We start from the raw sequence: 57,671 nt of genomic DNA on the forward strand, positions 1-57,671 counted from the left end.
TGCACAGCCATTAGACAGCGCTTTAGCTCGCATAGAAGCGAACGAAGCGGATGTGGCTATTGTTATCGAAAACGACCTGTACCGTCACAGCAGCGTGGATGCAGTCAATAGCGCATTAGCGAAATTGAGCCATTTGATTGTAGCGGATCATCAGCAAACTGACATCATGGATAAAGCAACATTAGTTCTGCCAGCAGCAAGTTTTGCTGAAGCAGACGGTACGTTGATTAACCAAGAAGGTCGTGCACAGCGTTTCTTCCAAGTCTTCGACCCAACGTATTACGACAAAGCTATCGTGATGAACGAAAGCTGGCGCTGGATGCATTCACTGCAAACTGAAGCGCAAGAGCGTGATGCGGATTGGTCTCAACTTGATCACGTTATCGCTGATTGTGTTGCCGCAATGCCACAATTCTCAGGTATGGTTGATGCCGCACCAAAAGCGTCTTTCCGTATTCGTGGTCAAAAACTGGCGCGTGAACCACATCGTTACAGTGGCCGTACAGCGATGCTAGCAAATCAATCTGTCCATGAACCTCGTCAACCGCAAGATATTGACTCTCCATTTGCTTTCTCAATGGAAGGGAACAACAGCCCAACCGCGCCGCGCCAGCAAATTCCATTTGCATGGGCACCAGGTTGGAACTCACCGCAAGCCTGGAATAAATTCCAAGCCGAAGTGGGGGGGCACCTGTTATTTGGTGACCCGGGTATCCGTTTGTTCAATTCAACAGAGAGCAAATTGGCTTACTTCACTGAAATTCCAGCGGCTTATCAAGCTAGCGAAGCGCAGTGGGTCGTCGCACCTTATTACCACCTGTTTGGCAGTGATGAAATGTCACAGCGTTCAGAGGTGATCCAAGAGCGTATGCCTGAGCCTTATATCATGCTGAACACGCAAGATGCTGTGGCACTGGGGCTGTCAGCGGGTGCTAAAGCTGAGTTTAGCCATGCAGGTCAAGCGTTTAACTTGACTGTTCGCCTCAGTAATCACCTGTCTACCGGTCAAATTGGCTTACCGCTAGGAATGCCAGGTATCGCACCGTCAATGGCTGGCGTGTCAGTCAATAATCTGCGGAGGGGAGCATGATGGATTGGATTTCTCCTGAAGTGATGGAAGTATTAATTTCCATCCTTAAATCTGTCGTCATTTTATTGGTTGTTGTGACTTGTGGGGCATACATGAGTCTGGGAGAGCGCCGTATTCTCGGTCTATTCCAGAACCGTTATGGTCCAAACCGCGTTGGCCCGTTTGGGATGGGCCAGTTAATCGCCGACATGTTCAAAATGCTTTTTAAAGAAGACTGGATCCCACAGTTCGCGGATAAGAAAATCTTTACGCTAGCACCAGTGATTGCGTTTTGTTCATTGTTCCTTGCATTTGCAATCGTGCCTGTCAGCCCGACTTGGCACGTAGCAGACTTGAACATTGGGATTCTATTCTTCCTGATGATGGCGGGTCTAGCGGTCTATGCGGTGTTATTCGCGGGTTGGTCAAGTAATAACAAATACTCATTATTAGGTGCGATGCGTGCGTCAGCACAAACCGTGAGTTACGAAGTATTCTTAGGCCTTTCTTTAATGGGTGTGGTTGCACAAGCAGGTTCATTCAACCTGATTGATATTGTGAACTCCCAAGAAGGCATGTGGAACATTATTCCTCAATTCTTTGGTTTTGTGACTTTTGCGATAGCGGGCGTTGCGGTATGTCACCGTCACCCGTTTGACCAACCAGAAGCAGAACAAGAGATTGCGGATGGTTACCACGTTGAATACTCAGGGATGAAGTTCGGTCTGTTCTTCGTTGGTGAGTATATCGGTATCGTAACGGTTTCTGCACTGATTGTGACGCTGTTCTTTGGTGGCTGGCATGGTCCATTCCTGCCGTCATTCTTGTGGTTTGCTATCAAAACTGGCTTTTTCATGATGATGTTTATCTTGATCCGTGCCTCTTTACCGCGTCCACGTTATGACCAAGTGATGTCTTTCGGTTGGAAAATTTGCCTGCCGCTGACACTGCTTAATCTGCTGGGTACTGCAGCAGTGATTTTATACAACGCTCAGTAAGGGGTGATTGAACCATGACATTGAAAGAGTTATTGGTCGGTTTCGCCACCCAAGTACGTAGTATTTGGATGGTCGGCCTACATGCGTTCGATAAACGCGAAACGCAAATGTATCCAGAAGAGCCGGTTTATCTGCCACCCCGTTACCGTGGTCGTATCGTGTTGACGCGCGATCCAGACGGTGAAGAGCGTTGTGTTGCATGTAACTTGTGTGCGGTAGCTTGCCCTGTGGGTTGTATCTCACTGCAAAAAGCTGAACACGAAGATGGCCGCTGGTACCCTGAATTTTTCCGCGTTAACTTTTCGCGCTGTATTTTCTGTGGTCTGTGTGAAGAGGCTTGCCCTACCACGGCAATCCAATTAACACCTGATTTTGAAATGGCCGATTGGAGACGTCAGGATCTGGTTTACGAGAAAAATGACCTGTTGATTTCAGGTCCGGGTAAATATCCTGATTATAACTTTTACCGTAAATCAGGTATGGCGATTGCAGGTAAAGACAAAGGTGAAGCGGATAACGAAGCGAAACCTATCAACGTCAAAGACCTGTTGCCATAAGGAGCGATATTCATGGAATTTACATTTTATATCGCCGGTCTAGTTGCCATTTTAGCAACTTTAAGGGTGATAACGAATACAAATCCGGTGCATGCACTGTTGTATCTGGTTGTTTCTCTGCTGGCTCTGTCAATGGTGTTTTTCTCCCTCGGCGCGTATTTTGCTGGAGCGTTGGAAATCATCGTTTATGCAGGTGCCATCATGGTCCTGTTCGTGTTCGTCGTGATGATGCTCAACCTAGGACGTTCTGTTCAAGAACAAGAGCGCGCTTGGTTGACGCCGAAAAACTGGATTGGTCCTGCTGTGTTATCCGCAGTTTTATTGGCTATCTTAGTTTACGGTATCACCTCATTGTCATATCAAGAAGGCATTGAGGGCACCATCATTGGGGCGAAAGAAGTGGGTATTAGCTTGTTCGGGCCTTACGTTCTGGCTGTCGAATTGGCGTCACTGTTACTACTAGCTGGTTTAGTTGTCGCATTCCACGTTGGACGTGACCGTAAAGAAAACGGTGCTGATCTTGTCAGTATCACGAAGGCGGAGGAGCAAAAATGATACCTCTAGAACATGGTCTGATTTTAGCGGCGATTTTATTTGTGATGGGGCTTAGCTGCCTTGTTATTCGCCGCAATCTGCTTTTCATGCTGATCGGACTGGAAATCATGATTAACTCAACTGCACTGGCATTTGTGGTTGCAGGGAGTTTTTGGGGGCAGCCAGACGGCCAAATTATGTATATATTGGCAATTACATTGGCTGCAGCGGAGGCGAGTATTGGATTGGCGTTGTTACTGCAACTCCATCGTCATCGTCAGAACCTGAATATTGATAAAGTCAGTGAGATGCGCGGATGAACCTACTCTATTTAACTATTCTGTTGCCTTTACTGGGGTCGGTGTTGTTAGCCTTCTCTCGTGGACGCTGGTCAGAAAACGTTTCGGCCATTATTGGTGCGGGGTCGGTCGGCTTAGCGGCCATCGTCGCATTCTATGCTGGCAATGAATTTTTAGCTCAAGACGCTGGTAGCGTGTTCATCCAACCTCTGTGGACTTGGATGTCTGTCGGTACCTTTAATATCCCATTCACCTTAATGTTAGATGGTCTATCTCTGACCATGTTAGGTGTGGTAACGGGTGTGGGCTTCCTTATTCATGTATACGCTTCTTGGTATATGCGTGGTGAGGAAGGTTACTCACGTTTCTTCGCTTACACTAACCTGTTTATCGCGAGTATGGTGGTTTTAGTTCTCGCTGATAACATGATGCTGATGTATCTCGGTTGGGAAGGGGTAGGGCTGTGCAGTTACCTGTTGATTGGTTTCTATTATACCAATCCAGAAAACGGTAAAGCCGCAATGAAAGCGTTCTTTGTCACGCGTATCGGTGATGTCTTCCTCGCAATTGGTATGTTTATCCTGTGGAATGAGCTCGGCACATTGAATTTCAGCGAAATGGCGGTGTTAGCACCTCAGAAATTTGCTGAGGGTTCGAGTGCGATCAATTGGGCAACCTTGATGTTATTAGGTGGCGCAGTCGGTAAATCAGCACAGTTACCATTGCAAACGTGGTTGGCAGATGCGATGGCGGGTCCTACGCCAGTTTCAGCATTGATCCACGCCGCAACCATGGTAACGGCCGGTGTGTACTTAGTGGCTCGTACCCACGTTCTGTTCTTATTAGCGCCAGAAGTTTTACATCTAGTTGGCGTTGTGGGCGCAGTGACATTAGTACTGGCAGGGTTTGCTGCACTGGTTCAAACCGATATCAAGCGCGTGCTTGCTTATTCCACGATGAGCCAAATCGGTTATATGTTTTTGGCTCTCGGTGTGCAAGCTTGGGATGCTGCGATTTTCCACCTGATGACGCACGCTTTCTTTAAAGCACTGTTGTTCCTGTCAGCAGGTTCGGTCATTTTGGCATGCCACCACGAGCAAAATATCTTCAAAATGGGCGGATTGCGTAAGCAAATTCCATTTATCTACGCTGTGATGTTGATTGGCGGAAGCGCACTGGCAGCATTGCCATTGTTTACTGCTGGTTTCTACAGTAAAGATGCCATTTTGTGGGGGGCTCAGCTTGATGGACAAACTGTATTGTTGTGGGCAGGTATCCTCGGTGCATTAATGACCGCAATTTATACCTTCCGTATGATTTTCATCGTGTTCCACGGTGAAGCAAAAATCAAAGCGCATAAGGTTAAAGGCATCACTCACACATTACCACTGGGCATTTTGGCTATCCTTGCAACGTTTGTTGGTGCATTAATCCACCAACCACTCGAAGGGGTATTCCCTGCAGAAGCGGCTGGCAGTGAAGACGGTAAAGTCTTACTCGAAGCGATTTCTGGCGGGTTTGCTATCGCTGGTCTATTAATTGCGGTATTCCTCTACCTGTTTAGACGTTCAATAGTCGATGCTATCGCGAAAACTGCGGTGGGTCGTTTCTTCAGCGCATGGTGGTACCAAGCGTGGGGCTTCGACTGGCTGTATGACGTAGTCTTTGTAAAACCGTTTAAAGGTATTGCATGGCTACTGGAAAGCGATCCGATTAACTCTCTGATGAATATCCCTGCACATCTTTCACGTTGGGCAAATAAAGGGCTTGCAGTGAGTGAAAACGGCCAAATCCGTTGGTATGTTGCCTCGTTGGGGCTGGGTGCAGTGCTGATTCTTGCTCTGCTGCTTTTGGTTTAATTAAGGGACACATTGCGCCATGCTATTACCCTGGCTAATACTCATTCCCTTCATCGGAGGCCTGCTAAGCTGGCAGGCTGACCGGTTCAGTCATCGCGCACCGCGCTGGATTGCACTGGCGACGATGGGAATAACATTAATACTCTCCGTGCAATTGTGGTTAGAAGGGAATTACTCTCTTGTTAATCCACAAGGGATTCCACAATGGCAATCTGTTTTCTTTATGCCGTGGATCCCGTCACTGGGAATTGACTTTCATTTAGCTATTGACGGTTTATCACTGCTGATGGTCGTATTAACGGCTATCATGGGGGCTTTCTCGATTCTGAGCTCTTGGAGTGAAAACCAGAAGAACCAAGGTGCGTATCACTTTAACCTGCTGTGGATTATCACAGGTGTGATGGGGATTTTCACCGCGGTTGACTTGTTCTTATTCTTCTTCTTCTGGGAGATGATGCTGATCCCAATGTACTTCCTGATTGCCAATTGGGGGCACAAAGGGTCAGAAAACAGACAACATATCAAAGCTGCGACTAAGTTCTTTATCTATACGCAAGCAAGTGGCTTGATCATGTTGGTTTCCATCATTGGATTGGCACTAGCGAATTACAATACTTCAGGCGTATTAACATTCGATTATAACCAACTGTTAGGCGCAGAGCTGTCTAGTAACGTTGCGTTTATGTTGATGTTGGGCTTCTTTATCGCCTTTGCCGTTAAAATGCCATTGGTTCCTTTCCATGGTTGGATGGCAGATACCCAAGAACAGTCGCCTACAGCGGGTTCCGTGGATATCTCCGGTATCATGCTAAAAACCGCAGCATACGGCCTGTTACGCTTTACTTTGCCTCTGTTCCCTGAAGCCTCTATCCAGTTCACGCCAGTGGCGATGACGCTGGGTGTGATCAGTATCTTCTACGGTGCATGGTTGGCGTTCAAACAAACGGATATCAAACGTCTTGCAGCGTACAGTAGCTTATCCCATATGGGCTTTGTGACAGTCGCTATTTACGCGGGTTCAACCTTGGCCTACCAAGGTGCTGTAGTTCAAATGATTACCAACGGTTTGTCTGGTGCGGCACTGATTATCATTAGTGGTCAACTGTATGAACGTACGCAAACTCGTGATATGCGCATGATGGGTGGATTGTGGAAACGCATTAAATGGTTACCAGGAATGTCCCTGTTCTTTGCTGCGGCAACGCTAGGAATGCCAGGTACAGGTAACTTCATTGGTGAATTTATGATCCTGTTTGGCAGCTTCAGCCAATTCACGTTAGTGACTTGTATTATGGTCTTTGGTGTGGTGTTTGCGTCTATCTACTCACTGTGGATGATGCAACAGACCTACTACGGTACACCTAAGTCTGAAAAAGAAATGAAAGGGTTAACGGCGCGTGAGTTTGGTGTGCTGCTGGCTCTGGCTGCTTTACTGGTTATTATCGGTTTCTACCCACAACCAATTTTAGATACATCAATTGGTTCGATGGAAACATTGCATAACCTGTATTCTGCTTCACTTACAACATTAGGGCTGTAATTCGCCATGACAATAACTCCTCAAGAACTGATCGCAATACTACCACTGATGATCGTCGGGTTGACGGCGGTGGTTGTGATGCTGTCCATTGCGTGGCGACGCGATCACCTTACCAGTGCCGCGCTGACAGTATCTGGCTTTGTTATTGCGTTGCTTTCACTGATTTGGGTAGCCGACGGCTACCTAATGGATGTGACTTCGCTTATCCGTGTTGATGGCTTTGCGCTGTTCTATAGTGCATTAGTCCTGATTGCAGGTATCGGTACCAGCATCTTTGCCTACCACTGGCTGGAAGGTTTTGGCGACAATAGAGATGAATTCCACTTGTTAGTTGCTATCGCGGTGGCAGGTGGTGTGCTGTTATCTATGTCAAACCATATGGCGTCGATGTTTATCGGTATTGAGCTGATTTCATTGCCACTGTTTGGCTTAGTTGCCTATACCTTTGAGCGCAGTCGCACATTAGAAGCTGGGATCAAGTACATGCTGTTATCTGCAGCAGCGTCTTCATTCCTGTTATTCGGAATTGCGTTACTGTATGCGGAATCGGGTAGCTTAAGCTTCGCAGCTGTTGGTCAAAGTCTTTCTGATAACCAAATTCACGCCCCATTAGTGATGATTGGTTTCGGTATGCTCATTGTTGGTTTTGGCTTTAAACTGTCACTGTTTCCATTCCAACTGTGGACACCAGACGTTTACCAAGGTGCGCCAGCACCAGTGTCAGCCTTCTTAGCAACCGGCAGTAAAATCGCTATCTTTGCCGTATTAGTGCGTATTTTTCTGGAAGCACCAATCGCCAATAGCAATACGTTAGCGATTGTGATTTCAGTGATTGCCATAGCATCTATCTTGTTTGGTAACTTACTGGCTATCACACAAAAAAGCGCAAAACGCTTACTGGGTTACTCATCTATCTCACATATGGGGTATTTATTGGTTGCCCTTGTTGCGTTACGTATCGACCCAGTAGCGTCACAAGTGACTATCGCAATCTACTTAGTGGGTTACTTGTTTGCAAGCTTAGGCGCATTTGGTGTTGTGAGTATCGTTTCAAGCCCTTACCGTGGTGATGACCAGGATGATTTCAGTGCATTCCGTGGGCTGTTCTGGCATAAACCCGTTCTAGCAACGGTAATGACTGTGATGATGCTGTCGCTGGCGGGTATTCCAATTACATTAGGATTTATTGGTAAATTCTATGTGATTGCATCTGCGGTGAATGCAGAGTTATGGTGGTTAACAGGAGCTGTAGTGGTTGGTAGTGCAATTGGCTTATATTACTACCTAAGCTTTATGGCTAGCCTATATAGCCGTGATGCAGAACATGCAGAACGTTATACAGGCCCTGAAAAAGCAACGTTAGGGACCGTTGTTGCTGTTATTTGCGCCATTGCGGTTATTGTCTTTGGTGTATGGCCACAACCTCTTATTGATATGACATCAACAGCACTTGCTGTGATTAACTAATAGGCCAAAATTTCCTATAGTTGATAAACCGGCTACTTTTGAGTAGCCGGTTTTTTTTAATCAGGTAACTGACGCTGATATTGGTATTCCATATCATCTAAAAAAGACATTAGTACTTGGCTTGCGGTATTGATCTTTTGAATATTCACTGTTTTTTCAGACGATTTTTCATTAATAAAATGGCACCATTCCCACCAATAATTCTTAATGAGGCCTATCTGAGTAATAATTGATAATTTATGTGAATCTATAGCGGTGATTTGTTCTGATAAGAGCATGAGTTGAGAAAGCTTAAATATTGTTTTATCAATGTGATTAACTTCTTCCTTTAATTCTAAAATTTGGTTTCCTAAATCTAGCCTGACCTCGACAAGTTGCGCAAATTCTAAACCATCATCAATGACTGATAATAAATTTTTAATAAAAGCAATGGCTGACTTTAATATTTGCTTTTTATTTGTTGGCATATCAATTGAGTCAATTAACTCATCATTTAACAAATGTTTTTTTAAGAAATCAGTGATTTTAGATTTTAAGATGATATCTTCTGCTGCGGTAATAACGGAGTGTTGCTGATTGATTTCGTTTATTTTTAGCATTTTACTATTTTTGGATGTGACTAGGAGTTCTTTTTGTTCTGCGTATTGCTGTAGTTTATGTTGGTTGCTTTCTTCCACATGAATGAGTGATAGAGAGTCGGTGGTGTAACTGAATTTGGTAATTATTCTTTCTAGCTCTAATTTAAAATCAATTAAATCCTCAATAAAGCTTGTGACTAAAATTCCGTCAGGTATATTTGTATTTTCACTATTTAATTCACTTTTTAAAATATAATTTAATTTTATTTTTAGCTTCGGTATCGAGTTTCTGATTGTTTCATTTATATTGAAAGTCTTACTTGCAATTTTTTGTATCTTTCCGTGTATGATAAAGTCATAATGTATTATATTTTTATTAAATGCGGAAATTTCATTTGACATATGCCTTAACTGATAAATATCAATGGAGGGCAATATCGGTAAATCAAGCTTATCTTGCATATGAGTACCTTTTATTGAGGGGGGGTGTTATTTGGTTGAATTTGGTCAAATAACGTTATTAAGTGTGTAGAGTATTCTTGAATGGTATACCAGGATGTAACAATTCGTTTGAAATGAGTAATGAATTTAATAAGTTTATCAGCGTTATTGATTTTTTTGAAAACCTCGATTGATTGGGTTATTTCAGTTAGGAGGACAAGCCACATATAATCTAAATGGTCAACGGCTAACCGTGCATCTTTAAAGAAACCATCGATTTTATGGAGGTTAATTTGAATATCAAAGATAACTTTTTTGATGAGTTCTTCTTTGTTAATTTGGTCGTTAATTGATTTTATTTCTGCTAATGTTTCATTTTTTCTTGCTCGAATTTTTTCAGCTTTCGAGCCAAAAATACTACCAGTAATAATGAGACCGATGACACCACCTGCTAAGCCGGTGAAGCTGAGTTTTACAAAATGTGAATACTCTTGTTCTAATTGCTGTAGTTCCTGCTTTTTCGTTTTAAGTAATTCTTGTAAGTAGCTATCTGTAATTTCATTATCAGTAGTTTCAAGTTGATTATATAACCCTTTAATATTAAACAATAATGATTCAACGTGTTGATAATTAGATAGATACCCACCTGTAATATGTACTCTAAAATCTGAAATGATATTTTTAATATTACTTGTCTTAATGGATTGCTCCTTAATATCATCTTTAATTAATTGTAAGATATTAGTTAGTTCAGTCGCTATTTGTTGGTCATCGCTTTGATAAAATATTTCATCTAACTCACTTTCATTAATATCATTCAAACTGTCTGATACCCTTTTCAATATAGGCATATGGTTTATATATTCAATAATCTGCCCTCCTGTATGTATAATGTTTCGGCTAGCTAGAGATAGGTTGACAGATTGCTCTTTAACATGTTGCTCGACATTATCCCAGGTATTGGCATGATCTCGAATATTGATAATGGTATTAATTAATTCGTCTGTATCTATTGGTAAAGTGGTTGATGAGGTAATACCAAACCATTTTAGAATATCATTTTTTTTCCAAGGCAAAGAAAGAGAGAAGTAAACATGGCGATGTATGCTAATTAAATCGTCTAATGTAAAAATACCGACTTCGCGGGTTGAAAGAGCATCTTGATTCGTTAATAAAGCTAAGGTTGTATGGCCTATATGCTCTTTTTCAATAATTCTGTCGTAATTTTCTTTTGTATTCATTTTAAAATCCATGTTGATTAAGTTAAGGATTGAACACTAATTTGTATTAGCACTATTGTATGGTTGAGTTACCTATTTATTGTAAATGAAAATATAAATTTCATATTTGTTAACCTACTAGAAATTGGCTGAAAGTTTTATACTAAAAAATGAAAAACAGAGCTAAAAAATAGCACTTTGAACAAGTCAATACATGTTTAAAATATTATTTTGTATTATATATATTTAGAAATCATCTATAGTGATACTAAATTAAATAACGCATAACAATATGATGATAATTAAAATTTACGGTGGTTTTACTTTTGAGGGCTAAATAGAATTGTAATGGAATATAGGTTTGCAGCTTAAATATAACTATGTTTCAAAATGGAATTCTTTTTGGATAAAAATGAAGCAATTTCGAGAGGGAGGAAAGAAGAAAGAGGATAAAATCACATTTTCCATTAATTAAATGAATGGAATGACGTGTAATATATATAATAAGCTATACTATCAACAACCTGAACCTCTATTCGTGTAACAAGGTTGGTTTTGATGTGATTTCTCTTGGCTATCGTCATTTGGGGCATAAGCGATAATTATAGTGATGTACTAAAAACAATTTGTTTATTGCAGATAATCTGTTTTTAGTGCTGAACCGGTGACATAGCATTTACTGTTAGTCATCAATGTATTAAAAAATGGTTTTGCGCTATATAATAACGCGTAGTGAATTTGTGTGATGTAGCAGTGGGAATCTAAAGTGAACTATAAAAAAATTGATCAACTGATAACTGAAATTTTGGATCATTTGTCTACATTGACACTAAAAAACCAAGAGTTTATTCGTTTTGTTTGGCAATTGGATGCGCAGACCGCTTTCCCTGGTCTTTCATGGCTATCAGTGCAAGAAAGCTACCCTCAATTTTACTGGTATCAACGGACGGGAGCTGAAGAATGTAGTGCTCTTGGCATGGTGAAATCTTTTGATTCGATAGATAAGGCTCAAGCTTTTTTATCGCAATACCCTGATATACCAGAAATGCGCCTATGGGGGCTTAATGGGTGGAATGCCGTCGGGGATGGGATCCCTGACGAGATAAAACGTCAAGCAACATTTTGTTTTTTACCTCGTATTGAAATTCATCGATTACGTTCAACGATTAACGTTAGTATCAATATAGAAGGTGAAGAAGATCGCTTAAATGCCATTCATCTTTTACAGCAATTAAAACCCGCTTCTCAAGTGACATTGGCACTGAATGCGGATATTACTGCGCAAGAACATATTCCTACTCATGATGAATGGTGCCGTTTATTAAATTGCGCTATTGATGATATGAAGTCAGGGAAAATGGAAAAAGTGGTTATGGCAAGGGAAACAAAACTCACCCTGTCTAGACCCATTGCGGTTGCTGAGTTTTTAGCACAAAGCCAGCAAGTGAATCATCATTGCTACCATTTTATGATGGCCTTCAACGCGCATTCTGGTTTTATTTCTTCAACCCCCGAGCGTTTATATTTACGTCAAGATGGCCAATTAAATTCTGAGGCCTTAGCGGGAACCGTCGCTAATGACCCTGATGATGCAGTCGCAGCAGAGTACGCTAAATGGTTGATGGAAGATAAAAAAAACCAACATGAAAACTTAGTGGTTGTTGATGATATTTGTCAACAATTGCAAGGGGCGGTGACTGGGGTAGATGTGTCTTCAGCAAAAGTTATTCGTTTAAGAAAAATTCAACACCTTTATCGTTCAATTGTTGCAACGCTAATCACCCCTTCTGATAGCGATTGTTTACAACGCCTCCAACCTACCGCTGCCGTGTGTGGTTTGCCACGAAAAGTCGCTCGGCAATTTTTAGCCAAAAATGAACCTTTTTCTCGCGGCTGGTATGCAGGAACGGGTGGTTTTATGAGCTTAAATAAAAGTGAATTCGCGGTATCTCTACGTTGTGCGCAAATAGAGGGTGCACAGGTCTCATTATATTCAGGCGCTGGCATTGTCAGTGGCTCAGACCCAGAGCAAGAGTGGATAGAAATTGAAAATAAAGCGGCTGGGCTAAAGTCTTTATTTGAAAATAACGAAAAACCATAAAATAAAAATGGTTATTTTCTTTTTTATTTCAATTAGTTCATCAAAAATTGTCCTGAGATCAAGAAATTTATTTCAGCCAGTCTAAACTAATTGATAACTAATAATTTGCTGAGCATATTATGTCGAATTCTGCTTTTAACCTCCGTTGGGCTGAAGTGATTATCGAAGCACTGTCTCGCCACGGAATGAAACACATCTGTATTGCGCCTGGTTCGCGCTCAACACCCTTGACCCTTGCGGCGATTAACCATGGTAAATTGCATTGCCATACGCATTTCGATGAGCGTGGTTTAGGGCACCTAGCCCTAGGTTTAGCAAAAGCCAGCCATGAGCCTGTAGGGGTTATCGTTACCTCTGGTACAGCTGTTGCAAACCTTTACCCTTCATTAATTGAAGCCGGTTTAACAGGGGAAAAGGTGATTTTTCTTACCGCTGACAGACCGCCAGAATTGATTGATTGCGGTGCTAATCAAGCTATTAGGCAAACACATATTTTTGCGTCTCACCCCTCTCAATCATTAATGTTGCCAAGGCCGACGCAAGATATTTCAGCGAAATGGTTGGTCACCGCGATTGATAATGGCATGAACCAGTTACACCATGGTGCCTTTCATATTAATTGTCCATTTGCAGAGCCACTATATGGTGAAATGGATGGGGAATATGAGTGGCAGCAAACACTTGGAGAATGGTGGAATTCTTCTCACCCGTGGTTAACGGAGCCATTAACCCATTCCGTCGCATTGGTTGCGGATTGGTATTTTTGGCGTCAGAAAAAAGGCGTTGTGATTGCAGGGCGAATGACAGCGAGTGAAGGGGAGTTAGTTGCAAAATGGGCACAGGAACTTGGATGGCCAGTACTCGGTGATGTGCTGTCTCAAACCGGACAACCTTTTCCATGTGCCGACTTATGGCTACAACATCCAGAAACTCAGTCTATTTTAAAAGATGCGGAATTAGTCGTTCAGTTTGGTTCAAGCTTAACGGGAAAACGGCTCTTACAATGGCAAGCCAATTGTGAGCCGCAAGAGTATTGGATTATCGACTCAATACCTCAGCGGTTAGACCCAGCCAATCATAAGGGAAGAAAATTAACCTGTTCAATCAAGGGTTGGCTAGATAACCATCCTGCACAGCCGAGAAGCTTGTGGTGTGAGTCGCTGCCCACTTTAGTGCAAAAAACTCAACACCATGTGCGCCAACGCTTACAAGCGCAGTTTTCAGAAGCCGCAGTTGCACACCAATTACCTGAACTGCTGCCTCCACGAGGCCAACTATTTGTTGGCAACAGCTTAATTGTCCGTTTGGTAGATGCACTAGCACAACTTCCATTGGGCTATCCTGTTTATAGTAACCGGGGCGCGAGTGGTATTGATGGTTTGATTTCTACCATGGCAGGTGTTCAGCGGGCAACAGCACGGCCAACATTGGCTATTGTTGGGGATATTTCTGCACTATATGACTTGAATAGTTTGGCTTTGTTGCGTGAGCCCTCAGCGCCCACCGTTCTGATCGTGGTGAATAACAATGGTGGGCAAATTTTTTCTATGTTACCTACACCAGACGAAGCAAGACAAAACTATTACTGTATGCCGCAAAATGTCAGTTTCGAGCCCGCGGCGAAAATGTTTGGTTTACAATATTGTACGCCGACAGACTGGACAACACTAAAAAATACCGTTCAACAATTTTGGCGCCGTCAACAGGGCACATTGCTGGTGGAATTGCAGGTGGCAAGTGATGAAGGCGCCCGTACGTTAAAACAACTATTGAATGAAGTTGTGGAACTGTAATGTTATCTGCCCATAGACATAATTCAGTCTCATCTGCTCCTTGGGTCATCTGGCTGCATGGCTTGTTAGGTAGTGCCGATGACTGGCTACCAGTGATTGAACAAACACGTGCTTTTCCATCGTTAGCGGTGGATTTACCAGGGCATGGCGGTTCTCACTCAGAGCCATGCCAAGGTTTTTCACATTTTGATCAACAACTCAGCGCTCTTTTACATTATCATCAAATTAATGAATACTACTTGGTTGGCTATTCACTCGGTGCTCGGTTAGCGATGCATTTTGCCTGTCACTATCAGCCTAACGGATTATTAGGTTTAGTGATTGAGGGGGGCAATATGGGATTAGTCAATGAACAAGAACGAGTTGCTCGGGCGGCTAATGATAAGGCATGGGCACAACGTTTTCGTTCAGAACCCATCGAAGAAGTGTTAGATGATTGGTATCAACAAGCTGTATTTGCTGATTTGTCGACCACTCAGCGCCAACATTTAATTCAGTTACGTCGGCAAAATAACCCGCACAGTATTGCTGCTATGCTAGAAAATACATCATTAGCAAAGCAACCTTTCTTGGCGGACAAATTGCATCAATTGACCTGTCCTTATCGTTATTTTTGTGGCGAAAAGGATAAAAAGTTTCGAAGCGTTTCGCAACAATATGAATTGCCGTTAACGCTAATTGAAAATGCAGGGCATAATGCGCATCGGGAAAACCCAATGGGCTTTGCAGCTGCACTACACCATTTTTTATCACACTGTGGTTAAAGGAATCTGATAATGATTTATCCAAGCGAAGAAAAATTATACGCACCAATTGAATGGCAAGATTGCTCTACAGGGTTTGAAGATATTCGCTATCATAAATCTCCGGAAGGGATTGCAAAAATTACGATTAATCGCCCAGAAGTGCGTAATGCTTTTCGTCCACAAACCGTGAAAGAAATGATCCAAGCTCTATCTGATGCACGCTATGATGACCAAGTTGGAACTATCATTTTAACGGGTGAAGGTGAAAAAGCATTTTGTGCCGGTGGTGACCAAAAAATTCGTGGCGACTACGGCGGGTATCGTGACGAAAGTGGTACTCATCACTTAAATGTATTAGATTTTCAACGTCAAATTCGTACTTGTCCAAAACCTGTGGTGGCAATGGTCGCCGGTTTCTCTATCGGTGGTGGTCATGTGTTACATATGATGTGTGACCTGACTATTGCTGCAGATAACGCAATCTTTGGCCAAACCGGTCCAAAAGTTGGCTCATTTGATGGTGGCTGGGGTGCGTCTTATATGGCACGTATCGTAGGGCAAAAGAAAGCACGCGAAATTTGGTTCCTATGCCGCCAGTATAATGCACAAGAAGCGTTGGATATGGGGCTGGTTAATACTGTCGTTCCTTATGCTGACTTAGAAAAAGAGACTGTGCGTTGGTGTCGTGAAATGCTAGAGAACAGCCCAATGGCATTACGTTGCTTGAAAGCCGCCTTGAATGCAGATTGTGATGGTCAGGCTGGCCTGCAAGAGCTCGCAGGTAATGCCACTATGTTGTTCTATATGACAGATGAAGGGCAAGAAGGCCGTAACGCCTTTAATGAAAAACGTGCTCCAGACTTCTCTAAATATAAGCGTAATCCATAATGCGTAAAGCCCGTATTTATTCGTTCAGCCTGCCGATGGAGGCAGGCGTTATCCTTCGCTATCAGCGACTAAAAACGCGTGATGGGCTTTTAGTCTGTTTACAAGATGGGGATAATGAAGGTTGGGGAGAAATTTCGCCTCTACCTGAATTCAGTCGTGAAACATTAGAAGAAGCAACCGCAGAAACTATTAAGCGACTGAATGAATGGGTGAAAGAAGGCAAAATTTCTAATAGTTTATTACCCTCTGTGGCTTTTGGGTGCAGCTGCGCTCTAGCGGAGCTGGCAGGGGAGCTTCCTGAACAAGCGGATTACCGCAAAGCGCCTTTATGTAGTGGTGATCCTGACGATTTAATCTTAAGCCTTGATGCAATGGAAGGTGAGAAAGTCGCTAAGGTTAAAGTCGGTCTATATGAAGCGGTACGTGATGGTATGGTGGTTAACCTGTTACTAGAGGCAGTTCCAGAACTGAAACTGCGTTTGGATGCGAATCGCAGTTGGACCCGAACAAAAGCCGACGGTTTTGCTAAATATGTTAATCCAGACTACCGTAGTCGTATTGCGTTTTTAGAGGAGCCGTGTAAGACCCGTGAAGAGTCACTGCAATTTGCAGCAGATACTGGCATTAGTATTGCTTGGGATGAAAGTGTACGTGAAGAAGGCTTTATGGTAGAAGCGCAGGAAGGGGTTTCTGCGATAGTCATTAAACCGACCCTGACAGGCAGCTTGTCATATTGCCGCTATTTAGTGGAAGAATCACATCGCTTAGGGTTACAAGCTGTGATTAGCTCATCCATTGAAAGTAGCTTTGGTTTAACACAACTTGCTCGTGTAGCGCATTGGCTAACGCCAAATACCATTCCAGGCTTAGACACGGTATCACTTATTCAATCTCAATTGGTACGGCCTTGGCCACAATGTGATATTCCGCTTCAGCAGCTAGATGATTTAACGCTTGTATGGCAGAGTTAGCACAATTTAAAGATTGGCCTTGGCAACACTGGGCCAATCTTCGTCCGAACTCAATCGCTCTAGTCACAGAGTCCCAAAGTATGACTTGGGAAAGTGTAAGCCAACAAATTACTGACCTTAGAACTTACTTTTTAATGCAAGGCGTAGAGCAGGGGCAGTGTATTGTTTTACATGGGAAAAATTCAGTTGAATTATTACTGAGTCAGCTGGCACTTATTGCTTGTGGGGCTCGTGTTTTACCATTAAATCCCCGCCTCCCAGAACGGTTGTTAGCAGAATTATTACCTCATCTTAATGTTAGCTCAGTTATTGATTTTACTGATGAATCAAATCTGTTAGCAAATTATCGTAATTTAGATTATCAACTTTATTACCATTTTATTCGTGATGAAGAGGTTGCTCCGGTTATTTTTCAAGAGGTTATTCAGCAGCCCGCTACGTTGATTTTAACATCGGGATCGACAGGCCTACCTAAAGCCGCTGTTCACAGTATCGCTGCGCACTTAAATAGTGCAGCAGGTGTTGTTAATCTGATGAATTACCAGCAAGGAGATTGTTGGTTACTATCGCTGCCGTTATTCCATGTATCTGGTCAGGGGATTGTTTGGCGCTGGCTTCTTAAAGGTGGCTCACTTGCGGTCAAAAATCTTCCTTTGGCTCAAGCATTGCATGAGGTCACTCATGCCTCTTTAGTTCCGACCCAGTTATGGCGTTTATTAAATGATAAATCAGTGACTAATATCGCATTGAAAGCCGTTTTATTGGGAGGAGCGAGTATCCCTTCAACCTTGACGGATCTGGCTCAACAGCATGGTATTGCTTGTTGGAGCGGCTATGGGATGACAGAAATGGCATCTACGGTTTGTGCGAAACGGGCAGACGGTAAAAAAGGTGTCGGTTTACCCTTAAAAGGCAAGCAAGTTCGTCTTGTGGATGATGAAATTCAAATTCAATCAGATAGTCAGGCTCTGGGTTATTGGTTTGATGGGCAACTTCACCCATTAAATTGCCTAGATAACTGGTTTAAAACTAACGATAAAGGGACTTTTATCGATGGGGAATATCAGATTATTGGTCGTCTAGACAACTTATTTATCAGTGGTGGGGAGTGCGTTCAACCCGAAGATATCGAATCAGTCATAAATTCACATCCTGATGTCAGCCAAAGTTTTATTATACCTATTGATGATGTGCAATTTGGGCAACGTCCTGTCGCGGTTATTGAAGCAAATGAGTCAGTGGATTTAAATCAGCTGGCGGATTGGTTAAAAGATAAACTCGCTCCATACCAATATCCTATGGCATTTTATTATTTAGACCCTGAATTGAAAGCAGGGGGAATAAAAGTGTCTAGGCAACAAGTGAAGAAGTGGTTGTTAGCGAGAATAAAAGAATAGGGCGAAATAGTGGCGGGGTTATCCCCACCACTTAATGACTTACACTATTTTAGTGCTTTTAACGCTTTTTCGACACCCGCACCGTATTCAGGGTGAACTTGTTTAAATAACTCGATTTGGCGCACTTGTGTGGCTTCAGTCGCGTCAATCAGTTCACCGGCAATACGTTTAAACATACGTTGGTGCTCGGCATCATCTAACAACTCATATAATGCACGTGGCTGGCTGAAATAATCTTGGTCTTCGCGGTGATCCCAATGGTCAGCAGCACCTTCAATAGATAATGGCGGTTCGCTAAAGTCCGGTTGTTCTTGGAATAATCCGGCTTCATTTGGCTCATAGGTCACATGGTTGCCGCTATTACCGTCAACGCGCATTGCCCCATCACGGTGGTAATTATGGAATGGGCAACGTGGGGCGTTTACTGGGATTTGGTGATGGTTGACACCAAGACGATAACGATGAGCATCGCCATAAGAGAACAGGCGGCCTTGTAACATTCTATCTGGCGAGAAACCAATACCCGGAACCACGTTAGCAGGGCTAAAAGCCGCTTGTTCTACGTCAGCAAAATAGTTGTCTGGATTACGATTAAGTTCAAAATAACCGACATCAATTAATGGATAATCTTTGTGTGGCCATACTTTGGTTAAGTCAAATGGGTTATAAGGAACTTGAGAAGCTTCTTTTTCTGGCATAATTTGCACTTGCAAATTCCAGCGTGGGAAATCCCCTTTCTCGATGGATTCAAACAGATCTCGCTGTGAACTTTCTCTATCTTTACCCACTAACTGCTCAGCCTGTTCATCAGACAGATTTTGAATACCTTGTTGGCAACGGAAATGGAATTTGACCCAGAAACGTTCATTGTTACTGTTGATGAAACTATATGTATGGCTACCAAAACCATGCATATGACGGTAACTTTGTGGGATACCACGGTCACTAGCATCAATGGTTAACTGGTGTAAAGATTCAGGTAATTGGGAGAAAAAGGCCCATTTATGTTCCATTGTACGCAGGTTAGAGCGAGGGTCACGTTTAACTACGTGGTTTAAATCAGGGAATTTTAATGGGTCACGGAAATAGAATACAGGGGTGTTGTTACCCACCATATCCCAGTTACCTTCTTCAGTATAAAACTTTAATGCGAAGCCACGAATATCACGTTCTGCGTCGGCAGCTCCACGTTCGCCTGCAACGGTAGAGAACCGAGCGAACATTTCTGTTTTTTTCCCTACTTCAGAGAAAATTTTTGCACGAGTATAGCGGCTAATATCATGGGTTACGGTAAAGGTACCGAAAGCACCAGAACCTTTTGCGTGCATACGTCTTTCAGGGATTACTTCACGGTCAAAATGGGCAAGTTTTTCTAAAAACCAAACATCCTGTAATAACATTGGGCCACGTTTACCCGCTGTCATGACATTATTATTATTGGCGACTGGGGCGCCTGAGGCGGTAGTAAGGCCTTTCTTTTTCATCACAATGCTCCTTTGTTTGGATTAAATGACTACACAAACCTAACTAATAAGTTAATATTTTGTAAAAAATAAAAAACACGACTACAATAAACTTGTAATTCAGTATAGTTATTATGGAATTGATTATCTAATTAATATAACCAATTACTGTGATTACAAGTAAAAAAATACGTATTTATCGCACTTTTTTGCACTAAAATTTTTGATGCGTGAAATTTTGTAATGAATAACGAGGGCTTTTATCGAGGCTATAGCGTAAATCTAGGTAAGAATGGCTGAAAATAGGGTGAGATTCGCGTAATATCCATAGGTAATAATATCAAGAGGATAAAATAATGCGCAAATTATTATTATTGGCAGCAGCGATGTCACCATTATTCGTAGGTACTGCACATGCAGTTTCAGTTAGTGCACAAGCAGGTGAACATTTTACTGAGCTGTCTGCAGGGTTAGGTAACCAAAATGCAGGATTGGCATTTAACGGCTCTTGGGCTCGTAGTGACCATGATGGGCAAATGGGTAGTATTGGTGCGACATTTGGCTTACCTATTGGGCCTTTTTCTGCATTTGTAGGGGGTAAAGGGCTATATCTATCACCTGATCACAATAGTAATGGTGCTGCATTAGCTGTTGGTGGTGGGTTAAATTGGCAGGCTTTGCCTTCACTCAATATTTACGGTGAAGCTTATGGTGCTCCAGAGCAACTGACTTCAGGCAGCAAATCGTACGTAGAAGCTAAAGCCGGTGCACGTTATACGGTATTTAAGCCTTTATCTATTGATGCGGGATATCGCTTAATTGAAATGAAAGGGACACATGGTCATAGTAGCGATAAAGTTGCTGATGGCTGGTATGTAGGGGCTGGCCTTTCATTCTAAGATTGTTGAAAGAATGATAAATTTTTTTGTTAAATTTATCATTTATTAGATTTAACCGTTTGAATCTCGAAAAAAACCGCCAAATACTACGTTTGGCGGTTTTTTTATGTCTTTAGAATATTATTAATAAGCGAATAGTTTAGCCGACGTTCGGTAAGAAGCCCGCAACAATTGAAAATTGGATAGCGATTACTGCCACACCACATGCCAACACTAAGGCTAAAATAGGTGTACCACCTTTAACTTGATACCCACCTTGAGATTCTAATTTACGTACACGTAATGTTAGCAATGCAGGAATAATCAGCGCTAAGACCGAGAGTGCAACAGCTGCATAAGTTAATGCTTGTACGAAACTACTAAAGAATAGGGCAGCCAATAATGGCGGAACAAAGGTGAGTAAGCCTGTTTGCACTCGACCGATAAAATGATTACTCCGTTTGAATAAGTCGGCGAGGTAATCAAATAAGCCTAATGCGACACCTAAGAAAGATGTGGCCAACGCTAAATCCATAAACAAGCTGACGGCGATATTAACGCGAGGTGTAGCGACAACATCGCGGATCGCGGTGAGTAACCCATTTAGACCTGATTCCTGCGCTAGTATTCCGAGAAAAGTATGTGATGGAATAGACCCTAACGTCGCAATCTGCCATAGAATATAAGCAACTAAAGGAATTGCGCTTCCGGTAATGAAAATCATACGTAATTTACGTACATCCCCATTCATATAGTTAACTAAACTTGGGACGCTGCCATGGAAACCAAAAGAGGTAAAAATAACGGGTACTGCGGCAAGGATAAGGCCTTTTTCAATTGGCATGGTGCTTAAGTTTACGGCTTCCGCGTGTGGCATCATTACAACTAACATGATGACTAAAAAAATCGTTTTTGCTGTGAATAAAATTCGGTTAATAAAATCGACGGAATGCGTACCAATACAGACAACTGCACCACCAATAATAGTAAATGCAATAATGGCAGTGTCAGTTGAAATTTTAAAGCCCCACCATGAAGACAGACTATCTGAAATTAATACGCCAGCTCCACCGATATAAGCGGTTGTTAATGCGTACATTAATAGCAGCATACTTAGCCCAGTCACTATCTGGCCAATTGGGCCAAGATATTTTTTAGCAACGGAGCCTAAGCCCATATTTGCAGGGTTATGCTGATACACTTCAACTAACAGTAATGAGGTATAGCTCATTAACATCCATAATCCAACAAGCAAACAAACGATGCCTGTGAAACCGACTCCTGCAGCGGCAAGTGGCATTGCCAACATCCCTGCACCTATTGTTGTCCCTGCAACGATTAACACACTGCCAAGCGTACGATTCTTCACAAGTTCCTCTAATTGAATTTGAATAATTAATAAGTGATGCAGATTATGCGATTGCAAGTTCGCTGTCAAATGTAAATTACAGTGAGTGTAATATTAAGTTTACACTAATAATCAAGTAGATAGAGAGACTCAAGACAATGAGCAGAGTTAATAAAGTAAAGAAAAAATGATGATTTAAAGTGACTAAAGGTAAATTTAAATGGAGTGAGTTGTTAAAATTGGTGTAGTAGTTGATTGATTTTTATCAAAATGGTAGGTAACGGAATAGTATGTCAGTTACTTAATTAAAATTATGTGATGAGGTCAAAATAAAAGCATAAAAAATAAAACTAAATTGATTTTGAAGTTATCATAAATCAAATTAATGCTTGAAAATCATCCCGATAATATATGTAAACATATATATAAAGGATGGAACTATGGACTTTATGATTCAACTCGCCATTATCCTTGTTTGCTTATTCTATGGAGCAAAAAAAGGGGGAATGGCACTCGGGCTATTAGGTGGTGTTGGTCTAGTTATCTTAGTTTTTGGCTTTGGTTTACCGCCTGGAAAACCGCCTGTTGATGTAATGCTTGTTATCATTGCTGTTGTTGCCGCATCAGCAACGTTACAAGCATCAGGCGGTTTGGATGTCATGCTGCAAATTGCAGAACGACTACTGCGGAAAAACCCTAAGTACATTTCTATTGTGGCACCTTTTGTGACATGTATCTTAACCATTTTGTGTGGTACAGGGCATGTGGTGTATACAATTTTACCTATCATTTACGATGCGGCGATTAAAAATAATATTCGCCCTGAAAGGCCAATGGCTGCGAGTAGTATTGGCGCGCAAATGGGGATTATCGCTAGCCCAGTTTCAGTTGCCGTTGTTTCATTAGTCGCAATGCTAAATGGTGTGACAATCAATGGTAAGTCACTGGAATTTTTGGATTTATTAGCAATTACTATTCCATCAACATTAATTGGTATTTTAGCTATTGGTATTTTCAGTTGGTTTAGAGGTAAAGATCTCGATAAAGACCCTGTATTCCAAGAGTTTATCTCAGTCCCTGAAAACCATGATTATGTCTATGGTGACAGTGTGACACTGCTAAATACCAAATTACCGAAAATTAATTGGGTCGCGATGTGGATTTTTTTAGCTTCCATCGCAGTTGTGGCATTACTTGGCGCATTTTCTGAACTTAGACCGCTAGTTAACGGTAAGCCACTATCCATGGTTTTAGTCATCCAGATGTTTATGTTATTAGCAGGTGCGCTAATTATCATTATTTGTAAGACTAATCCAGGACAAATTTCAAAGAATGAAGTATTCCGTTCAGGGATGATTGCGATTGTTGCAGTATATGGTATCGCATGGATGGCAGAAACCATGTTCGGTGCTCATATGGATGAAATTAAAGGAACTTTAGGTTCTTTAGTGAAAGATTTCCCTTGGGCTTATGCAGTTATCTTATTATTAGTCTCTAAGTTTGTTAACTCACAAGCAGCTGCTCTGGCCGCTGTAGTACCAATTGCACTAGGGATTGGTGTTGACCCGGCTTATATTATCGCTTCTGCGCCTGCGTGTTATGGGTATTACATTTTACCAACTTACCCGAGTGACCTTGCGGCAATTCAATTTGACCGTTCTGGAACAACGCGTATTGGTAAATTTGTTATCAACCACAGCTTCATTCTACCGGGGTTAATTGGGGTGGGTGTTTCTTGTGTATTTGGTTGGATATTTGCGGGATTATATGGTTATTTATAATCAATAAAGCAAGTGAATAAAAAGTGATTGCACAGGTAACTGATAGACAGCTGTGCAATCACCTATTTTAGATTAACCAATTTCAATATCTGAAAGTGGATGACAGCAACAAGGCAGAATTTCTCCATCTTGCACAAATGCAATAGGTTTTTGCTTATAGCCCACTTTCCCATGTAATAACGTCACTCGGCATGAACCGCAGTAGCCTTCACGGCATTGATATTCTACAGGAATACGGCTGTCTTCTAAGGCTTCCAACAAACACGAATGGACTTCAGTATGGAAGGGGACTTGAACACCCTGCGTTAACCGCAGGGTGATTTTATGGCTTGCCATGCTTATAGTTCGAAGTCGCTCAAATCGTCGGTATCGACTTGAGAGTCAATTTGGCCGACTAAATAAGAACTGACTTCAACCTCTTGAGGCGCAACTTGTACGTTGTCAGACACCAACCATGCGTTGATCCATGGAATTGGGTTTGAACGCGTTTCAAATGGCAATTTCAGACCGACAGCTTGCATGCGAATATTAGTAATATATTCAACATATTGGCATAAAATATCTTTATTTAAACCAATCATAGAGCCTTCGCTGAATAGGTAGTCAGCCCACTCTTTCTCTTGCTCTGCCGCTTGAACGAATAAGTCATAACATTCTTGCTCGCACTCTGCCGCGATTTCTGCCATTTCTGGGTCATCTTGCCCCGAACGTAACAGGTTCAACATGTGTTGTGTACCAGTTAAGTGCAGTGCTTCATCACGTGCGATCAGTTTGATGATTTTAGCATTTCCTTCCATTAGCTCGCGTTCAGCAAACGCAAATGAACAAGCGAAGCTAACATAGAAACGAATTGCTTCGAGCGCATTAACGCTCATTAGGCACAGGTACAGCTGCTTCTTCAACTGACGCAAAGAAACAGTAACTTGCTTACCGTTGCAAGTATGCGTGCCTTCACCAAACATATGATAGTAATTGGTCATTTCGATCAGGTCATCGTAAAAACCAGAAATATCTTTAGCACGTTTTAAAATTTCTTCATTTTCAACGATATCGTCAAAAATAATGGCAGGGTCATTCACAATATTACGAATAATATGTGTATACGAACGTGAGTGGATAGTTTCAGAAAACGCCCACGTTTCAACCCAAGTTTCCAGTTCAGGAATCGAAATCAGTGGCAATAATGCCACATTAGGGCTGCGGCCCTGAATAGAGTCCAGCAGCGTTTGGTATTTCAGATTACTGATAAAGATATGCTTTTCGTGATCTGGCAGCGCATTATAGTCAATACGGTCGCGAGAGACATCAACCTCTTCAGGGCGCCAGAAAAACGACAGTTGTTTTTCAATCAGCTTTTCAAAAATAGGGTACTTTTGCTGATCATAACGCGCCACGTTAACAGGCTGGCCGAAAAACATCGGCTCCAGCATTTGGTCATTTTTTTTCTGTGAAAACGTTGTATATGTGTGTGACATAACAATTCCTATTAAATTTTACACGCGCCGCCTTCGCAATCGGAATCCGCTGACTCAACAACTTCTTCCAGATCGCCCTGAACATCTTCCGCCCCATCGCGAGTGTTATGATAGTAAAGTGTTTTCACACCAAACTTATAGGCGAGCAATAAATCTTTTAGCAATTGGTTCATTGGTACTTTACCGCTCTCAAAACGAGTTGGGTCATAGTTTGTGTTAGCAGAAATCGACTGGTCGATAAATTTCTGCATGATACCAACGAGTTGTAAGTAGCCACTATTTGAAGGCATTTGCCACAGTAGCTCATAAGCACCTTTCAGATTTTCGTAATCAGGCACCACTTGGCGCAAGATACCATCTTTAGAGGCTTTAATACTGATATAACCACGCGGTGGTTCAATACCATTGGTTGCGTTAGAAATCTGTGATGATGTCTCTGAAGGCATCAATGCAGACAGTGTCGAGTTACGCAGACCATGTTGTTTAATTTCTTGGCGTAACGCTTCCCAATCGTAATGCAAAGGTTCATTAGTTAACTTATCGAGCTCTTTTTTATAGGTATCGATAGGTAAAACGCCTTGTGCATAAGTTGTTTCATTGAACCATGGGCAAGCACCTTGCTCTTTTGCTAACTCATTCGAGGCTTTTAATAGATAATACTGAATGGCTTCGAATGTTTTATGCGTTAAGTTGTTTGCACTGCCATCAGAATAACGAACGCCGTGCTTCGCGAGATAATAAGCGTAGTTAATCACGCCAATACCTAATGTACGACGGCCCATTGAGCCTTGTTTAGCCGCAATGATTGGGTAATCTTGGTAATCAAGTAGCGCATCGAGTGCACGAACAGCTAATATTGCTAGCTCTTCTAATTCATCTAGACTATCAATCGCCCCTAAGTTAAATGCCGATAATGTACACAGCGCAATTTCACCATTTTCGTCATTTATATTATTTAATGGCTTAGTTGGCAGCGCAATTTCTAAACATAAGTTCGATTGACGAACAGGCGCAATCTGCGGGTCAAATGGGCTATGTGTATTACAGTGGTCAACGTTTTGAATATAAATACGGCCAGTAGACGCACGCTCTTGCATCATTAATGAAAATAGCTCAACCGCTTTAACGCTCGATTTACGAATATTTTCATCTTGCTCATATTTCACATATAGACGTTCAAATTCGTCTTGATCTGCGAAAAAGGCGTCATAAAGACCCGGAACGTCCGATGGGCTGAATAATGTAATGTCTTGGTTTTTAATCAGACGCTCATACATTAACTTGTTTAATTGCACACCGTAATCCATATGGCGAACACGGTTACCTTCAACCCCACGGTTATTCTTTAGAACCAGTAAGCTTTCTACTTCAAGGTGCCAAATAGGGTAGAACAAGGTTGCAGCGCCACCACGAACACCACCTTGCGAACAAGATTTAACCGCAGTTTGGAAGTGTTTATAGAATGGAATACAACCTGTATGGAAAGCTTCTCCACCACGAATTGGGCTGCCTAATGCACGGATACGGCCTGCATTCACCCCAATCCCTGCACGTTGTGAGACATATTTCACAATTGCGCTTGAGGTTGCATTGATAGAATCCAAGCTGTCACCACACTCAATCAGTACGCAAGAGCTGAATTGACGTGTAGGCGTACGTACCCCCGCCATAATCGGCGTAGGTAATGAAATTTTGAATGTTGAAACGGCATCATAGAAACGACGGATATAATCGAGGCGTGTTTCTTTTGGATAATGTGAAAATAGGCAAGCTGCAACTAAAATATATAAAAACTGTGCGCTTTCATAGATTTCACCCGTTACACGGTTTTGAACTAAATATTTCCCTTCAAGCTGTTTTACAGCCGCATAGGAGAAGTTCATATCACGCCAATGATCAATAAAGCTATCCATTTGCTCGAACTCTGCTTCAGAGTAGTCTTCCAGCAAATGCTTGTCATATTTCCCCATTTCAACGAGGTGTTTAACATGCTTATATAATGCAGGCGGTTCAAACTGGCCATAGGCTTTCTTGCGTAAGTTAAAAATAGCAAGACGCGCAGCTAGGTATTGGTAATCAGGTGTATCACCCGTAATTAAATCTGCTGCTGCTTTGATCATCGTTTCGTGAATATCAGAAGTTCTGATCCCATCATAAAACTGAATCTGTGAACGTAACTCCACTTGAGAAACGGATACGTTACTTAGGCCTTCAGCAGCCCAGGTGATTACCTTGTGGATTTTATCAAGATCAATGCGTTCTTTATGTCCATCACGCTTTGTGACTAACAGACTCTGGTTCATGAGCAAGTACACCTTGGTTGAACTACAAATAGTTTAAAATAAACATAAAAAAGCTCATGGTGTAATGCCATGAGACTAGTTGTATTATGTTTTGTTATACCACTATATGTAGTAGTTTGTTTAGAATACCATAACAAGATAATGTTAATATGTGATTTTATCAAGTGAACAAATTAGAGGGATCTTGTGGATAACTGGTTGGATAAGAAAAGTGATCATGTCGGTAAGCTGCATGGTAAAAGGCATTAATAAAAAAAATGCTTCCGACATGAGGACTAAAATAAATTTTGTAAAATGCGATCGTTTGCTGCTTTCTTAAACGTAGTGCTTGTGATTTATTCTTTTCACGACTAAATGACTATTCGTTTACCGTATGCAGCATATAGTTTACATCAACATTTGGCCCAAGCCAGAACTTGTCTGTTAATGGATTATAATGCAACCCTATGATATGTTTGTCTTTTAATGGTGTGCCGTCAATCCAATTAATTAACTCAGAAGGGCGAATAAACTTGTTTGCGTCATGAGTGCCTTTTGGGACGATTTTCATTATATATTCAGCAGCAACAACAGCCATTAGCCAGGCTTTTTTATTACGGTTGATGGTTGAAAAAATTACGTGTCCACCCGGTTTGACTAATTTTGCGCAAGCCCTAACGACAGACTGAGGGTCCGGAACATGTTCAAGCATCTCCATACACGTGACAACATCATAGGCTTGAGGGTGTTTGTCTGCATGTTGTTCAACAGTTTCTTGTACATATTCAACTGGAATACCGGACTCAAGAGAATGTAAGCGAGCAACCATTAAAGGCTCTGCACCCATATCAAGACCAGTGACTTCTGCACCTTCACGCGCCATGCTTTCCGATAAAATGCCACCACCGCAGCCAACATCAAGAATTTTTTTACCGAAAATACCGTCTACACGCTGCATAATATAACCTAAGCGTAATGGATTGATGCGGTGTAGTGGGGCGAATTCCCCTTCTAAGTCCCACCAACGTGAGGCAATGGACTCGAATTTTTCGATTTCTTGCTTATCGACGTTAAGGTAGGTTTGGGTGTCATTCATACAAAGAAGCTCCTATTTTTAACCTATTACCCAAAAGCCTATTAACGATAGTTATATTTAAACTGTATTTAAACTATGTTTAATAGGGGGAATAGTAGCCCGACAAGCATTGATGGCTAAAATATAAACAACAATGTAATTATTGCAGTTATTAATTGATAAACCTTCAAGTTTCGGACACATAAACTTAATTTTCCGCTATTATACATAGCTTGGAAGACAAATACCCGTCTCTTATTTTTATTAAATTGGCGAATTGTGGTATAGTTCTACTCTTTGAATCCGAAGTTATGAGGGACAGTGGTTCCATGAGCGAGATTGCCAGAGAAATCACACCAGTTAATATCGAAGAAGAGCTTAAAAGTTCGTATTTGGATTATGCAATGTCCGTTATTGTCGGCCGTGCGCTTCCAGATGTTCGAGATGGACTGAAGCCAGTACACCGCAGAGTACTGTATGCGATGAATGTATTGGGAAATGATTGGAATAAACCCTATAAAAAATCTGCCCGTATTGTTGGGGACGTCATCGGTAAATACCATCCACATGGTGATATCGCTGTTTACGAGACAATTGTTCGTCTTGCACAGCCTTTCTCAATGCGTTACATGCTGGTTGATGGTCAGGGAAACTTCGGTTCAGTTGACGGAGACTCCGCTGCGGCAATGCGTTATACGGAAATCCGTATGGCGAAAATTGCCCATGAGCTACTTGCTGACCTTGAAAAAGAAACCGTTGATTTCGTTCCAAACTATGACGGAACAGAGCAAATTCCTGAAGTTATGCCAACGAAAATTCCAAACCTTTTGGTTAATGGGTCGTCTGGTATTGCGGTTGGGATGGCAACCAATATTCCTCCTCACAATTTAGGGGAAGTGATTAATGGTTGTCTTGCTTATATAGAAGATGAAGACATCAGTATTGAAGGTTTAATGGAACACATTCCAGGGCCTGATTTCCCAACAGCGGCTATTATCAACGGCCGTCGTGGGATTATTGATGCATATCGTACAGGACGTGGCAAGGTCTATATCCGTGCAAGCGCTGAAGTGGAAGTCGATGAGAAAAATGGTCGCGAAACCATTATTGTCAGCGAAATCCCTTATCAAGTGAATAAAGCTCGCTTGATTGAAAAAATTGCAGAGTTAGTTAAAGACAAACGTGTTGAAGGAATCAGTGCACTGCGTGACGAGTCGGATAAAGACGGTATGCGCATTGTTATTGAAGTTAAGCGCGATGCAGTGGGTGAAGTTGTCCTGAACAACTTATATTCCTTGACTCAATTGCAAGTTTCTTTTGGTATCAATATGGTGGCTCTACATCAAGGGCAACCGAAAATACTGAATTTAAAAGATATCATTGCTGCTTTTGTGCGTCACCGTCGTGAAGTTGTCACTCGTCGTACGATTTTCGAATTGCGTAAAGCGCGTGACCGTGCTCATATCCTTGAAGCACTGGCAATCGCACTTGCTAATATTGACCCAATTATTGAATTGATCCGTAAAGCACCAACGCCAGCTGAAGCTAAAGCAGGGTTGATTGCACGTTCTTGGGATCTGGGTAATGTAGCGGCAATGCTAGAGCGTGCAGGTGATGACGCAGCTCGTCCTGAGTGGTTAGAACCACAGTTCGGTGTTCATGAAGGGCAATATTTCCTGACTGAGCAACAAGCTCAAGCTATTTTGGATTTACGTCTCCAAAAATTAACCGGTCTTGAGCACGAAAAACTACTGGAAGAGTACCGTGATCTTCTAGTACAAATTGAAGCTTTACTGTTTATTTTACGTAGTCCTGAACGTTTGATGGAAGTGATTCGCGAAGAGTTAGAAATTATTCGTGATACTTATAATGACCCTCGTCGTACAGAAATTACAGAAAATACCGCAGACATCAATATTGAAGATTTGATCAATCAAGAAGATGTGGTAGTGACATTATCTCATCAAGGTTATGTGAAATATCAGCCTCTGTCTGATTACGAAGCACAGCGCCGTGGTGGTAAAGGTAAATCTGCTGCACGAACAAAAGACGAAGACTTCATTGAACGCTTATTGGTCGCCAATACGCACGACACCATCTTGTGTTTCTCAAGTCGTGGGCGTTTGTATTGGATGAAAGTTTATCAGTTGCCAGAAGCGAGTCGTGGTGCTCGTGGTCGTCCAATTGTTAACTTATTACCACTTGAGCAAGATGAACGCATTACTGCTATCTTACCTGTACGTGAATATGAAGAAGGTTATAATGTCTTCATGGCAACGGCGAGTGGTACTGTGAAGAAAACACCTTTACAAGAGTTTAGCCGCCCAAGAAGTGCCGGTATTATTGCAGTGAACTTGAATGAAGGTGATGAACTGATTGGGGTTGATTTAACCGATGGTTCAAATGAAGTCATGCTGTTCTCTGCACAAGGTAAAGTTGTGCGCTTCGCTGAAGATGCTGTTCGCCCAATGGGACGTACTGCAACGGGGGTTCGTGGAATTAAATTAATGGATAACGATAAAGTCGTATCCTTGATCATTCCACGTGGTGAAGGCCATATCTTAACTGTCACAGAAAATGGTTATGGTAAACGTACTGAAGAAGCAGAATACCCAACTAAATCGCGTGCAACTCAAGGGGTTATCTCTATCAAAGTGAGTGAGCGAAACGGTAATGTTGTTGGAGCTATTCAAGTTGATGAAACTGACCAAATCATGATGATTACGGATGCCGGCACATTAGTTCGTACCCGTGTATCTGAAGTGAGCGTCGTTGGCCGTAATACGCAAGGTGTGACCTTGATTAGAACAGCTGAAGATGAAAAAGTGGTTGGTTTACAACGTGTTGCTGAAACAGATGATGATGAAAATAATGATGATGAGAATGCGATTGAAAACACTGAAGAAAACGGTGTTGATGATGCAAATATCGACGATCAAGAGTAATTATCGCGTTTAATTTAATGAACGGGTAGCATATTAGCTGCCCGTTTTAGTTTCTAGTCTAAATTTCTTAGTTTTATTACTTTTCATGTCTGTCGCTTTTTTATTATGTAATCGAGTATAATTAGCGATCATCGTATCGAATATACAGGAAAACGCTTGAGATACTTACCCTCGTTTAAAACATCACTTAGACTTTCTCGGGATTTATTTCGTATCCTCGGCTTGATGTTGTGGGGCATGGGTGCTTTTATCACTTTATTTTTCCTTTATTCGCAATTTAATGAATATAAATCTGATCTTCGCCAGCAGTTCTATTCTGGGTATGAAAACCTACAAGTCTATATACAGCAAACGGCGGCGACACTGAATTCTATTCAGTCGATGACTGATCTGTACCAAATAAAGCTGCAAGAATCGACAGAGGAAAATACTTTTACGAGTAAATTTATGGAATTGCCAAATGCCTCTAATTACTCGTTCTATAAATTAACTCCGAATACGGATTGTGATCATTTTAGGGATAAAGCTGAAAACTATTTGCAGGCTTTTGAACAACTGAATTATTTTTGGAAAGAGAGTATTGCAGCGCCTCAAGCTTTAAACCATGTCTTTTTAGTGGGTTCGAAAAGTTATTGTCTGGTGGATTATCCTATTCGTTCTACAATATCGGATATAGAAATACTAAAAAAAGTCAGCTACGAAAGTGTGCGAACTTATCAAGGTTTAAGGCTACAAGGTAAAGAGCGTAAGCTATTTACCATTACGCATGGTGCTCAGCCGGATTATGGGCAGGTTTACTTAATTCAAGCAATCAAGCACGATAATCTGCTCCCCGCATTTATTGGGCTAGAACGTTCAATTAATTTAAATCAATTTAATATACGGCGAAATAAGGCTATCGAAATATTGATAATTAACGACTATAACCAGCCTGTTTTATATTCACCTACAGATATCAATCCTAAGAGCTCTGCATTGCTCAATATTTCTGAGCCTTCATTTTTCGGTTTTAACTCAGATTACTCAAAATTAATCTTCAAAAAAAGGTTAGCGCCTTCTCAAATTACGGTCATTTTCTCAATTGCGACGTCGGAAATATTAGCGAGTTTAGAAAACACCATTTTTTACGGTATCCTCCTAAATATTTTTACGGGGGGGCTGATTTTCTTTTTAATTTGGTTACTTGAAAGGAAAATGCTAGAACCCGCAGAGAACACTGCGATACGGCTTGAGGAACATGAACAATTCAACCACAAAATTGTAGCATCAGCACCGGTCGGTATCATCATTTTAAGATTAACAGATGGTGGTAATATTCTCAGTAATGAATTAGCTCACGACTATTTTCGGCTGTTAAATGATGATGATAAACAGCGAATATTGACAATTATTCGCCAAAAATCGAGCAATTATATAGATGTGGTGACAACCAACGGCACACACTTACAAATTAGCTTTGTAAACTCTCGATACCAAAATGAAGATGTCGCTATTTGTGTATTAGTCGACATTAGCATTCGTGTTCAAATGGAAAAATCGCTACAAGATGTAGCCGATGCGGCGGAACAAGCAAACCATGCTAAGTCAATGTTTTTAGCGACAGTTAGTCATGAATTAAGAACGCCGTTATATGGAATTATTGGTAATATAGAATTACTACAACGTTATGAATTACCGGAGAAAGCAACACGCTTAGTCTCAACTATGGATAATTCATCTTCACTTTTATTGCAGATTATTAGTGATATTTTAGACTTTTCGAAAATTGAATCTAAGCAATTGAAAATAGAAAGCAAATTGTTTAATTGTCGAGAGGTTTTTGCGTTTGTATTAGCAAACTATCTGCCATTAGTGACGAAGAAAAAAATATCATTATATTCCTATATTGAGCCTAATATACCTGATCTCATTTTGAATGACCCTGTTCGTTTACAACAAGTGATTTCTAACATTGTTAATAATAGTATTAAGTTTACAGAATCAGGTTTTGTATTGCTTTATGTATGGAAAGATGAGAATTATTTAAAGATTGAAATACGTGATTCAGGAATTGGAATGACACATGCGGTGGTCATGAAGTTGTTTGATCCATTCTTTCAAGTTTATGACCAAAATAATATGGGCCATAAAGGAACTGGTTTAGGTCTAGCTATTTGCGAAAAACTGGTTAACCTCATGGATGGTGACATTGAGGTCAGTTCCCAAATTGGACTTGGTAGTTCATTTACTATTCGAATTCCTTTATATGGTCAAGAATATCTTAAGAAAAATATTCCAGAATACCGGGCTCATTATCGGATTGCAGTTTCGTGTCGAAATGAATTTTTAATGAACTTTCTTTTGCGTTTATTAAGCCAAGAACAATTTTCTGTTGTCCGCCATAATGCAACGGATAAGACACAACATTATGATCTCTTAATAACTGATTATGAGCAGGCTGAAAGGGGCATTTGTGAACATCATATCCAATTATCAAGTATTTATGCTGGTGAACTCCACCAAATAAAACAAAACCAGTGGATTTATAATACATATCAATTAGATAAATTACCTATCTTAATTGATAAAGCCATCATGAAAACGGCCGAACAATCGCTGAAAAATAGTACAGTAAATCCATCATTGGTTGCTGACCATTCGTTAAGTGAACACCATGTATTAATTGTCGATGACCATCCAATTAATAGAGCATTATTGAGTGAACAATTAGCGACTATCGGTTTTACTACAGGCACAGCGATAGATGGGCTAGATGCATTAAAATATTTAGATAATCATCATGTTGATATTGTTTTAACGGATGTAAATATGCCAAATATGGATGGCTACCAGTTGGCAAAGGAACTGCGCCGTTTAGAGTTCAATTTACCCGTTATCGCATTAACTGCTAATGCAATGGCAGAAGAAAAGCAACGCTGTATTAACGCAGGAATGAATGATTGTTTATCAAAACCGACAACAATTGCAATTTTACGTGAGACTTTGACGCGCTATTGTTGAATGTGAGTAAAAAAGGACGCAAAAATAAAAACCCATAACTGGGTTTTTATTGGCGTAGTCTTATAGTTAAAATGAAATTTACTCTGAAGGCGAGTTATCAATACTGACAGAAGAAAGGTAATTCAGTAGCGCTATATCATTTTCAACACCTAATTTCAGCATAGCTGATTTTTTCTGGCTACTGATTGTTTTTATACTGCGGTTAAGTTTCTTTGCAATTTCAGTGACCAAAAAACCTTCAGCAAACAAACGTAGCACTTCACTTTCTTTTGGTGATAAACGTTTATCGCCATAGCCGCTTGCATTGACTTTTTCTAACAGTTTGCTCACGCTTTCTGGTGTGAATTTTTTGCCTTTCTGTAAAGCCGCTAAAGCTTTAGGTAAATCAGCTGGCGCACCTTGTTTTAACACAATTCCTTCAATATCCAGCTCTAAAATAGCGCTAAGAATGGCAGGGTTATTGTTCATAGTTAGAACAATAATTGACAGGTCAGGATAATGCCGCTTGATGTATTTGATTAAAGTAATACCATCGCCATATTTGTCACCTGGCATAGATAAATCAGTAACTAGTACGTCTGCGTTTAAACGTGCTAAGTTATTAATCAAAGAGGTTGAGTCCTCAAATTCCCCTACGATATTCACCCATTCAATTTGTTCAAGTGATTTTCTGATGCCGAAAAGAACGATAGGGTGATCATCGGCAACAATGACATTTAGGTTATTCATATTATTGGTTACCTTCTGGCATTAGTTTTTTGACTGAATTATCCAGCACGCTAATGCAATTTTTTATTTCCAATCCGTTTTCATCTGCTATGTAACGCTCCAAATCTTCACAAAGTTCATGAAGATAAGTAAATTCGAGCATAGCAAAAACTCCTTTTAAACGATGTGCAGTGTTTTTCAATTCGGTCAAATCCTCAACACTTTCACTATTATACAGTTTATTAATATCTATCGGTACTGTTGTGATAAACAAATCTCGATATCCGCTATTTGCCAGTGCTAATTGATAACTTGTAATTGCATTTTCAATTGATTCATTCGAGTTCTGTGAAAGCGCTTGAGTACTAACATGGTCTGGAGGCAAAATATCAGCATGCTCATGCTCTGCGTTTTCGATCAATAATGAGATAGCATCAATTAATTCATCAGCAAAATTGTAGTTAGTTTCGATATAATGAGGTTGTAATTGATTAATCCCTAAAAGAGTACCATTTACTTTAACAATATTTTCAAAACATTCCTCATTATTATCAGTTATCAAAAGATCCCAGTCGGTGTGAGGGGAGCTTTCACTTAAGTCCAAATATTCTGCTCCATAATTTGTTAATATGTTCCTAACAATCCGTGAGATATCTGCATTATGTATATTTAAGCGTATACAAACATCTTCCAATAAAGCTGGGAAGTCTTTGACGAGCATTTCTTTAGCTGCAGGAAGTGTAATTTCATAATGAGTGCCTATTGCATCACTAGAACGAATAGAAAAAGTACCATTCATTTTTTTAACCAGTAACTTACATAAATAAAATGTTATGCCTGAACGCGTAAAGTTAGAAGCATTCAAAATTTGCCCAGTAAAAGGACTGTGTAAATTACTAAGCTCAAGATTACTGACCCCAGTTCCACTGTCTTTAATACTCAATAAAATTACATTTTTATTGGCATCATAAGATAACGCGAATGAAATTTTTCCAAAAGAGGTTGTCGCAATAGAATAATCCCAAATTAGTTGTATTAACTGTTTTAAATAATCAGGGTTTGCCATGATCAGTGAATCTGGATTGAGATTATTATGAAAATAAAGTGCTAACCCCTTGTTATTGCATTGGGATAAATTTTGTTTCAAAAACTCGCTAACAAGATTACTGATAGAAACGTTTTCAGTTTTTACTGAGCTAGCTTGGGACTCAAGCTGATTTAATAAGTTAATGTTTTTAAACCAGCGATTGATATAAAAAAGCTGACTTTCAATTTCTAAAATAAATGTGCGGTTATTTACGCTGACTATTTCGGATAATTTAGTTAATTGTTCATCCGCCTTAATTAGTGAGGGTAATATCTCAGTACACATATTCTCAAATACAATCTTACGCATGTGAATATTTTTTTTGTACTCACGATTCGCTAATTCTTGACGTTTTTGGGTCAATGCTTCTTTGTCTTTGTCGATAATAATAAAGAGAACGGTATTGGGTTTTGTCATGCTATTGACAAGAATAACTTCATAGATAATATTCTCGATAGAAACTTGGATAACATCATGGTTTTCTATCGCCATTTCTTTAATGTGAATAAGATCCATAGAAGGTAATAACTGGTTAGCAATATCATTGCTCAGAATCTTTTTGTTAGTATTAAAATCATAAACCAAAATACCGTATGAAATATGGCTGATAATATCGCTTGTCAATGATTCATTAAAACTCAGCTCTTGCAACATATTTGTATTGGGCGAAATAAGGCGCTTACGAATGAATAGCATGATCAGTAAAGCGAAGAAGATCATAATAAGCATGCCAGTCATTAGCCATAAGTTATAGCCAATAACATTAAAGATAATGCTTTTTAATGAGACATGGTAATAAAGTTGATAGCTGGTGCCATCAATAGGGTGGGAGAAAATGAGGTTAGTTCCGACCCAAGTTGTATGAGGTTCATTGCTACCTGTGCTTGCAGGGCGTGTATTAATCGTAAAAAAATCCCCATTTAAATTTGGAGGGATCAGTGAATTGATAGAAATATCAAAGGATATAACACTCGTTAGCTGCCCTGGAGAATTAAACATTAGCCGATATGTATAGTAAAAAAGGTTATCGGGGGAGTACTTTTGAATATTTGAAATTATTTCCCGTCGGTCTAATAATGTTGATTGAGTCAACATATCAGCACGTTTTTCTTCAGCAGTTAATGTGAGATAACTTTCTTTAAAACGTAGCTCAGGTTTAAGAATTGAATGAGTGGTCACTAAGACTAGGGTATTGTCTAAGCCATTGAGATAATACATTGAGTTATATTCATTACGGGCTCCCCAGACAATCTCCATATAATTTGCAAGTTTAGATGCTAAAACATTACTACTTTGCTTATTATTGCCAAATACAATAGCATCGATGGATTGGTTGGCACTACTTAGCCAAAAAATATCATGGCGTATTCCTGTCACGGCAAGCTGATCAGCGGATGGGGTAGAGGATTTATTATTGGCAATTTTGTAGATATGGCTTGCTTGATAACGATAATCTTCGATTTGATACGCTAACCGACTAGCCATACTGTTCAAACTAGCCTGACGGCTTTGAACCAATGCTTGATAGTAGTTAAATAGTGATAAACAAAGCATCACTATCAGCAGTAAAATAAATGCTGCGAAAATACGAAAAAGAGTGTTTGGCTTTAATAATGATTGTTTGTACATACTGTAGCAAGTCGTCCCATCGGCAAAAGTATTATTAGGTTAAAAATCATACGCCTAGAGAAAGGATAGACACCGATTTTGCACAGATATTACCATTTTTCTTGGAAAAGAGAGAGCAATTGAGTGAAGATTAGCCAAACGAAGTAAAAAAATCAATTTTTTTACTTTCAGGGGTAGACAAGTTGCTGGGATTCCTCCATAATCGCGCCCCATGGAGAGATGGCCGAGCGGTCGAAGGCAGCGGTCTTGAAAACCGCCGATGGGAAACCATCCTAGAGTTCGAATCTCTATCTCTCCGCCATATTCGCCGGCTTAGCTCAGTTGGTAGAGCAACTGACTTGTAATCAGTAGGTCACCAGTTCGACTCCGGTAGCCGGCACCAAATAAGAACCCGTTACATTTAATAGATGTAACGGGTTTTTTCTTGCTTGTAATCCATATTATTTAACTACCTTTAGTCGCTGATGTGACAAACTTCTGGCTCCATCACCAAAAGAACATCAATTTTTCTTTCCATCGCTGATTGTGGTGGCTTCTTGAAAGCACCAATAAAAAGTAACGATTAAATTGACAAAAATCAGCAAAAAAATTCGCAAAATGACAAAAGTGCATATTAATAGTGAGATTAATTAAGCCATATATGTGATAATTTTATCTGTTCCTTGCAGTTTAAGTGATTATGTTGTTGGCCTAACCGATGCATAGTTTTGATGAATAGAAAACGAACTTCACAGAGCTATTTATTAATTAGCCATATTAAAAATCAAATATTGCTTAATGGCTTGGAAAGATTATTCGGCTGTTATCTACTCGAAAGGGAGATGAACTGCAAGGTATTCAGATAGTTATGGGTGAAAACCCATCTTGTTGTAGTAATCATGTTGAATTTAAAAGACTAAATATTGTCTAAAATAGCGTGCATTCTGCAAAGGCGAAGTATTGGGAGATATAATGTACGCCAAAAACCCATTTTCACTGAAATTGGTCCACCCGAAGTATGTAGTAACTTGGGTGGGAGTTTTTATCTTATTTTTATTAGTTCAATTGCCGTATAAATGGCAAATGTGGCTTGGTGCTTTTTTAGGCAGTAATTCACGGTATTTTATTAAAAGAAGAGTATCAATCATTAAGCGAAATTTAGAATTGTGTTTCCCAAATAAAAACAAAAATGAAATAGATACTTTGGTGAATGATAACTTAAAATCTTTAGGTATCGCATTATTTGAAACTGGGATAGCCTGGTTTTGGAGTGATAAAAAAGTTAAAAAATTATTTCAAGTAAAAGGAATGTCCAATTACTTAGATGCTATTGCTAAAAATAAAGGTGTGATTATTGTTGGGGTCCATTTTATGTCACTTGAACTCGGTGGCCGGATTATGGGGCTTTGTTTTCCTGTTAATGCAATGTATCGTCCTCATAACAATAAAGCGATGGAATATATTCAGACAAAAGGACGGTGTCGTTCTGGTAAAGGAATGATTGATCGTAAAAATTTAAAATTTATGGTTCAAGAGTTAAAAAGTGGTAAATCCATATGGTTTGCACCGGACCAAGATTTTGGAAGAAAAGGCACGATATTTGCGCCGTTTTTTTCTGTCAAAAATAGTTCCACGTCAAAAGGAACCTCAATACTTGCTCAATTATCTAAATCTCCAACACTCACGGTAACATTATTGAGAAATAAGAGCGGTGCTAATTATGATTTGGTACTGGGAAAAGAAATACTAGAATACCCAAGCTCTGATGCATTACAGGATGCAACAATAATTAACTCTATCTTAGAGGTTGAAATAATGAAAGCGCCCGAGCAGTACCTTTGGGCTCATCGACGGTTTAAAACCCGGCCTGAAGGGGAAGTGTCGCTTTATAGCTAGTTTTATATTTATCTTAAGGCACTTTAAAGTTCATAATAAAAAACGAGATAAACACATGTTTTATCTCGTCTATTAATAATTTATAGCCTTGTTTAGCACAAGGTTATCGTTATAACCAGCTGTGTAGCATAAAGTATGATAATGAAAATATAAAAATTACCATTAGGTGTTGGAGCACCTTTAAAAACAAAAGAAATCTTCTTACTTGATTCATTGTTTCCTGCTTTGGCGAATATAATAAACGGCTAATTAAAACTCTTTTTTAGTGTAGTTCCACTAATAATAAAATACCAATTTCCATTTAAAAAATTAAAAAAATGTGAAATAAATTACACTTAATAAGTAAAAATAACTAAGTTAATGAGTAATTAATAAATAATAAAATATCTGGTCATTTATTACGTAAAATACGTAAAAATCGAATAGCCTTCAATAACGATGTTAATCGAAGGCTATTCTAATATAGAGTTACTTTAGAATAAACTAAAAACTTTCTTCATATTCACGAGCTTTTTTATCGTCATAGTTATGTTCCCATTTGGCAATAACAAGTGCGGCTAGCGCGTTGCCTACAACGTTAAGTGCAGTACGTGCCATATCAAGAATTCTGTCAACACCCGCAATGAATGCTAACCCTTCTAGTGGGATACCGACACTTCCTAATGTGGCAAGCAGAACAACAAATGAAACTCCAGGGACACCCGCAATGCCTTTAGATGTGATCATAAGGGTAAATACTAAGATTAGTTCTTGCCCAATGGAGAGTTCGATACCATAGAGTTGGGCAATAAAAATAGCAGCAATACTTTGGTATAATGTAGAGCCATCTAAGTTAAATGAATAGCCAATTGGAATAACAAAGCTTGTTACGGATTTAGGAGCGCCATATTTTTCCATTTTATCCATAATACGAGGAAGTACGGTTTCAGAACTGGCTGTTGAGTAAGCGAGCAATAACTCATCTTTTAATATTTTCATTAAAGTGAAAATATTTATTCGACAATAACGAGCGACTAATCCTAGTACAACTACAGCAAAAAATATAATTGCACAATGGACGAGGATAACAAGTTTTAATAAAGGAACTAATGATGAAAAGCCGAAGTTAGCGACGGTAACGGATATTAATGCGAAAACCCCGATTGGGGCATACATCATAATCATATTTGTTACACGGAACATTGTTTCAGAGAAAGTCTGTAATACATTGAGTAACGGTTGTTTCTTCTCTGATGGTAAAGAAGAGAGCCCCAAGCCAAATAATACAGCAAAAAAGATGACTGGTAGCATATCACCACTTGCCATCGCTGCGAAAATATTACTCGGAACTAAAGTTAAGATCGTATTAATGATCCCCGAAGGGTGGCTTTCGACTTCTTGAGTGGTTTTTTCATATTGAGAAATATCGACTTGCGTTAATTGCGACATATCGATACCAACACCAGGCTGGAATATATTGGCAAAAGAGATACCGACGATAATGGCAATTGTAGTGATAATTTCGAAATAAAGGATAGTTTTAAAGCCGAGAGAACCTAATTGCTTAGTATTACCAACCCCGGCTATTCCAACAATTAGAGTCGATATAACAATAGGAACAACAATCATTTTGATTAACTGAATAAATATTTTACCTGCCGGGGAAAGAATATTTAGAATCAACCAATCTTTGTACTCTGTATTATCATGTAAAAGTGCACCAGCAATAACACCTAAAATAAGAGCAACCAGTATTTGCCATCCTAGGCCAAATTTAAACAGCTTCTTTTTAGTCACTTGGTTTAATGTCATAATGAAATCTCATTTTATATTAATAATTTTTATGTATGTGTTGTTATTATCATAAATTTTATATCGAATATTCGAGAAAACTACAACTATTAACTCGATAAATTTGAGTAATTTCAATATGTAATTTATATCAATATGTTTATTATGTTAAATTTAGATAGTAAAATAGCGATGCATGTTAAATATTATGGATTTTTGTTAATAATCAGTAGATTTTAAGGTGAAGTTGTCATTTTAATTAAATGTAAGCAATTATTTTAAATTGTTAATGATATTGCTTTTTTGTTACTTATGTTTTCGAGAATAAAACTAGATAGAGTGAAAAACAACCTCTAAAAATAATCTTTTTGTTGAAAAGTCAGCAGAATATAATTTTCTGTATAACTCATTCAATTTAATAAGTTAATAAAAAAAGAATTTAATTTGAGCTAATCATTATTAGAAGAATAGGAATTATTAAAATATCAAGGTATGACTATAAATGACCACCTACTAAAGTTTATGTAATGAAATTAGTAAGGGATGAACGAGTTAAATAAGAAAACTATTAATATTAAAGCAACTCAAAGTGCAGATTGTTTCCGTTTAAATGCAGCGAGTAATGTGCGTTCAGAAAGGTCTAAGTAATCACGTAACATATTAGAGGCATCTAAATTTTGGCCAGAGTCTAATAATCTAAGAATAGAATGGTTTTTATCAATATAGGGAGCATATAAAATTTTAGGGTCATTAAGATGACCAAAGGCCAGCCGTAATTCAGCGGATACATTACGGTATAATTTAATTAAGCGTTCGCTGTCAGATAGCTCAACAATGGCAGTATGAAATTTCATATTTGCAGTTCCTACACCCACCCAATTTTCTGTCTTTTCATGTTCACGAGCTTCTTGAACAGCATCTTTCATTTTTTGAACTGATGGATGCAAGGCATATGCATGAGTTAGTGCATCACATTCAATGAGTCGGCGAACTTGATAAATATCGATAATGGCAGCCATATCAGGCACTGAGACAAATACGCCCTTATTTGGGGCATAAGTTAATAAACCTTCCTGTGTGAGTACGCGAAAAACTTCTCGCAATGTATTTCGAGAAATATCGAGTTCCTCACTTAATGCTGCTTCAGATAAGCGTTGACCTGGTGTGATCTCCCCAACTGTTATCTTATGGCGTATAACTTCTGCAATAGTGACAGATAAAGTTTGTGCAACAGGTTGTTTTTTCATAATAAAGGCTAATTTTAGTCTCAGGGGTGATAAGGCGTTATATTCCCATATTCAAGTTATAGCAGCAAGTTTCCTTTCTCTATTACTTATTCCATTCCATATATTTGCACAAGAATAGTGAAATTTAAATTTATTGCATCAATTTGGTGCAAGTTGCTCAATAAGCAATATGGTTTGTCAGCCAAAATTGTTAAAAAAGTGATCTCGTCTTGATTTTTAAACCAGCAATTACGATTTTTATTGATTGTTTATTCATCATTTAATACTAATTGTTCAACAATCCATTAAAAATGAATTAACAATACAGCTAACAAGTAGAACAATGGCACGATAATTGCCTTAGTGATTGTGACATCAACAACTACATCAATAATTAAAACAATAACTATTAGAGGAGTATTCATATGGCAGCTCAAGAAAGTGCACCAAGTACTGCTGAATATGTGAAAAGCCGCCGTTCATCACTGATAAGCGCAATTTTTTTAATGGCAACCTCAGCCATTGGGCCTGGGTTTATCACACAAACTGCGACTTTTACCGTGACATTAGGAGCCGCTTTTGCCTTCGGGATATTAGCGTCTATTGTGATTGACTTCATTGTGCAGCAAAACATATGGCGGGTTGTTACTCTGACTAAAATGCACTCATCCGAAATTGCGAATGCCACAATTCCTGGGAGTGGCTATTTATTAGCGATATTAGTTATTTTTGGCGGGCTAATATTTAATGTTGGCAATATAGCTGGTGCAGGTTTAGGGCTTAATGCGTTAGTCGGATTAGACCCGAAATGGGGCGGTTTGATTAGTGCATTATTGGCAATTTATATTTTTTCCTCTCGTAAGGCCAGCACCTTTATCGATAGGTTAATCATTGGATTAGGTGTAGTGATGATTGGCTTAACTTTATTTGTCGCTATCGCATCAAACCCACCTGTTGGGGAAGCATTGCGTCAAAGCGTATTACCTGACACAGTTGATTTTGCCATGATAACCACTATTGTTGGGGGCACTGTTGGGGGATATATCTGCTATGCAGGCGCTCATCGCTTATTGGATAAAGGCGCTGTAGGTATTGAAAACATTAAAGTTGTTTCTAGCGCAGCCACAAAAGGTATCTTAGTTGTCGGGTTGATGCGTTACATTTTGTTCTTGGCTATCTTAGGTGTGGTAGCCAGTGGTGTGACTATTGATATTTCTGGGCATGCAGCTAACCCTGCATCTCAAGCATTTCAGGCTGCCGCTGGTAATTTTGGTTTACGTATTTTTGGTTTAATTCTATGGGCTGCTGCTCTCACCAGTGTGATTGGTGCGGCGTATACTTCAATGAGCTTCCTAACGGCATTTAAGTCCTCTATTACAGAAAGGCAGCGTAATGTTGCAACTATTATATTCATCGCAGTTTCTCTGATTGTTTATTTATCCATGGGAACAGCCCCCGCTGCATTATTAGTTTTTGCTGGTGGTTTCAATGGGTTAATTTTACCTATTGGTTTAACTTTATTTGTTTATATCGGCTGGAAGCGCTCAGATTTAATGTCGGGTTACCATTATCCACGTTGGTTATTATGGTCAGGTGTCGTGACGTGTGCACTAACTTGGTATATGGGCGCGATGTCTGTCGGTGCAATCTTTAATTATCTGAAATAACTCAAGGAGTAGCCATGAAAAAGCAAATTGATTTAAATAGCGACCTTGGGGAGAGTTTTGGACAATGGGAAATGGGCAATGATACCGCCATTCTTCCCGTTGTTAGTAGTGCGAACATTGCCTGCGGTTTTCATGCAGGCTCACCTGAAGGGATATTAAAAACCCTTAACGCGGCGAAGGAAAATGGTGTTGCTGTTGGTGCTCATGTTGGTTATCCCGACTTAGTAGGATTTGGTCGACGTAATATGGATATTGCATCGAGTGAATTAACTGCAGACGTGATTTATCAAATTGGTGCATTACAAGGGTTAGCAACCGCAGCAGGGACACAAGTTTTATATGTTAAGCCTCATGGCGCACTGTATAACACGATTGCTCATGATAAACGCCAAGCAATGGCTGTGATTGATGCGATATTAGCCATTGATAAGCAATTGATATTAGTGGCATTAGCAGGGTCACCATTAATTGAGTGGGCAAGAGAATGTGGCTTAAATGTGGTCGCAGAAGCTTTTGCTGATAGAGCTTATAACAGTGATGGCACATTAGTATCTCGAAAATTAGCGGGTTCAGTATTACATGACCCACAGATAGTTGCAGACCGCATGTTGCAGCTGGTCATGGAAGGCGGTGTGATGTCAATTGATGGAAAATTTACACCTGTTGATGCGGGGTCAATTTGTGTTCATGGCGATAGCCCTGGTGCTCTTGAAATGGCAAAACAGGTGCGTGCCGTACTAGAAAAACAAGGTATTGAAATTTATGGTTTTGCTCACAAAGGAGACCACGAATGACACAGCTAATGAAGGCATCACTGCAGGCCATTGAAGCCGCTCGCCGTGCACGCCAAGCTATCCGTGAGGGATATGACAAACCAACAGCAGGCCTTGCCCCAGGCATGACTCAAGCCAATATGATTGCATTGCCACGTGACTGGGCATTTGACTTCTTATTATACGCTCAGCGTAACCCAAAGAGCTGCCCTGTTCTTGATGTATGTGAGGCAGGGAGCTGGCAAACGGTTTTAGCTGAAGGCGCCGATTTACGCACTGATATTCCACGTTACCGTGTGTGGGAAAAAGGACAGCTAATAGATGAAATTACGGATGCGACAGAAATTTATCAGCAACATCCTGATTTAGTAACTTTTTTAATTGGTTGTAGCTTTACATTCGAAACGCCAATGATTGAAGCGGGTATTGATGTACGGCATATCACGGATAAATCCAATGTTCCTATGTATAAAACCAATCGCTTATGTCGTCCTGCAGGGCGTTTGCAAGGTGAATTAGTGGTTTCAATGCGACCAATACCCGCACACCGAGTTGCTGATGCAGTAAGTATCACTGGCCGGTTTCCCGCAGTGCATGGCACTCCTGTTCATATTGGTGCGCCAGAACAATTAGGTATTGATGACATTATGCAGCCTGACTTCGGTGATGCGGTTCGCATTGAAGAGGGCGAAATTCCCGTTTTTTGGGCTTGTGGTGTAACGCCTCAAGCGGCAGTAATGAAATCCGGGGTTCCATTCGCATTAAGCCATGCACCTGGTTACATGTTTATTACGGATGTACCTGATGCCGCATATCACATATAGAGGTGCCAATTGAGATTTTTACCCGTCAATTTAAGTGCTTTTATGGTGGAGTTGGAATGTCTTGAACAAACAATGGCATTGGCTGATTCTTTAACAGAAATGCCTATTTATGGGATTGATGAAATAACACCAGCAGCAAGGACTATTTTAATTCGTTACAACCCGTTCAGTATTGATGTAAATGAGTTGGTTGAAAAGATATCGGTTAGGGATGTATCGAGAATGGCCGGTAAAGCCAGTAAATTGGTGACTATTCCAGTTCATTACAATGGAGAGGACCTCTCGGATGTTGCAGCGCATTTAGGGATATCTACTGCAGAAGTGATACGTCGTCACACAGAAAATGAATTTCAGGTTGCATTTAGCGGTTTTGCTCCGGGTTTTGGTTACATGGTGTCGAAAGGCGCTAATCTGAATGTTCCAAGGCGCCAATCACCAAGAGTGCGTATCCCTGCGGGATCTGTTGCCTTAGCCGGGGAGTTTAGCAGTGTTTATCCACAAGCTAGCCCAGGGGGATGGCAGTTAATCGGTGTGACTGAGCTATTAATGTGGGATATCAATCGACCAGAACCCGCACTCGTTCAGGCAGGCATGCGGGTAAACTTTGTTGATGCAACAAAAAGCCAGATTAGCTATAGCTTGCCAACTAAAGTAAGTATTGAAAAAAATGCTGAGAATGTCAGTGCTGATTTAACCGTTTTAGCGACAGGATTACAGGTTTTATTTCAAGATTTAGGGCGTATTGGCCAATCAGCATTAGGTATTTCAGAATCTGGCAGTATGGATAAATCGGCATTGCGTAGTGCAAACCGTATTGTGGGGAATAAATCAGACTCCGCCGTTTTAGAGATAACGCAAGGTGGGTTTAAGGCACAAGTGCACAAAGACCTTATTATTGCAGTGACTGGTGCGCCTTGTTCTATTGAGGTTATTACGAAAGAACACCAACAATATCAAGTTAATACTTATCAACCGATTCATTTAGCAAAAGGCGACACCATTAAATTAAGCCGTCCGAACAAAGGTGTACGTAGTTATTTCGCTGTGCGGGGTGGTTTTAATATTGAACCTATTTTATCGAGTTGCTCGTTTGATACGCTGGCGCAAGTTGGCCCAGCCCCAATCAAGGTAGGTCAAACATTAACGGTTAGTACTAATTCGTCTCCATTAGCCGTTTCATTAAATGAGACACCTGTTTTTGATTACCCAGCAGAAAATGATGTTGTGGTTTTGGATGTGATATTGGGACCTCGAACGGATTGGTTTACAAAACAAGCCGTTGGCCAACTAACAAAGCAATTATGGCAAGTCACTGCGTCATCAAACCGAATAGGCCTGCGCTTATCTAGTGAAAAACCGTTAGAGCGCGAACAACTACAGGAGCTACCGAGTGAAGGGACTTGCATTGGGGCTATTCAAGTGCCAGCAAATGGCCAGCCCGTTTTGTTTCTCAATGACCACCCTTTAACTGGCGGTTATCCCGTCATTGGCGCGGTATGTGAATACCATTTGGATTTAGCAGGGCAAATCCCTGTGAATGCCAAAATACGTTTTAATCCACTTGGTGAATTTAAAGTATTATAAGGGAGCCACTGTGCTTATGAAAATGAATAACAACAAAAAACATAAAGTATTGATTGCTAATCGAGGCGAAATTGCAGTTCGTATTATCCGTGCATGTCGTGATTATGGTTTCCAGTCTGTTGCGGTTTATGCGGACAGTGACATTGAAGCTCTCCACGTCAAAATGGCTGATGAAGCCTACGGGCTTGGGGGAAACTCGCCAGCAGAAAGTTATTTAAATATTGAAAAGTTGATTAGTATCGCTCAGCAGTCTGGTTCAACCATGGTGCATCCGGGGTATGGTTTTTTATCTGAACGCGCTGAATTTGCGCGTGCAGTTGAAGGCGCAGGGTTAATCTGGATTGGGCCTAGCGCAAACAGCATTGATATACTAGGGGATAAGGTTCAAGCTCGCCATATTGCAATGCAAGTCGGTGCACCGCTAGTGGTTGGTACAAAAGACCCTGTGAATAGTGCACAAGAAGTACTAGAATTTGCTCATCAACACGGTTTACCTATTGCCATTAAAGCAGCATTTGGTGGCGGTGGCCGAGGGCTAAAAGTAGCTTGGCAACTCCATGAAGTTGAAGAACTTTATCACTCAGCAGTGCGTGAAGCGACCGCGGCATTTGGCCGAGGTGAATGTTTTATTGAACAATTTTTGCATAACCCTCGGCACATTGAAGCCCAAGTTATTGCAGATACGCATGGCAACGTGCTGGTGGTGGGAACACGTGATTGTTCACTACAACGGCGTAATCAAAAACTGGTTGAAGAGTCACCAGCCCCTTTTTTATCGGAGAACCAACAACAGCAAATTGTCCAAGCCTCAACGGATATTTGCCGCAAAGCGGGCTATGTGGGAGCAGGAACCGTTGAATTTTTGCTAAGCCAAGATGGAACGCTGTCATTTTTAGAAGTGAATACGCGCTTACAGGTTGAGCACCCAGTCACAGAGGAAACCGCAGGGATTGACTTAGTGATTGAGCAGCTACGTATTGCGGAAGGTTTGCCTTTAAGTATTAATGAGATGCCGACTCCTCGAGGGCATGCGTTTGAATTTCGTATTAATGCCGAAGATGCTGGGAATGGTTTTTTACCGACCCCCGGCACTATTACTGTTTTTGATGCACCAACGGGGCCGGGAGTCCGTGTTGATAGTGGCGTAACGGCAGGGACAACAATACCGGGTACCTTTGATTCATTAATGGCCAAATTAATTGTCGTGGGGAGTACTCGTGACCAAGCCATTTCGCGTGCACGTCGAGCACTGGCAGAATTTAATATTGAAGGCGTTGCATCCGTATTACCATTCCATCGTGCAGTAATAGAACAAGCTGATTTTTGTGATAATTTTAGCGTACATACGCGTTGGATAGAAACTGAATTCAATGTGGAAATTCCACCAGCAAAACGGCAAATTCCATTATCGGATCCTGCGATGACTCGTACTTTTATTGAAATTGATGGGAAGCGTTGTGAGTTAGGTTTGCCCACTCAACTTTTTTCTGGTTTCTCAGTCAATAATTCAGCGGCATCCCATTCAGCCCCTCAATTAGTTGATAATCCTGATGCGGTCAACGCACCTATTTCCGGGATATTATTTAACTGGCTGATCCCTCAAGGAAATAATGTTTCTGAAGGGGATGTCATTGGTGTAATGGAAGCCATGAAAATGGAAGTGCAAATTGTTGCACACCGAACAGGAACGTTGAAGTATTGCGCTACTAAAGGGGATTTTGTTGAAGCAGAAAGCCCAATAGCTGAAATTATTTAGTTTGATGCCAATTAAGTTTGAGCTAAAGGAGTTAGCTCAAACTAACGGGAAATTCGCTCTGGCAGCGTTCTTAGAGGAAGATGAGGCGCAGGAATAGCATGTTTTTCTTCAGCGGTCATTTCATTGCTATCGCGGTAAACCTCACCACAGAGAAAGTAGAGATTCGGTCGTTTTGATTCTAGGTATTTTTTTCGGCTCATGCATTGTTCTTGTGTAAAAATAGTTTCAGTCACCGGTAATGCATCGCATGAATCCGTACCACAAGGGCTAACCCATAACGCCCAACCAATGAGTACCATATGTCCTGCCATTTACATTGCCTTCCTTAATAAGAACCAATATGAACCGCTGAAAGTGATGACTGCAAGTAACTATCTAATTCACATACGCATTATAGGTTAAATTCTAACATTGAGTTAACCAAATGTATGTATTTAGGCATGATGAATTGTTTCATTCACACTAAAAAGCAAATCGTTATAAATTAAAAAGTTGGGAATTATCATAAGTAGAAAATAAATGATTTGATAATAAATAAAGTAGTATATTGTTAAAATTACACTATCAATATTGCATGTTTTTTTGGTGTCAGATCGCAAAAAAACAAAATAATTATCTACAAACAGCCGATATTAGAGCTCAAGCCTGTCAATTAAGGCTATTTTTAACTAGGATTATGACAACCTCTAATAAGAAAATAGATAGGAATAAATCATGAATGCCATGGAAGAAGTGCTTTCATTTTGGTTTGAGGAATCGACACCAAAACAATGGTTTGAAAAAAGCGCTAAGTTTGATTTGACGATAGCACAACGGTTTGCTCATATCTGTGAACGCGCAGCTAAGGGAGAATTAGCTTATTGGCGGGCATCTATTCGTGGACGTTTAGCGGAAATTATTGTTCTAGACCAGTTTTCACGTAACTTATGGCGTGATACACCACGGTCTTTTGCTCAAGATGGGATGGCTTTAGCATTAGCGCAAGAGGCGATTAAGCAACATGATTATAACCTTCTGACGCTGTCACAGCGCAAGTTTGTTTTAATGCCATTTATGCACTCTGAATCCAGTTTTATACATTTACAGGCGGTTGAGCTATTTCGCATGCTGGGTGATGACGGTACATTAGATTTTGAAATGAGACATAAAGCGATTATTGATAAATTTGGCCGTTATCCTCACCGTAATGAAATTTTAGGTCGGCCATCAACACAAGAAGAAATTGCATTTTTACAAGAGCCAAACTCTTCTTTTTAGACTAAAACCAAATGAGCCCATATTTTGTTTAACTAGCTCATTTGGTTTAGTTTTTATTTAGCGAAATAATTCAGCCCTGACTGGCGATAATTCTAATTTCAATTGTAGTGATTTGAGGTAAATTTCAGTGATCTGTGCAAGGCTAGGGTAAAAAGTGGACTCTGTTTTGCTTTGCTGCACTAGCTCTAAATAGCGATACGCCCAAGGTAACAAATGTTGCTCAAATAGAGCAATAACAGCGCTGTCGTCCTCTTGCTCTGCTAACGCAGAAACTGCCATCATCATTAAGCCAAATTGGTCTTCAGGTTCACGGATTCCAGTATCAGTGACTAAACCTTTCGCTTGCAAAAAGTCGCGATAAGCCGCAGTTGACTCACCCATAACAGTATTATCATGCTCTAAGTACACAGAGCCCCAAGGCGGAGCAGGCATACTGCCTTGTCCTTCGAATAAGATGGAATAATCATAAGAGATATCATCAGGTTGTGTTTGTGACAACGAAGTACAAATAGCCTGAATTTTCTCTGGGTTATCCCATGTACATAACTGTGGTAGTTCACCCAAGACAGAGTAAACGTTACGTAAAGTGTCCGATTGCGGAGGGTAGTAGAAAAACGCACCAAGGATGCGGATCATTGTCGTGTCAATCATATTATTTTATCCGTCTTATTTCGCGCTAAAGCATGACATCATTATTTAATTTCCTGCTACTGTATCAATACAGGTGGTGTTGAAGATATCTAAACAAAGAACCCCAAAAGGGGTTCTTTTATGAAACACTATAACATAGTAATAACAATGCCTTACATGGTTATTTGCCACAAATTATAGAATGCAATGCGGCCAGCCAGTTCAGCTAATAATACTGCGGCGGCACAAGTTGCTAATGTCGCTTTTGGTGCGCGGTGCTTTAACGCCATACCAACGAAAGCAGCTAAAGCAATAGCTAAAACAACAACTTGGAAGCCCCAGAAGCCTGTTTGTTCACCGCTAAGAGCGGGACCTGTTTCTGCTAAAAAGGCTTGATAACCCGCACGGCTTGCAAAAATAGCAAAAGTACCAATTAAGAACGAAGCAATACCTAAGCCACGAGCACCGATTGCAATGGCGAGCGCACCGCCACCGACTAACATCGTCATCCACATTTGCAGTGTGGTATAACCGGTGTCCCAGTTAGCAATAGTGGCGATGTTGTATACTTGAGGTATTGACCAAACAAATGCAAGTCCAGAAACTACCGCGGCAATATTAGCCAGCTCACGTAATAACGTATGTTTGAAAAACAAAGTAAAAAATAACGTTGCAGCAGCGCATCCAACAAATACGCCACTTAAGAACGCTTCATTACTCATTGGTGAACGGCCTACCCCCAGTAACATATTAAAGAAGCGTAGTGGCTGGCCAACGTGTAACCCACCGATACCTAAACCAATTATCATAATGATAAAGGCAACGATATTGGCAGTTTTTAGCTGATTATCGTCAATAGAACCCATTCTACGGCTAATATAAGCGAGTAAGAAAAGCCCAGCGGCTGACTGTCCTAAGACGGTGAAAAAAACGAGTGGTAATTCATGCATCTTACACCTCCGCAGGATTTTTTAATTCGCCACTTTTATCGCCAAATGGCTTCGCATCTTTATGTGGTTTGATGACAATATTCGGGTTCGTCAGGCTTGGGTCTGGCATTGGAGCAATGCCACACTCTGTGCCGTGTAACTCACGAAGAACATTAATGTCATCAAAATCTAAAGCACGCTGCGGGCAAGATTCAACACAAACAGGTTTCATCCCTTTTGCGACGCGCTCATAGCAGCCGTCGCATTTACTCATTAGTTTCTTCTTCTCATCAAATTGTGGGGCGCCATACGGGCAGCGCAACTCACAATAACGGCAACCAACACAAATAGATTGGTCAACCACGACTAAACCATCTTCTTCTCGTTTATGCATTGCACCGGTTGGACAACCCGCGACACATGTCGGGTTTGAACAGTGGTTACATGAAATAGAAAGATAGTAACTAAAGACATTTTGCTGCCAAATACCATCTTGTTTTTGCCAACTACCGCCACCGAACTCGTAGACACGACGGAATTTTGGGCCTAAATCTAAATCTTTTTCATCCTTACAACTGACTTGGCATGTTTTACAGCCAGTGCATTTTGTGGAGTCAAAGTAAAAGCCATATTGTTTCATCATTCAACTCCTTAAGCGCGTTTAACTTCAACAAGGTTAGTATGTTGTGGGGTACCTTTAGCCAATGGCGAAGGAACATGCGAAGTCAGTGTATTGATACAACCACCGATATCTAGCCCATCATTATTAAGAGTACGCCATGCACCTTGTGGAACGGCGATAACACCGGGTAATACACGCTCTGTCACTTTCACTTTAATTTGAATACGACCACGGTCATTAAATATTTCAGCCATATCACCATTATTCAAGCCGCGTTGCTGGGCATCGACTGGGTTGAGCCAAAACTGATGTGGAATGGCTTCACGTAGCATAGCAACATTGTAATATGATGAATGCACATGGCCTTTATCATGAAAGCCGGTCATTAATAGCGGATGCTTTTGTTGGCTTGCTTGGGCTTCAACACCTTCTTTATTGACGCAATACTCAGGAATGGCAGGAATACGTTGGCCTTCTGGTAATTCCCAATTTTTAACACGTTCAGCTAGTTGTTCTGAATAGATTTCCACTTTACCTGAAGGCGTTTTCAATGGGTTATTGATTGGGTCGTCACGGAATTTCTTCAATGCAATATTTTCTGAACTGTTCAGGAACTTACGGTCGATAATACCCGCACCGTCGGTTTCGCTGAATTCAGGTAAATGAGGCATTTTTTCACGTGTTTTGTTATAACAGAACTCAATCCATTCAGCGTAGGTACGGCCTTCGGTGAATTGTTCTTTTACACCCATTTTTTCAGCAATTTCTGCTAACACATCGTAATTAGGGCGATTTTCCCACAGTGGCTCAATGGCATTTTGTAGGCGAACTAAATAATGATACGCACCACTTGCATAGGAGTTATTGATTAAATCGTTGGTTTCTACAGTTGTGACATCCGGTAACAATAAGTCTGCATATTTTGCGGATGGGGTATCATGGTTATCCCATACTAGAATGAATTCACATTTGGATTCATCTGCAAGTATTTCATGGGTTTTATTTAAATCGCCATGTTGGTTACCAATGACATTACTGGAGTAGCACCACATAAACTTGATGTCGTTGTTTAGTTTATCAACACCTTTAATGCCACCATTCTCTGCGGTCAATTCTTTCCCGCGAACAATTGCTTCTGACCACATATAAGTCGGAATCAAGGCTTTTACTGGGTTAGGTAAAGCAAAACCTGCAACAGGATAAGCGTAGCTGTTACCCCACAGCCCAGTGTTAGTTCCTGCACGACCAATGTTCCCAGACATCAACGGTAACATCATAATAGAACGACAGGCTTGCTCGCCATTTTCTGTGCGCTGTAAGCCCCAGCCTTGTGAGATCCATGCTCTATTTGCATTACCGATTTCACGTGCAAGTTGTTTAATACGTGCGACTGAGATACCCGTTAATTTGCTCGCCCACTCAGGGGTTTTTGCGATGCCATCAGGGCCATTACCCAAAATATAATCTTTATATGATGCATTGCGTGGTGCAGAAGCAGGTAAGGTAGACTCATCCCAACCAACACAATAGTTGTTTAGGAATTCTTCGTCAGTCAGGCCTTCTTCGATCATGACATAACCGAGAGCAGCAACTAATGCAGCGTCAGTACCTGGGTAAATAGGTATCCATTCTGCGCCAAGCGTTGTGACGCTATCAGTGCGACGCGGGTCAATAATGATAACTTTTGCTTTGCTTTTATCTAACGCATTGAGGGTTTCGTAAAATTGACCGCCCCCAGACATACGCGTTTCAGCAAGGTTGTGACCAAACATGACGACTAAATCTGAGTTTTGGATTTCAGATAAATAGGATTCTTCAATACTGCCATATACGTAAGGCGTGATTTCCATTAATTGCGCATATGAATATGTGCCATAATCGCCCAAGAAACCACCGGTTAAGCTTAATAAACGTTTACAAGCAGCACGACCGTGTAAGTTTGCGCCTGTTGAACCCGAGCCATATTGATAGTAAATGGCATCACTTCCATATTTATCAATAGTATACTGCAGTTTTTCGGCGATAATGGTTGTTGCCTCATCCCATGAGATCTTTTTAAATTTACCTTCACCGCGTTTACCAACTCGTACCATTGGGTATTTTAAACGGTCTGGGTTATAGGTTTTCCAGCGCACTGAACGGCCACGCAAACATGGGCGGATTTGATGTTCACCTAACGTTGAGTCGTCATACATTGTTTCATTGGAAATGCGGCTGATAACACCGTCTTTCACATGTACTTTTAATGGACAGCGGCTACCACAGTTAACTAAGCATGCGCTATAGCTGATTTTTTCGCTGACTTCGTCAGGCATGATCGCTGGTGTTTTTGCTTGAGCAGCAAAAGGAAGAGTGATTGAGCCAGCAACAGCAGCGACACCCGCAACGGTTGCAGAGGTTTGTATAAACTCCCTCCTGCTCAGTTCTCCAAATTGAGTATTTATTTTATTTTTATGCATTGACATTGCCTATATGTAAATAACAACATTACTTTCTTGTTTTATATGTTAAAAAAAGTTTCTGTTGAGTTACATGACTTACATCAATGTTATCCCTGATAAGATAAATGTATTTATTTAATTTATAAGGATTTTTTGTTTGCTATAACATAGATTAGTTCTATTTCTATTAACTATCGAAGTATTAATTATTATATAACGATTGAGTCAAAGTAAGGAAAAAGAGGGATATCTCCCTCTTTGAAATACTACTTTAGGTGTAGATGGATAAGAAAATTTAACTAATCACTTAGTATTAATTATTTTTCTGGGGAATAGCCTATCATCCTAACATCATTTCCGGTAGGTGATTGATGTACCATCAGATTAAATTGCGGAAGGATGGAAAAGATATGGTCAAAAATGTCTGACTGTATTCTTTCATACTCCACCCATACGGTTGTATTCGTAAACGCATATATTTCGATTGGGATACCATTTGAGTCAGATTCTAGCTGTCTGACCATAATCGTCATATTTTTGTGAATATTAGGGTGTGATTTTAAATAAGCTTCAATGTAAGCCCGGAAAGTCCCTATATTTGTCAGACGACGTTGATTTAAAGGGATTGCTTTATCATCAGGTAGGCTAGAATTAAAGACTTGAATCTCAGATATTTTTTGCTCGATATAGGGCTCAAGTAAATTTGCTTTAATACAGTACGCTATTTCTTCAGATGTTAAAAAATGCACACTGCTAGCATCTAAGCGGACACTACGCTTAATTCGGCGCCCACCAGACTCTGTCATTCCTTTCCAGTTTTTGAATGAATCAGAAATAAGTGCATAGGTAGGAATAGTGGTTACTGTGTTGTCCCAATTACGGACTTTTACCGTAGTTAAACCAATATCAACCACAGCGCCATCAGCACCGTATTTAGGCATTTCTAACCAATCGCCAATGTTAACCATGTTGTTGGCTGAAAGTTGTATCCCAGCAACTAACCCCATAATAGGGTCTTTGAACACTAGCATCATAACAGCGGTCATTGCACCAAGACCGCTGAGAATAATCAGAGGCGATTTGCCTATTAATAGCGCAATGATCATGATGCCAATTAGAATTGTGGCAATCAGTTTAAGGCTTTGAAATATTCCTCTAAGAGGTAAATGCGCGGTTTTGGCAGCACGTTGGAGTACACCAAGTATGATATCAAGAACAGAGTAAAGGGTTAGTAAGCCAAATAATAGGCACCAAGCCTGTGAGCCGACCTTTAGAACGGCTTGTGCAGTCGAGCCTGAATGTAACCATAGCGTAGCTTGGATATTGACAACAACACCTTGTATAACAAATGCAAAGCGATTAAAAAGATTATGTTGAGTTATTAAATGAATCCAAGTTCCTGCACTTTTTTGCCCGTGCTTTTCGAGTTGAGGAAGTAATATTTTATGCAGAATTAAGTGTAATACGCAGGCGACGATTAGAATTAAACCGAGCACCATAAGTAAAGAGGCGAGGTTAGCGTAATCTTGGTTGAACTGACGTACCCAGTCTAGCAGTTGCTGCTGCATGGTTTCTCCTTCTTGAGGGTGTTAGGAACAATGGTTTATAAAAATATTCGGTTTATAAAAATATTCGATAGTTTAAAGACCTTATCATATTCACAATGAAAATTCATGGCGAACAATATTAAACTCCGTCTTAATTCTTATTGTTAGTTCTAAGTATTGTGCAGTATATGAATGCAATATTAATGACAATAAAGTCATTATAAAGGAGCGGGTTCGTTAATTTGATTAGTTATGTAACATTTACATAACATTACATGTGATAAGGATTTTCTGATTGCGAGTCTTCATAACTAAGCATAATGTTCTACAAACTTCCTAATGTTATATTAACTTTGCAGGAATTTATTATGAGCGTATTTAAAAAGCCGACTTATTCTGTTCTTTTGCAGTATATCTTATTACCCGTTATTGCCTGCACTCCATTTCTCGCTAATTCATCTCCTAATGGCAATCAAGGCCAAGGGAATGGTAAAGGAAATCAACAAATTCATGGAAACAAAGGAAATCAGAATAAAGATAAATCGAATAAAGGGGATGGTAATCAACAGCTAAAATATGCCAAAGCAAGCGAATATTACGATAAGAAACGAGGTTCTAATATTAGTTTTAATGTGAGTTTT

General features: G+C 40.4%; 44 protein-coding genes and 2 tRNA genes (2 of these 46 cut by a window edge). 28 read left to right on the plus strand and 18 right to left on the minus strand.

Translation table 11 applies throughout. From position 1 onward, the window contains the following. The 8 genes in view from nuoG to nuoN are tightly spaced (at most 19 nt apart) and all read left to right on the plus strand, a layout consistent with a single transcriptional unit that may run on beyond the window. Positions 1-1,090 carry the 3' portion of an NADH-quinone oxidoreductase subunit NuoG gene (nuoG, locus tag P3L40_RS09240; protein WP_272693259.1) on the plus strand. 1,634 nt of this gene lie to the left of the window's left edge, so the window shows 1,090 of its 2,724 coding nt (coding positions 1,635-2,724); the start codon falls outside the window, past its left edge; its stop codon occupies positions 1,088-1,090. Beyond that, a complete protein-coding gene (gene nuoH, locus P3L40_RS09245; RefSeq protein ID WP_004912244.1) occupies positions 1,090-2,067 on the plus strand; it encodes an NADH-quinone oxidoreductase subunit NuoH in 978 nt (325 codons plus the stop codon). Before nuoG ends, nuoH begins: the two co-directional genes overlap by 1 nt. A gap of 14 nt (positions 2,068-2,081) precedes the next feature. After that, entirely contained in the window at positions 2,082-2,624 is a 543-nt protein-coding gene (nuoI, locus tag P3L40_RS09250) for an NADH-quinone oxidoreductase subunit NuoI (protein ID WP_004259834.1), read from the plus strand. A 12-nt stretch (positions 2,625-2,636) separates the two neighbouring features. Next, positions 2,637-3,179 (plus strand): NADH-quinone oxidoreductase subunit J, encoded by a 543-nt coding sequence (nuoJ, locus tag P3L40_RS09255; protein WP_136134379.1) that lies wholly within the window; start codon positions 2,637-2,639, stop codon positions 3,177-3,179. Next, positions 3,176-3,478: an NADH-quinone oxidoreductase subunit NuoK gene (gene nuoK / locus P3L40_RS09260; protein ID WP_004259841.1), complete on the plus strand. Its 303-nt coding sequence runs from the start codon at positions 3,176-3,178 to the stop codon at positions 3,476-3,478. The genes nuoJ and nuoK overlap by 4 nt, the downstream gene beginning before the upstream one ends. After that, positions 3,475-5,316, plus strand: coding sequence for an NADH-quinone oxidoreductase subunit L (gene nuoL / locus P3L40_RS09265; protein ID WP_004259845.1), 1,842 nt, complete (start codon positions 3,475-3,477; stop codon positions 5,314-5,316). Before nuoK ends, nuoL begins: the two co-directional genes overlap by 4 nt. 19 nt (positions 5,317-5,335) lie before the next feature. After that, entirely contained in the window at positions 5,336-6,856 is a 1,521-nt protein-coding gene (gene nuoM / locus P3L40_RS09270; RefSeq protein WP_094962295.1) for an NADH-quinone oxidoreductase subunit M, read from the plus strand. Between the two features lie 6 nt (positions 6,857-6,862). Beyond that, the gene (gene nuoN / locus P3L40_RS09275) at positions 6,863-8,323 is read left to right on the plus strand and encodes an NADH-quinone oxidoreductase subunit NuoN (RefSeq protein WP_004259851.1); all 1,461 of its coding nucleotides are present in this window, start codon (positions 6,863-6,865) and stop codon (positions 8,321-8,323) included. A gap of 56 nt (positions 8,324-8,379) precedes the next feature. Here nuoN and P3L40_RS09280 read toward each other — a convergent pair whose 3' ends face one another. Together P3L40_RS09280 and P3L40_RS09285 are read right to left on the minus strand one after the other, a co-directional pair. After that, positions 8,380-9,363 (minus strand): alpha-xenorhabdolysin family binary toxin subunit B, encoded by a 984-nt coding sequence (locus tag P3L40_RS09280; protein ID WP_004259854.1) that lies wholly within the window; start codon positions 9,361-9,363, stop codon positions 8,380-8,382. A gap of 11 nt (positions 9,364-9,374) precedes the next feature. Next, positions 9,375-10,583 carry an alpha-xenorhabdolysin family binary toxin subunit A gene (locus P3L40_RS09285; RefSeq protein ID WP_167732486.1) on the minus strand — a complete coding sequence of 403 codons (1,209 nt, stop codon included), beginning with the start codon at positions 10,581-10,583 and terminating at the stop codon, positions 9,375-9,377. A 745-nt stretch (positions 10,584-11,328) separates the two neighbouring features. On the opposite strand from P3L40_RS09285, the gene P3L40_RS09290 reads away from it, so the two are divergent. The 6 genes from P3L40_RS09290 to menE all read left to right on the plus strand — a co-directional run bounded on the left by P3L40_RS09290 (position 11,329) and on the right by menE (position 18,458). Then, entirely contained in the window at positions 11,329-12,663 is a 1,335-nt protein-coding gene (locus P3L40_RS09290; RefSeq protein ID WP_196732105.1) for an isochorismate synthase, read from the plus strand. A gap of 119 nt (positions 12,664-12,782) precedes the next feature. Further along, positions 12,783-14,456, plus strand: coding sequence for a 2-succinyl-5-enolpyruvyl-6-hydroxy-3-cyclohexene-1-carboxylic-acid synthase (gene menD / locus P3L40_RS09295; RefSeq protein WP_094962300.1), 1,674 nt, complete (start codon positions 12,783-12,785; stop codon positions 14,454-14,456). Then, positions 14,456-15,220 carry a 2-succinyl-6-hydroxy-2,4-cyclohexadiene-1-carboxylate synthase gene (menH, locus tag P3L40_RS09300; protein WP_196732103.1) on the plus strand — a complete coding sequence of 255 codons (765 nt, stop codon included), beginning with the start codon at positions 14,456-14,458 and terminating at the stop codon, positions 15,218-15,220. The genes menD and menH overlap by 1 nt, the downstream gene beginning before the upstream one ends. Positions 15,221-15,232: 12 nt before the next feature. After that, complete coding sequence (gene menB / locus P3L40_RS09305) at positions 15,233-16,090, plus strand: 1,4-dihydroxy-2-naphthoyl-CoA synthase (RefSeq protein WP_004259866.1); 858 nt, start codon at positions 15,233-15,235, stop codon at positions 16,088-16,090. Then, positions 16,090-17,061 carry an o-succinylbenzoate synthase gene (gene menC / locus P3L40_RS09310; protein WP_004259867.1) on the plus strand — a complete coding sequence of 324 codons (972 nt, stop codon included), beginning with the start codon at positions 16,090-16,092 and terminating at the stop codon, positions 17,059-17,061. The genes menB and menC overlap by 1 nt, the downstream gene beginning before the upstream one ends. Next, positions 17,049-18,458 carry an o-succinylbenzoate--CoA ligase gene (gene menE, locus P3L40_RS09315; RefSeq protein WP_210853217.1) on the plus strand — a complete coding sequence of 470 codons (1,410 nt, stop codon included), beginning with the start codon at positions 17,049-17,051 and terminating at the stop codon, positions 18,456-18,458. The genes menC and menE overlap by 13 nt, the downstream gene beginning before the upstream one ends. A gap of 44 nt (positions 18,459-18,502) precedes the next feature. Here the strand turns inward: menE and P3L40_RS09320 are convergent, their stop codons facing one another. Beyond that, positions 18,503-19,942, minus strand: coding sequence for a catalase (locus P3L40_RS09320; RefSeq protein WP_004259872.1), 1,440 nt, complete (start codon positions 19,940-19,942; stop codon positions 18,503-18,505). Positions 19,943-20,277: 335 nt separating this feature from the next. Between P3L40_RS09320 and P3L40_RS09325 the strand changes: the two genes are divergently transcribed. Next, positions 20,278-20,820 (plus strand): YfaZ family outer membrane protein, encoded by a 543-nt coding sequence (locus P3L40_RS09325; RefSeq protein WP_096864878.1) that lies wholly within the window; start codon positions 20,278-20,280, stop codon positions 20,818-20,820. Between the two features lie 139 nt (positions 20,821-20,959). Here the strand turns inward: P3L40_RS09325 and tyrP are convergent, their stop codons facing one another. Further along, a complete protein-coding gene (gene tyrP / locus P3L40_RS09330; RefSeq protein ID WP_036958089.1) occupies positions 20,960-22,168 on the minus strand; it encodes a tyrosine transporter TyrP in 1,209 nt (402 codons plus the stop codon). A gap of 419 nt (positions 22,169-22,587) precedes the next feature. Between tyrP and P3L40_RS09335 the strand changes: the two genes are divergently transcribed. After that, positions 22,588-23,928 carry an anaerobic C4-dicarboxylate transporter gene (locus P3L40_RS09335; RefSeq protein ID WP_096864880.1) on the plus strand — a complete coding sequence of 447 codons (1,341 nt, stop codon included), beginning with the start codon at positions 22,588-22,590 and terminating at the stop codon, positions 23,926-23,928. Between the two features lie 72 nt (positions 23,929-24,000). Here the strand turns inward: P3L40_RS09335 and yfaE are convergent, their stop codons facing one another. From yfaE to ubiG, 4 genes are all read right to left on the minus strand, one after another. Next, on the minus strand, positions 24,001-24,264 hold the full coding sequence (gene yfaE, locus P3L40_RS09340) for a class I ribonucleotide reductase maintenance protein YfaE (protein WP_004259896.1): 264 nt from the start codon (positions 24,262-24,264) through the stop codon (positions 24,001-24,003). 2 nt (positions 24,265-24,266) lie between these two features. Next, positions 24,267-25,403, minus strand: coding sequence for a class Ia ribonucleoside-diphosphate reductase subunit beta (gene nrdB, locus P3L40_RS09345; protein ID WP_004259897.1), 1,137 nt, complete (start codon positions 25,401-25,403; stop codon positions 24,267-24,269). Between the two features lie 11 nt (positions 25,404-25,414). After that, positions 25,415-27,706 carry a class 1a ribonucleoside-diphosphate reductase subunit alpha gene (nrdA, locus tag P3L40_RS09350; protein ID WP_004259904.1) on the minus strand — a complete coding sequence of 764 codons (2,292 nt, stop codon included), beginning with the start codon at positions 27,704-27,706 and terminating at the stop codon, positions 25,415-25,417. A gap of 358 nt (positions 27,707-28,064) precedes the next feature. Then, positions 28,065-28,781 (minus strand): bifunctional 2-polyprenyl-6-hydroxyphenol methylase/3-demethylubiquinol 3-O-methyltransferase UbiG, encoded by a 717-nt coding sequence (gene ubiG, locus P3L40_RS09355; RefSeq protein ID WP_112307752.1) that lies wholly within the window; start codon positions 28,779-28,781, stop codon positions 28,065-28,067. 308 nt (positions 28,782-29,089) lie between these two features. Here ubiG and gyrA point away from each other — a divergent pair, with 308 nt between their 5' ends. Then, positions 29,090-31,705, plus strand: a complete 2,616-nt coding sequence (gene gyrA / locus P3L40_RS09360) for a DNA topoisomerase (ATP-hydrolyzing) subunit A (protein ID WP_201276746.1) — start codon at positions 29,090-29,092, stop codon at positions 31,703-31,705. A gap of 213 nt (positions 31,706-31,918) precedes the next feature. Next, complete coding sequence (gene rcsC, locus P3L40_RS09365) at positions 31,919-34,705, plus strand: two-component system sensor histidine kinase RcsC (RefSeq protein WP_240704970.1); 2,787 nt, start codon at positions 31,919-31,921, stop codon at positions 34,703-34,705. Positions 34,706-34,783: 78 nt separating this feature from the next. On the opposite strand, the gene rcsB is transcribed toward rcsC, so the two are convergent. Further along, the gene (gene rcsB, locus P3L40_RS09370) at positions 34,784-35,434 is read right to left on the minus strand and encodes a response regulator transcription factor RcsB (protein WP_004259923.1); all 651 of its coding nucleotides are present in this window, start codon (positions 35,432-35,434) and stop codon (positions 34,784-34,786) included. 1 nt (position 35,435) lies between these two features. Then, positions 35,436-38,129, minus strand: coding sequence for a phosphotransferase RcsD (gene rcsD, locus P3L40_RS09375; protein ID WP_210853220.1), 2,694 nt, complete (start codon positions 38,127-38,129; stop codon positions 35,436-35,438). Positions 38,130-38,342: 213 nt separating this feature from the next. Here rcsD and P3L40_RS09380 point away from each other — a divergent pair. The 3 genes from P3L40_RS09380 (at position 38,343) to lpxL (ending at position 40,004) form a co-directional block, all read left to right on the plus strand. Continuing rightward, a tRNA-Ser gene (locus tag P3L40_RS09380) sits at positions 38,343-38,430 on the plus strand. A 5-nt stretch (positions 38,431-38,435) separates the two neighbouring features. After that, positions 38,436-38,511: transfer RNA gene (locus tag P3L40_RS09385), tRNA-Thr, on the plus strand. Between the two features lie 569 nt (positions 38,512-39,080). After that, the gene (lpxL, locus tag P3L40_RS09390; RefSeq protein WP_004259939.1) at positions 39,081-40,004 is read left to right on the plus strand and encodes an LpxL/LpxP family Kdo(2)-lipid IV(A) lauroyl/palmitoleoyl acyltransferase; all 924 of its coding nucleotides are present in this window, start codon (positions 39,081-39,083) and stop codon (positions 40,002-40,004) included. 483 nt (positions 40,005-40,487) lie between these two features. Here the strand turns inward: lpxL and gltP are convergent, their stop codons facing one another. Both gltP and P3L40_RS09400 read right to left on the minus strand, forming a co-directional pair. After that, the gene (gltP, locus tag P3L40_RS09395) at positions 40,488-41,795 is read right to left on the minus strand and encodes a glutamate/aspartate:proton symporter GltP (RefSeq protein ID WP_004259943.1); all 1,308 of its coding nucleotides are present in this window, start codon (positions 41,793-41,795) and stop codon (positions 40,488-40,490) included. A gap of 563 nt (positions 41,796-42,358) precedes the next feature. After that, a complete protein-coding gene (locus tag P3L40_RS09400) occupies positions 42,359-43,021 on the minus strand; it encodes a GntR family transcriptional regulator (protein ID WP_004259949.1) in 663 nt (220 codons plus the stop codon). 404 nt (positions 43,022-43,425) lie between these two features. Between P3L40_RS09400 and P3L40_RS09405 the strand changes: the two genes are divergently transcribed. From P3L40_RS09405 to P3L40_RS09425, 5 genes are read left to right on the plus strand one after another with little or no spacing between them, the layout of a single operon-like run. Continuing rightward, complete coding sequence (locus tag P3L40_RS09405) at positions 43,426-44,667, plus strand: NRAMP family divalent metal transporter (RefSeq protein WP_096864884.1); 1,242 nt, start codon at positions 43,426-43,428, stop codon at positions 44,665-44,667. A gap of 14 nt (positions 44,668-44,681) precedes the next feature. Continuing rightward, on the plus strand, positions 44,682-45,461 hold the full coding sequence (locus tag P3L40_RS09410; protein ID WP_136134368.1) for a LamB/YcsF family protein: 780 nt from the start codon (positions 44,682-44,684) through the stop codon (positions 45,459-45,461). Beyond that, on the plus strand, positions 45,458-46,264 hold the full coding sequence (locus P3L40_RS09415) for a putative hydro-lyase (RefSeq protein WP_210853222.1): 807 nt from the start codon (positions 45,458-45,460) through the stop codon (positions 46,262-46,264). The genes P3L40_RS09410 and P3L40_RS09415 overlap by 4 nt, the downstream gene beginning before the upstream one ends. 9 nt (positions 46,265-46,273) lie before the next feature. Beyond that, complete coding sequence (locus P3L40_RS09420; protein WP_210853224.1) at positions 46,274-47,848, plus strand: 5-oxoprolinase/urea amidolyase family protein; 1,575 nt, start codon at positions 46,274-46,276, stop codon at positions 47,846-47,848. Positions 47,849-47,864: 16 nt separating this feature from the next. Beyond that, complete coding sequence (locus P3L40_RS09425) at positions 47,865-49,604, plus strand: acetyl/propionyl/methylcrotonyl-CoA carboxylase subunit alpha (protein WP_206077543.1); 1,740 nt, start codon at positions 47,865-47,867, stop codon at positions 49,602-49,604. A gap of 41 nt (positions 49,605-49,645) precedes the next feature. Here the strand turns inward: P3L40_RS09425 and P3L40_RS09430 are convergent, their stop codons facing one another. Next, positions 49,646-49,915 carry a hypothetical protein gene (locus tag P3L40_RS09430; protein WP_004259979.1) on the minus strand — a complete coding sequence of 90 codons (270 nt, stop codon included), beginning with the start codon at positions 49,913-49,915 and terminating at the stop codon, positions 49,646-49,648. A gap of 403 nt (positions 49,916-50,318) precedes the next feature. Here P3L40_RS09430 and P3L40_RS09435 point away from each other — a divergent pair, with 403 nt between their 5' ends. Continuing rightward, a complete protein-coding gene (locus P3L40_RS09435; RefSeq protein WP_004259983.1) occupies positions 50,319-50,861 on the plus strand; it encodes a DUF924 family protein in 543 nt (180 codons plus the stop codon). 57 nt (positions 50,862-50,918) lie between these two features. Here P3L40_RS09435 and P3L40_RS09440 read toward each other — a convergent pair whose 3' ends face one another. The 5 genes from P3L40_RS09440 to P3L40_RS09460 all read right to left on the minus strand — a co-directional run bounded on the left by P3L40_RS09440 (position 50,919) and on the right by P3L40_RS09460 (position 57,051). Then, on the minus strand, positions 50,919-51,512 hold the full coding sequence (locus tag P3L40_RS09440; RefSeq protein ID WP_004259987.1) for a molecular chaperone: 594 nt from the start codon (positions 51,510-51,512) through the stop codon (positions 50,919-50,921). 152 nt (positions 51,513-51,664) lie between these two features. Next, positions 51,665-52,441, minus strand: coding sequence for a dimethyl sulfoxide reductase anchor subunit family protein (locus tag P3L40_RS09445; protein ID WP_004259991.1), 777 nt, complete (start codon positions 52,439-52,441; stop codon positions 51,665-51,667). A gap of 1 nt (position 52,442) precedes the next feature. Next, positions 52,443-53,060 carry a DMSO/selenate family reductase complex B subunit gene (locus P3L40_RS09450; protein WP_036958092.1) on the minus strand — a complete coding sequence of 206 codons (618 nt, stop codon included), beginning with the start codon at positions 53,058-53,060 and terminating at the stop codon, positions 52,443-52,445. 11 nt (positions 53,061-53,071) lie between these two features. Further along, the gene (locus P3L40_RS09455) at positions 53,072-55,501 is read right to left on the minus strand and encodes a DMSO/selenate family reductase complex A subunit (protein ID WP_110591896.1); all 2,430 of its coding nucleotides are present in this window, start codon (positions 55,499-55,501) and stop codon (positions 53,072-53,074) included. Between the two features lie 299 nt (positions 55,502-55,800). Beyond that, the gene (locus P3L40_RS09460) at positions 55,801-57,051 is read right to left on the minus strand and encodes a mechanosensitive ion channel family protein (RefSeq protein ID WP_004260006.1); all 1,251 of its coding nucleotides are present in this window, start codon (positions 57,049-57,051) and stop codon (positions 55,801-55,803) included. Positions 57,052-57,398: 347 nt separating this feature from the next. Here P3L40_RS09460 and P3L40_RS09465 point away from each other — a divergent pair, with 347 nt between their 5' ends. After that, positions 57,399-57,671, plus strand: partial view of an anti-virulence regulator CigR family protein gene (locus P3L40_RS09465; RefSeq protein ID WP_168697643.1) — the 5' portion only. The gene runs 252 nt beyond the window's last position; 273 of the gene's 525 nt are visible here — the first part of the coding sequence; the start codon lies at positions 57,399-57,401; its stop codon lies off the right edge, out of view.

Source organism: Providencia sp. PROV040, from assembly GCF_032706145.1.
GTDB lineage: Bacteria > Pseudomonadota > Gammaproteobacteria > Enterobacterales > Enterobacteriaceae > Providencia > Providencia hangzhouensis.

Bases quoted from the DNA above. Each gene is read 5' to 3' on its own strand.
- nuoH (WP_004912244.1), top strand. From the start codon at position 1,090: ATGGATTGGATTTCTCCTGAAGTGATGGAAGTATTAATTTCCATCCTT.
- nuoI (WP_004259834.1), top strand. From the start codon at position 2,082: ATGACATTGAAAGAGTTATTGGTCGGTTTCGCCACCCAAGTACGTAGT.
- nuoJ (WP_136134379.1), top strand. From the start codon at position 2,637: ATGGAATTTACATTTTATATCGCCGGTCTAGTTGCCATTTTAGCAACT.
- nuoK (WP_004259841.1), top strand. From the start codon at position 3,176: ATGATACCTCTAGAACATGGTCTGATTTTAGCGGCGATTTTATTTGTG.
- nuoL (WP_004259845.1), top strand. From the start codon at position 3,475: ATGAACCTACTCTATTTAACTATTCTGTTGCCTTTACTGGGGTCGGTG.
- nuoM (WP_094962295.1), top strand. From the start codon at position 5,336: ATGCTATTACCCTGGCTAATACTCATTCCCTTCATCGGAGGCCTGCTA.
- nuoN (WP_004259851.1), top strand. From the start codon at position 6,863: ATGACAATAACTCCTCAAGAACTGATCGCAATACTACCACTGATGATC.
- P3L40_RS09280 (WP_004259854.1), bottom strand. From the start codon at position 9,363: ATGCAAGATAAGCTTGATTTACCGATATTGCCCTCCATTGATATTTAT.
- P3L40_RS09285 (WP_167732486.1), bottom strand. From the start codon at position 10,583: ATGAATACAAAAGAAAATTACGACAGAATTATTGAAAAAGAGCATATA.
- menD (WP_094962300.1), top strand. From the start codon at position 12,783: ATGTCGAATTCTGCTTTTAACCTCCGTTGGGCTGAAGTGATTATCGAA.
- menH (WP_196732103.1), top strand. From the start codon at position 14,456: ATGTTATCTGCCCATAGACATAATTCAGTCTCATCTGCTCCTTGGGTC.
- menB (WP_004259866.1), top strand. From the start codon at position 15,233: ATGATTTATCCAAGCGAAGAAAAATTATACGCACCAATTGAATGGCAA.
- menC (WP_004259867.1), top strand. From the start codon at position 16,090: ATGCGTAAAGCCCGTATTTATTCGTTCAGCCTGCCGATGGAGGCAGGC.
- menE (WP_210853217.1), top strand. From the start codon at position 17,049: ATGGCAGAGTTAGCACAATTTAAAGATTGGCCTTGGCAACACTGGGCC.
- P3L40_RS09320 (WP_004259872.1), bottom strand. From the start codon at position 19,942: ATGAAAAAGAAAGGCCTTACTACCGCCTCAGGCGCCCCAGTCGCCAAT.
- P3L40_RS09325 (WP_096864878.1), top strand. From the start codon at position 20,278: ATGCGCAAATTATTATTATTGGCAGCAGCGATGTCACCATTATTCGTA.
- P3L40_RS09335 (WP_096864880.1), top strand. From the start codon at position 22,588: ATGGACTTTATGATTCAACTCGCCATTATCCTTGTTTGCTTATTCTAT.
- yfaE (WP_004259896.1), bottom strand. From the start codon at position 24,264: ATGGCAAGCCATAAAATCACCCTGCGGTTAACGCAGGGTGTTCAAGTC.
- nrdB (WP_004259897.1), bottom strand. From the start codon at position 25,403: ATGTCACACACATATACAACGTTTTCACAGAAAAAAAATGACCAAATG.
- nrdA (WP_004259904.1), bottom strand. From the start codon at position 27,706: ATGAACCAGAGTCTGTTAGTCACAAAGCGTGATGGACATAAAGAACGC.
- ubiG (WP_112307752.1), bottom strand. From the start codon at position 28,781: ATGAATGACACCCAAACCTACCTTAACGTCGATAAGCAAGAAATCGAA.
- gyrA (WP_201276746.1), top strand. From the start codon at position 29,090: ATGAGCGAGATTGCCAGAGAAATCACACCAGTTAATATCGAAGAAGAG.
- rcsB (WP_004259923.1), bottom strand. From the start codon at position 35,434: ATGAATAACCTAAATGTCATTGTTGCCGATGATCACCCTATCGTTCTT.
- rcsD (WP_210853220.1), bottom strand. From the start codon at position 38,129: ATGTACAAACAATCATTATTAAAGCCAAACACTCTTTTTCGTATTTTC.
- lpxL (WP_004259939.1), top strand. From the start codon at position 39,081: ATGTACGCCAAAAACCCATTTTCACTGAAATTGGTCCACCCGAAGTAT.
- gltP (WP_004259943.1), bottom strand. From the start codon at position 41,795: ATGACATTAAACCAAGTGACTAAAAAGAAGCTGTTTAAATTTGGCCTA.
- P3L40_RS09400 (WP_004259949.1), bottom strand. From the start codon at position 43,021: ATGAAAAAACAACCTGTTGCACAAACTTTATCTGTCACTATTGCAGAA.
- P3L40_RS09405 (WP_096864884.1), top strand. From the start codon at position 43,426: ATGGCAGCTCAAGAAAGTGCACCAAGTACTGCTGAATATGTGAAAAGC.
- P3L40_RS09410 (WP_136134368.1), top strand. From the start codon at position 44,682: ATGAAAAAGCAAATTGATTTAAATAGCGACCTTGGGGAGAGTTTTGGA.
- P3L40_RS09415 (WP_210853222.1), top strand. From the start codon at position 45,458: ATGACACAGCTAATGAAGGCATCACTGCAGGCCATTGAAGCCGCTCGC.
- P3L40_RS09425 (WP_206077543.1), top strand. From the start codon at position 47,865: ATGAAAATGAATAACAACAAAAAACATAAAGTATTGATTGCTAATCGA.
- P3L40_RS09430 (WP_004259979.1), bottom strand. From the start codon at position 49,915: ATGGCAGGACATATGGTACTCATTGGTTGGGCGTTATGGGTTAGCCCT.
- P3L40_RS09435 (WP_004259983.1), top strand. From the start codon at position 50,319: ATGAATGCCATGGAAGAAGTGCTTTCATTTTGGTTTGAGGAATCGACA.
- P3L40_RS09440 (WP_004259987.1), bottom strand. From the start codon at position 51,512: ATGATTGACACGACAATGATCCGCATCCTTGGTGCGTTTTTCTACTAC.
- P3L40_RS09445 (WP_004259991.1), bottom strand. From the start codon at position 52,441: ATGCATGAATTACCACTCGTTTTTTTCACCGTCTTAGGACAGTCAGCC.
- P3L40_RS09450 (WP_036958092.1), bottom strand. From the start codon at position 53,060: ATGAAACAATATGGCTTTTACTTTGACTCCACAAAATGCACTGGCTGT.
- P3L40_RS09455 (WP_110591896.1), bottom strand. From the start codon at position 55,501: ATGCATAAAAATAAAATAAATACTCAATTTGGAGAACTGAGCAGGAGG.
- P3L40_RS09460 (WP_004260006.1), bottom strand. From the start codon at position 57,051: ATGCAGCAGCAACTGCTAGACTGGGTACGTCAGTTCAACCAAGATTAC.